Source organism: Arthrobacter alkaliphilus (assembly GCF_021483235.1).
Lineage (GTDB): Bacteria > Actinomycetota > Actinomycetes > Actinomycetales > Micrococcaceae > Arthrobacter > Arthrobacter alkaliphilus.
In genome coordinates this window covers 399215-456542 of sequence record NZ_JAKEEC010000001.1, presented here as the reverse complement: position 1 = coordinate 456542, position 57328 = coordinate 399215, and the positions used below count along the sequence as shown (strand labels likewise).

51 protein-coding genes (1 of these 51 only partly in view) are annotated in these 57328 nt (G+C 63.6%); 14 read left to right on the top strand and 37 right to left on the bottom strand.

The window, feature by feature from the left end:
- Nucleotides 1-425 precede the first annotated feature (425 nt).
- Entirely contained in the window at nt 426-2768 is a 2343-nt protein-coding gene (locus tag L0B83_RS02110) for a helix-turn-helix transcriptional regulator (protein WP_234756501.1), read from the top strand.
- Nucleotides 2769-2788: 20 nt separating this feature from the next.
- On the opposite strand, the gene L0B83_RS02105 is transcribed toward L0B83_RS02110, so the two are convergent.
- The 8 genes from L0B83_RS02105 to L0B83_RS02070 all read right to left on the bottom strand — a co-directional run bounded on the left by L0B83_RS02105 (nt 2789) and on the right by L0B83_RS02070 (nt 9605).
- Nucleotides 2789-3433, bottom strand: coding sequence for an ABC transporter ATP-binding protein (locus L0B83_RS02105; protein WP_234756500.1), 645 nt, complete (start codon nt 3431-3433; stop codon nt 2789-2791).
- Nucleotides 3385-4914, bottom strand: coding sequence for a hypothetical protein (locus tag L0B83_RS02100; protein WP_234756499.1), 1530 nt, complete (start codon nt 4912-4914; stop codon nt 3385-3387). The genes L0B83_RS02105 and L0B83_RS02100 overlap by 49 nt, the downstream gene beginning before the upstream one ends.
- A 6-nt stretch (nt 4915-4920) precedes the next feature.
- Entirely contained in the window at nt 4921-5328 is a 408-nt protein-coding gene (locus L0B83_RS02095; protein WP_234756498.1) for a hypothetical protein, read from the bottom strand.
- Nucleotides 5329-5364: 36 nt separating this feature from the next.
- Entirely contained in the window at nt 5365-5973 is a 609-nt protein-coding gene (locus tag L0B83_RS02090) for a hypothetical protein (protein WP_234756497.1), read from the bottom strand.
- 10 nt (nt 5974-5983) lie between these two features.
- Nucleotides 5984-6544 carry a hypothetical protein gene (locus tag L0B83_RS02085; RefSeq protein WP_234756496.1) on the bottom strand — a complete coding sequence of 187 codons (561 nt, stop codon included), beginning with the start codon at nt 6542-6544 and terminating at the stop codon, nt 5984-5986.
- A gap of 4 nt (nt 6545-6548) precedes the next feature.
- Entirely contained in the window at nt 6549-6815 is a 267-nt protein-coding gene (locus L0B83_RS02080) for an uberolysin/carnocyclin family circular bacteriocin (protein WP_234756494.1), read from the bottom strand.
- A 232-nt stretch (nt 6816-7047) separates the two neighbouring features.
- Nucleotides 7048-8412: a UDP-glucose dehydrogenase family protein gene (locus L0B83_RS02075; protein WP_234756491.1), complete on the bottom strand. Its 1365-nt coding sequence runs from the start codon at nt 8410-8412 to the stop codon at nt 7048-7050.
- Entirely contained in the window at nt 8409-9605 is a 1197-nt protein-coding gene (locus L0B83_RS02070; RefSeq protein WP_234756489.1) for a glycosyltransferase family 4 protein, read from the bottom strand. Before L0B83_RS02070 ends, L0B83_RS02075 begins: the two co-directional genes overlap by 4 nt.
- A gap of 267 nt (nt 9606-9872) precedes the next feature.
- On the opposite strand from L0B83_RS02070, the gene L0B83_RS02065 reads away from it, so the two are divergent.
- Nucleotides 9873-10520: a polysaccharide deacetylase family protein gene (locus tag L0B83_RS02065; RefSeq protein WP_234756487.1), complete on the top strand. Its 648-nt coding sequence runs from the start codon at nt 9873-9875 to the stop codon at nt 10518-10520.
- Nucleotides 10521-10598: 78 nt separating this feature from the next.
- Nucleotides 10599-11753 (top strand): hypothetical protein, encoded by a 1155-nt coding sequence (locus L0B83_RS02060; RefSeq protein ID WP_234756485.1) that lies wholly within the window; start codon nt 10599-10601, stop codon nt 11751-11753.
- Nucleotides 11754-11845: 92 nt separating this feature from the next.
- On the opposite strand, the gene L0B83_RS02055 is transcribed toward L0B83_RS02060, so the two are convergent.
- The 3 genes from L0B83_RS02055 to L0B83_RS02045 all read right to left on the bottom strand — a co-directional run bounded on the left by L0B83_RS02055 (nt 11846) and on the right by L0B83_RS02045 (nt 14286).
- Nucleotides 11846-12088, bottom strand: a complete 243-nt coding sequence (locus L0B83_RS02055; RefSeq protein WP_234756483.1) for an NfeD C-terminal domain-containing protein — start codon at nt 12086-12088, stop codon at nt 11846-11848.
- A gap of 8 nt (nt 12089-12096) precedes the next feature.
- Nucleotides 12097-13533, bottom strand: a complete 1437-nt coding sequence (locus L0B83_RS02050) for a flotillin family protein (protein WP_234756481.1) — start codon at nt 13531-13533, stop codon at nt 12097-12099.
- 288 nt (nt 13534-13821) lie between these two features.
- Nucleotides 13822-14286 carry a DUF4383 domain-containing protein gene (locus L0B83_RS02045; RefSeq protein WP_234756479.1) on the bottom strand — a complete coding sequence of 155 codons (465 nt, stop codon included), beginning with the start codon at nt 14284-14286 and terminating at the stop codon, nt 13822-13824.
- Nucleotides 14287-14635: 349 nt separating this feature from the next.
- Between L0B83_RS02045 and L0B83_RS02040 the strand changes: the two genes are divergently transcribed.
- On the top strand, nt 14636-15967 hold the full coding sequence (locus L0B83_RS02040) for a cell division protein PerM (RefSeq protein WP_234756477.1): 1332 nt from the start codon (nt 14636-14638) through the stop codon (nt 15965-15967).
- A gap of 30 nt (nt 15968-15997) precedes the next feature.
- Here the strand turns inward: L0B83_RS02040 and L0B83_RS02035 are convergent, their stop codons facing one another.
- Nucleotides 15998-16414 carry a hypothetical protein gene (locus L0B83_RS02035; protein WP_234756475.1) on the bottom strand — a complete coding sequence of 139 codons (417 nt, stop codon included), beginning with the start codon at nt 16412-16414 and terminating at the stop codon, nt 15998-16000.
- Nucleotides 16415-16452: 38 nt separating this feature from the next.
- On the opposite strand from L0B83_RS02035, the gene purN reads away from it, so the two are divergent.
- The gene (gene purN, locus L0B83_RS02030; protein ID WP_234756473.1) at nt 16453-17025 is read left to right on the top strand and encodes a phosphoribosylglycinamide formyltransferase; all 573 of its coding nucleotides are present in this window, start codon (nt 16453-16455) and stop codon (nt 17023-17025) included.
- A gap of 146 nt (nt 17026-17171) precedes the next feature.
- Here purN and L0B83_RS02025 read toward each other — a convergent pair whose 3' ends face one another.
- The 3 genes from L0B83_RS02025 to L0B83_RS02015 are packed head-to-tail and all read right to left on the bottom strand — an operon-like array spanning nt 17172 to nt 20441.
- Nucleotides 17172-18524, bottom strand: coding sequence for an MFS transporter (locus tag L0B83_RS02025; protein ID WP_234756471.1), 1353 nt, complete (start codon nt 18522-18524; stop codon nt 17172-17174).
- A 20-nt stretch (nt 18525-18544) separates the two neighbouring features.
- Nucleotides 18545-19519 (bottom strand): N-acetylmuramic acid 6-phosphate etherase, encoded by a 975-nt coding sequence (gene murQ / locus L0B83_RS02020; RefSeq protein ID WP_372461108.1) that lies wholly within the window; start codon nt 19517-19519, stop codon nt 18545-18547.
- Entirely contained in the window at nt 19503-20441 is a 939-nt protein-coding gene (locus L0B83_RS02015) for an N-acetylglucosamine kinase (RefSeq protein WP_234756469.1), read from the bottom strand. The genes murQ and L0B83_RS02015 overlap by 17 nt, the downstream gene beginning before the upstream one ends.
- A 120-nt stretch (nt 20442-20561) precedes the next feature.
- On the opposite strand from L0B83_RS02015, the gene purH reads away from it, so the two are divergent.
- A complete protein-coding gene (purH, locus tag L0B83_RS02010; protein ID WP_234756467.1) occupies nt 20562-22232 on the top strand; it encodes a bifunctional phosphoribosylaminoimidazolecarboxamide formyltransferase/IMP cyclohydrolase in 1671 nt (556 codons plus the stop codon).
- Nucleotides 22233-22376: 144 nt separating this feature from the next.
- On the opposite strand, the gene L0B83_RS02005 is transcribed toward purH, so the two are convergent.
- Entirely contained in the window at nt 22377-23366 is a 990-nt protein-coding gene (locus L0B83_RS02005; RefSeq protein WP_234756465.1) for a trypsin-like serine peptidase, read from the bottom strand.
- A gap of 209 nt (nt 23367-23575) precedes the next feature.
- Here L0B83_RS02005 and L0B83_RS02000 point away from each other — a divergent pair, with 209 nt between their 5' ends.
- A complete protein-coding gene (locus tag L0B83_RS02000) occupies nt 23576-25795 on the top strand; it encodes an NADP-dependent isocitrate dehydrogenase (protein WP_234756463.1) in 2220 nt (739 codons plus the stop codon).
- Nucleotides 25796-25873: 78 nt separating this feature from the next.
- Here the strand turns inward: L0B83_RS02000 and L0B83_RS01995 are convergent, their stop codons facing one another.
- The 5 genes from L0B83_RS01995 to L0B83_RS01975 are packed head-to-tail and all read right to left on the bottom strand — an operon-like array spanning nt 25874 to nt 30755.
- Nucleotides 25874-26974, bottom strand: coding sequence for an FAD-dependent oxidoreductase (locus tag L0B83_RS01995; protein WP_234756610.1), 1101 nt, complete (start codon nt 26972-26974; stop codon nt 25874-25876).
- A gap of 43 nt (nt 26975-27017) precedes the next feature.
- On the bottom strand, nt 27018-27830 hold the full coding sequence (phnE, locus tag L0B83_RS01990) for a phosphonate ABC transporter, permease protein PhnE (protein WP_234756461.1): 813 nt from the start codon (nt 27828-27830) through the stop codon (nt 27018-27020).
- Nucleotides 27827-28591, bottom strand: coding sequence for a phosphonate ABC transporter ATP-binding protein (locus L0B83_RS01985; RefSeq protein WP_234756459.1), 765 nt, complete (start codon nt 28589-28591; stop codon nt 27827-27829). Before L0B83_RS01985 ends, phnE begins: the two co-directional genes overlap by 4 nt.
- Nucleotides 28591-29526 (bottom strand): phosphate/phosphite/phosphonate ABC transporter substrate-binding protein, encoded by a 936-nt coding sequence (locus L0B83_RS01980; RefSeq protein ID WP_234756457.1) that lies wholly within the window; start codon nt 29524-29526, stop codon nt 28591-28593. The genes L0B83_RS01985 and L0B83_RS01980 overlap by 1 nt, the downstream gene beginning before the upstream one ends.
- A 29-nt stretch (nt 29527-29555) precedes the next feature.
- Entirely contained in the window at nt 29556-30755 is a 1200-nt protein-coding gene (locus L0B83_RS01975) for a TIGR03364 family FAD-dependent oxidoreductase (protein WP_234756455.1), read from the bottom strand.
- Between the two features lie 163 nt (nt 30756-30918).
- Here L0B83_RS01975 and L0B83_RS01970 point away from each other — a divergent pair, with 163 nt between their 5' ends.
- From L0B83_RS01970 to L0B83_RS01960, 3 genes are all read left to right on the top strand, one after another.
- The gene (locus L0B83_RS01970; RefSeq protein WP_234756453.1) at nt 30919-31674 is read left to right on the top strand and encodes a GntR family transcriptional regulator; all 756 of its coding nucleotides are present in this window, start codon (nt 30919-30921) and stop codon (nt 31672-31674) included.
- 13 nt (nt 31675-31687) lie between these two features.
- Nucleotides 31688-32377, top strand: coding sequence for a phosphonatase-like hydrolase (locus L0B83_RS01965; RefSeq protein WP_234756450.1), 690 nt, complete (start codon nt 31688-31690; stop codon nt 32375-32377).
- A gap of 61 nt (nt 32378-32438) precedes the next feature.
- Nucleotides 32439-32885 carry a DoxX family protein gene (locus L0B83_RS01960; protein WP_234756448.1) on the top strand — a complete coding sequence of 149 codons (447 nt, stop codon included), beginning with the start codon at nt 32439-32441 and terminating at the stop codon, nt 32883-32885.
- 6 nt (nt 32886-32891) lie between these two features.
- Here L0B83_RS01960 and L0B83_RS01955 read toward each other — a convergent pair whose 3' ends face one another.
- Nucleotides 32892-33389 carry a uracil-DNA glycosylase family protein gene (locus L0B83_RS01955; protein WP_234756608.1) on the bottom strand — a complete coding sequence of 166 codons (498 nt, stop codon included), beginning with the start codon at nt 33387-33389 and terminating at the stop codon, nt 32892-32894.
- A gap of 922 nt (nt 33390-34311) precedes the next feature.
- Nucleotides 34312-35721, bottom strand: coding sequence for a DUF3100 domain-containing protein (locus L0B83_RS01950; RefSeq protein ID WP_234756446.1), 1410 nt, complete (start codon nt 35719-35721; stop codon nt 34312-34314).
- Between the two features lie 206 nt (nt 35722-35927).
- Here L0B83_RS01950 and L0B83_RS01945 point away from each other — a divergent pair, with 206 nt between their 5' ends.
- Nucleotides 35928-37415: a chlorohydrolase family protein gene (locus L0B83_RS01945; protein WP_234756444.1), complete on the top strand. Its 1488-nt coding sequence runs from the start codon at nt 35928-35930 to the stop codon at nt 37413-37415.
- Nucleotides 37416-37534: 119 nt separating this feature from the next.
- Here the strand turns inward: L0B83_RS01945 and L0B83_RS01940 are convergent, their stop codons facing one another.
- The 7 genes from L0B83_RS01940 to L0B83_RS01910 form a co-directional block, all read right to left on the bottom strand.
- The gene (locus L0B83_RS01940) at nt 37535-40582 is read right to left on the bottom strand and encodes a beta strand repeat-containing protein (RefSeq protein ID WP_234756441.1); all 3048 of its coding nucleotides are present in this window, start codon (nt 40580-40582) and stop codon (nt 37535-37537) included.
- A 122-nt stretch (nt 40583-40704) separates the two neighbouring features.
- Nucleotides 40705-41703, bottom strand: a complete 999-nt coding sequence (locus L0B83_RS01935) for a hypothetical protein (protein WP_234756439.1) — start codon at nt 41701-41703, stop codon at nt 40705-40707.
- A gap of 113 nt (nt 41704-41816) precedes the next feature.
- Nucleotides 41817-42887, bottom strand: a complete 1071-nt coding sequence (locus L0B83_RS01930; protein WP_234756436.1) for a Gfo/Idh/MocA family protein — start codon at nt 42885-42887, stop codon at nt 41817-41819.
- 102 nt (nt 42888-42989) lie between these two features.
- Nucleotides 42990-44090 carry a substrate-binding domain-containing protein gene (locus tag L0B83_RS01925; RefSeq protein ID WP_234756434.1) on the bottom strand — a complete coding sequence of 367 codons (1101 nt, stop codon included), beginning with the start codon at nt 44088-44090 and terminating at the stop codon, nt 42990-42992.
- A gap of 51 nt (nt 44091-44141) precedes the next feature.
- Nucleotides 44142-45410: a multiple monosaccharide ABC transporter permease gene (gene mmsB / locus L0B83_RS01920; protein WP_234756432.1), complete on the bottom strand. Its 1269-nt coding sequence runs from the start codon at nt 45408-45410 to the stop codon at nt 44142-44144.
- 44 nt (nt 45411-45454) lie between these two features.
- The gene (mmsA, locus tag L0B83_RS01915; protein ID WP_234756430.1) at nt 45455-47011 is read right to left on the bottom strand and encodes a multiple monosaccharide ABC transporter ATP-binding protein; all 1557 of its coding nucleotides are present in this window, start codon (nt 47009-47011) and stop codon (nt 45455-45457) included.
- Between the two features lie 137 nt (nt 47012-47148).
- Entirely contained in the window at nt 47149-48339 is a 1191-nt protein-coding gene (locus tag L0B83_RS01910; RefSeq protein WP_234756428.1) for an ROK family transcriptional regulator, read from the bottom strand.
- Between the two features lie 236 nt (nt 48340-48575).
- Between L0B83_RS01910 and L0B83_RS01905 the strand changes: the two genes are divergently transcribed.
- Nucleotides 48576-49376, top strand: a complete 801-nt coding sequence (locus tag L0B83_RS01905) for a carbon-nitrogen hydrolase family protein (RefSeq protein WP_234756426.1) — start codon at nt 48576-48578, stop codon at nt 49374-49376.
- Between the two features lie 172 nt (nt 49377-49548).
- On the top strand, nt 49549-49740 hold the full coding sequence (locus L0B83_RS01900) for a hypothetical protein (RefSeq protein WP_234756425.1): 192 nt from the start codon (nt 49549-49551) through the stop codon (nt 49738-49740).
- A 30-nt stretch (nt 49741-49770) separates the two neighbouring features.
- Here the strand turns inward: L0B83_RS01900 and L0B83_RS01895 are convergent, their stop codons facing one another.
- From L0B83_RS01895 to alr, 7 genes are all read right to left on the bottom strand, one after another.
- Nucleotides 49771-50307, bottom strand: coding sequence for a hypothetical protein (locus L0B83_RS01895; RefSeq protein WP_234756424.1), 537 nt, complete (start codon nt 50305-50307; stop codon nt 49771-49773).
- Nucleotides 50304-50621 carry a hypothetical protein gene (locus L0B83_RS01890; RefSeq protein ID WP_234756423.1) on the bottom strand — a complete coding sequence of 106 codons (318 nt, stop codon included), beginning with the start codon at nt 50619-50621 and terminating at the stop codon, nt 50304-50306. The genes L0B83_RS01895 and L0B83_RS01890 overlap by 4 nt, the downstream gene beginning before the upstream one ends.
- Complete coding sequence (locus L0B83_RS01885) at nt 50605-52032, bottom strand: hypothetical protein (RefSeq protein WP_234756422.1); 1428 nt, start codon at nt 52030-52032, stop codon at nt 50605-50607. Before L0B83_RS01885 ends, L0B83_RS01890 begins: the two co-directional genes overlap by 17 nt.
- Nucleotides 52032-52748: an ATP-binding cassette domain-containing protein gene (locus L0B83_RS01880; protein WP_234756421.1), complete on the bottom strand. Its 717-nt coding sequence runs from the start codon at nt 52746-52748 to the stop codon at nt 52032-52034. Before L0B83_RS01880 ends, L0B83_RS01885 begins: the two co-directional genes overlap by 1 nt.
- A gap of 122 nt (nt 52749-52870) precedes the next feature.
- Nucleotides 52871-53110, bottom strand: a complete 240-nt coding sequence (locus L0B83_RS01875) for a hypothetical protein (protein ID WP_234756420.1) — start codon at nt 53108-53110, stop codon at nt 52871-52873.
- Between the two features lie 259 nt (nt 53111-53369).
- Entirely contained in the window at nt 53370-54977 is a 1608-nt protein-coding gene (locus L0B83_RS01870; protein WP_234756419.1) for a PucR family transcriptional regulator, read from the bottom strand.
- Entirely contained in the window at nt 54967-56187 is a 1221-nt protein-coding gene (alr, locus tag L0B83_RS01865) for an alanine racemase (protein WP_234756418.1), read from the bottom strand. The genes L0B83_RS01870 and alr overlap by 11 nt, the downstream gene beginning before the upstream one ends.
- Nucleotides 56188-56406: 219 nt before the next feature.
- Here alr and L0B83_RS01860 point away from each other — a divergent pair, with 219 nt between their 5' ends.
- Nucleotides 56407-57328: the 5' portion of an amino acid permease gene (locus L0B83_RS01860; RefSeq protein WP_234756606.1), read on the top strand. The gene runs 509 nt beyond the window's last position; the window shows 922 of its 1431 coding nt (coding positions 1-922); its start codon is at nt 56407-56409; the stop codon falls past the right edge of the window.

Sequence of the window (57328 nt, the reverse complement as noted above, 5' to 3'; positions counted from 1 at the left end):
TCGGACTTTACGGTTTCCCTTGGAACGAGGTTCGTTTGCGCACCCGGGGGATTCAGCAGGAGAGCTTGGGAGCCGGCCTGGCCAGCGCCCTGCTTTGGGCCGGAGACAGTTCGATCGTCTGGACCTCGCTCCACCTAAGGCCCGGGGAGTGCTGGATCAGCGCGTCAGAGAAAGTTGGATCGCGAGTGTTCGATCAGGAAGTTCGGCGAACGCTGGACTACGTTGCTCGCGGAATGATGGTTCGAGTTGTCGGCGCGCCCGGAAGCGGGCGGACGAGCGTAGTGAAAAAAGCTATCGCCGACCTGGAAAATACGGGCGCTACCGTTTATTTCGTTTCGGGACTCCGTTCGCACCGCGAAATACCGTTTGGTGGAATACATAGCCTGAGCCTGGATATTCGAATAGGCCAATTGGGAGTTTTGGGTGTGGCTGACACTCTGGCAAGCAGGCTCTCCAGGCCTGGGCAGCGCGTGCTTGTAGTTGATGACCTTGAGTTCGTCGACGCTGAGAGTGTCGCGGTACTGGACGCTGTCCGGCGTCGGACCGGACGGCCCATGATCGTCACCATGGGCGAGACTTCCATCTACTCGATGGCACAGCCGCCTGCGCTCGGCTCCGGGCCGGAAGCCAGGGTTCTGTTGAATCCGCTGCGCTACAAGCAAGTGAACGAGCTCCTCACAGAAATTCTGGGCGCTCCGGCGGACACCGACACCACTGCCCGGATCCTGACACAATCGGCCGGGAACCCGCGGCTTGTGGTCCGCATCGCGGAAACTGCTTCCCTCAGTGGCTTGATTGTCCTCCGCCACGGTCAATGGCGCATGACAGGGGAGACCCTGTGGAACGAGCACCTCCACGGCACGGCGGAATCTCTCCTCGAAGGACTCGGACCCGACGAACTCACGGGCCTTCAGGCCATGGCGATCGCCGGGACTACACCCCTTGACGTACTTCAACAGGTTGTCCATTCCGACATTCTCGACAGGCTCGAACAGCGCGGTCTCATCTCCGTCGTGGAGGATCTCCACAACACCGTCTCGGCCTCGATCACGCCACCAGTCCTGGCCGACTACTTCCGTGGCCAAAGAGTGCTCACAAGCAGGCGTGTCCTGAAAAGCCGAATCACACGCGCCCTCAGCGGCTTGCCGCAAGAGTCCCATGTTGAACTCAACTCGCCTGATTCGCTGATGAGGGTCCTGGCGGCGCTGCGCCTTGAACGAAACTCGGATGACGCAGCCACGGCACGCCACTTTCATGAGCAAATCTCCGTTGTGGAGCGCCAGCGGTACGAACGGTGGAACGCCGTCAGCTCGGTATCAAATGCTGCGGCACTTCTAAAGATCTACTGGGGTTCGCCCATCGACGCGTCGCGGATTGAGCGTGTCCTTGCACGGACCTTGACCTCGGAAGGAGCATCGTGCGATCTCCTGTTCCTGGCATTTACGAAAGCGCTTTGGTCGATCCATAAGGGCAAAGGACTGGCCTCGGCAGTCGGCGCCCTCAGGAGCTTTGGGGAGGAACGTCCCAAATGGTCTGCCGAGGCCGAAGCGGTAGAACTTTTCCTCGTGGCGTCCTACGACCGGATGCCGGAGAATCTCGAGCAGATCTTCGCGCGCCTGCATGATCGTCACCCCGAAAGCGGCGTCATATCGAGCATCCGGGGCGTTCTGGAGCTCTACCGGTTCAACCCGTCCGCCGCGCTCAAAGCCATCGACACTTCGGGCGGTCCCAGAGGCATTCCGGGAATCGAACCGTTCATACGAGGAATGGCTTTGTTCACCTCCGGACGGATCGATGAAGCGATTGTCTTCGCTCTTGACCAACGCGCAGACGCCCGCCGCAAGCTGGACCAATTCGGGATGGTTGCCAACACCTATGTGGCGGCCCAGGCCCTGATCTACCGGGGCTATTTCGACGACGCCGAGTACCTCATGGGCAGCGTCTTTGCGCTGGGGAGGCCAGGTTTCCTGGTGGCCTCCCTCCACGACGCCATGCTGAGGCTCGCCGGGCTCAGGACGGCAACGTCCGCGATCTTGCCCGCAGCGACCCTTGCCACCCAGGCGCGGCGCGAAACCGAAGACATCGGCCCGCTCCCGGGAACAGCGAAAGGAGTGTACGAGCTCGTCGCCTCGCGGCCCCTCATCCCCGCTGTGTTTGAGGGGAAGGCCGCGAAACTCGTTGAGCGGCAGCTTGAACGCGGCTATATCCTCGAGGCGATCTATTCCGCGCTCTTTTTCACGTGCCTTCTCCCGGGCCGGAAAGTGCTTGAACTCCTTCGGCAGACGTTGAAAGAACACGCCCCGTCCGCTTCACATGATCAGCTTTTGGCAATTGCCGCCGCGGTGGTGGAGGACGACCACCAGATGCTCAGTGTGCTGCTTGAGCATTACGAGCCCGACGCCGATTTCTACCAGGTACGAATGTTGCTCCGCGGCGCCTTCAAACGGCACGCATTCGTGGACAACACCGTCGGTGCGGCCGCTATGGACCGCGCGTACTCCCTGTTCGCGACGCGGTTTCCTTCGGCGGATGAACCCGTCGCGTTTAGTTCCGGAAGCTACTCACCCCTGACTGTCCGGGAAATCGAAATAGCAGCCCTGGCCGGTCATCGCTCCAACCCCGAGATCGCCGAACATTTGGGAATCAGTATCAGGACCGTGGAAAGCCACATCTCCAACGCGCTGCGCAAGACAGGAAGCCCATCCCGGACCGCCCTCTTTGACCTTGTCCGGGATACGTCGCCATTCCGCGAGAAGCGGATGGAGTGAACCGTCGGATCGTCTCCGTCCTACGGGAGGGCTCCTTCCTGCTTGAAGACAAACGAATGCCTGATGGTTAGTTCCTCCGGAAGTGTGTGTGAGATAAGAACCACCACTTTATGCTGTGCCCAGTCGCCGAGCTCATCGATCAGGGCCTCCACTCCACGAACGTCCATGCCATTGAAGGGCTCATCGATAGCGACCACAGGGGTATCGGCCACGGTGCACATGAGCAGCCAGAGCTTTCGGATGTTGCCCGTCGACAGCATCGAGACGGGCTGTTCCACCCAATCCCGCAGTCCATACTTGGCCAGCCGGGCGAGCCCGGCCTCCGGACCGACCTGACGGCTGCGCGCCGCGAAGGCCAGATGATCGTGAACCGTCATGGAGGGGTAGAGTGCCGGTGTCGTCCGGCAGACGCTCCGTACGTGGCGCGCGTCGGGGGAGCCCGCGTCGATACCGCAAAGACGAACACTTCCAGCCCAGGGGTGGAGGAAGCCGCTGATGAGCTCCAAGAGGGTCGATTTCCCGCTGCCATTGCTGCCAGCCACCCGGTAAAGCCCCGGCTGGCCCATGCTGAGGCTAATTCCGTCCAGGACGGGCGAGCCTTGCCGGTAGCCGGCGGTTACAGCATCGATTTCGATCGAAGCCTCAAAAGGCGTTGGTTCAGGCATGAGGCGGCTCCCAGGATCAAGAGGATGGAATAACCCAACAGCAGCACAGTGCTGAACTGGGGGCTGACAACAAGGACGAGCGAGCAAGGAGAAATCAGGAGAAGCGTAAGTAGGCCGTCCATCACATCATTGGACTTGGTGCCGTCAGTGGTGGCTGGCGGACGCGAGAGCGATTCCGCGACGACTCCGGACGCTGCGACGATCGCACCAGCGAGGACAGCGCCGGGAACCGCAATGCCCAGAGCGAGAAGGGTCCCCAGGAAAACGAATCCACCGATGGCTGCCCCCGCCGTGACATATATTCCGACGAGCCGCACAACGATTCCAGCGGCCGAGCAACCGTTCTCCCACGCAAAGCGGTAGTGGTGGAGCTTCGCCGTGGGCCCGATCCGATAAAGCATCGGTTCCGTGACGCCCAGGCTTAGGAGCACGGCAGCACCAATCAGAGTCTTGTCCAGTTCCCCGGGGCCGAGAGCCGACTGCAAGGGAAGGATTCCCCGGGCTCCGAGGAGGATGCCGACGACGGCGATCCAAGCGAGGACGATGGTGGCTATCACCGAGCCCTGCTTGCTGCTCAACAGATCAGTGACTACGAATCGTCCGAACGTCGCCGCCCGTGGTCGGCTGCCGGCCCGCTCGCGGCCGAAGGAAATCCTGAAGTAACTCAGGCGGCGCCAAGCGCGGATGCTCAGGAAAATCAGCACCCCTGACCCGATAGCTACCAGCGAATACAAGACCGGGAGGAAGCGCGCGGGGTCCTCCGCGAGGCTGCCGAGCCGGGAGAACTGAGGCAGGAGAAAGCCCGTAACTGCCCCAAGCAGCAGTCCAAGGATGAGGGCAAAGAGAACGTACCGCCAATGGAGGCCGATCCTTTGCGCAGGTGTTGAAGCGAAATGGAGGACGCAGTAGGCGCACGCACAGGAGGCGAGAACCAGGACGGAGGCTGAAGCGGCCACCACGCCGGCGTAGCCCGATGATTCCTCGAAGAACACCACGAGGAAGACCGCTGCCGAATACCAAAGGATGCCTGTGCGGCGGAGCGCCGGGATCAGACCGTATCTCACCACAACCTGCGAAAGAGGTAGCTCCATCGCCCGGAAGAGCTCCAGGTGCGGTGAGCCGGAGACGGCCAGCCGCCGGCTCGAGACTACCTCAGTGAGGACCGCGACGACGGCGGAGTAGAGGATCGCGAGGAATCCCCAGTTGAGCACGGCGGCCGTGTCGTGACGGAGCGGGCCGTCGCGCAGGACGGACATCATGGTTGCGAATACCGCTGTTCCGAGTAGGACCAAGGCTATTGACCCGAAGACCGCGAGTGCCCTGAAACCGTCCAGCGTGAGCGGCAGACGCATTGCGTTGACCACTTCGAAGGCCCGGAAATCCCGCAGGACTCGGTAATCGGACCGCCGGAGCCCCGAGCTAGCGACCCCGGCGCTCGAAGCCCGGACTGCGAATCCGGCGGGCGGCGTTGCGGTCCTCATCAGTGCCTAGAACTTGCTCCGCGGACTCTTCTTCTGGACTGCGTCCAGGAAGGCCACAACGGTGAGTACGGCGAGTCCGAGCGCACAGACGGCGGCGAGGGCCGACGTCGCGCCCTGGATCGGGACAACCAGTACCGGGCTGAGGGCCGCCGCGTTGGCGAAACCGGCGACGGCGAAAACGGCCGCTTTGAGCGGCAGCCATTTCCCGGCCGGCCCAAAGGCCGCAATCAGCGGGGCCGCGACCCCGAAGACGAGGAGTACGGTGACCATCGTGTTCTTCACGGCCATGGGATCCAGGTTCTTGAGGCCTTCCGGGGCCGGGGAGGCCCACATCGCGCCGGCTGAAACGCAGGAGAATACAGCGACCATGAGGCCCACGATTCGTAGAAGAAGGCTGAAGAGCTGAGGAGTCATTGAGACTTTCTGTCCGTGGGTGGTGGTTGGGGGAGGTCAGCCGATGGCGACTATTGTTGACAGACCAACGGCCGAAAGCACAACGAGGATCTTCCGGCCTGTGGAAAACTCACGCCAATGCCGGTAGAAGATCGCCAGGGCCAGAACGGCCATCGAGGGGAAATAGGCCCAATATCCGGGGACTTCCCGCGGCTGGATGACACCGAAGACCACGCTGAAGAGATTCACCGGGATGGTGGCCATTATGGCGATCACAAAGAACGCCCCGATATTGAAGCGGCCGGCTACTACCGACTTTCCCGGGATGACCCGTTTGTCCAAGAGCGCGGCCAGCGAGAAGTACAAAGCGATGATCACGGCATAGACAAGGAAGAACAAAACAGTGCCTACGGTCATGGAGAGACCGAGCAGACGGTCGTCCCCGATTTCCGAGCGCACGTCCTCCGGAACGTTCGCGCTGAGATACTTTCTGGTCAGGGGAAGCCGCAGTGCCACCAAAGCCATGAGTAGGACGTAGGCTGAGATCCACAAGCTGCGGGACGTGGAGACCCATTCCCTGGTTGCTGAGGGCTCGGGGCGCAACTTTCCGACCTTGGCGACGCTGATGACGGTCTCGGACTCCCGGCCGTCTTCCGTGCTGGTCATGAATTCCTCCTCAGGTCCTTAGCTGGATCACGATGGCCTCGATAACGGCGCCGAGGACAATCAGGACGATGGCGATGAGCAAAGTGCCGAGGGAACGGGCCATGTCGTCGATGAACGACCTCAGGGTTACGGACTCTTTCTTCATGACCAGCCTGCGGGCCAGGCCCGCCACCGGCTGGAATCCCGCGGTCGCCGCCATCACGAGGCCGAGGAACTCGAACGGGACGTACCAAATCACGTCTGCAACCAAGCCGGCACTGCCGACGGAATGCACTCCGAGGGACACGGTCGCCCCGACGTACAGCGCCAGGATTCCGGCACCGAGCAGCGTAGTCAGCCCGAGGGTCGCTACCCCCGAATAGAGCACCAAGGCCGCGCCGATGTTTCGCCCAAGGATCTGGGGGAAGTCTTTGCCGTAGAGGGGACTCCCGCCCATCTCGCGGGCATCGCGGATCCAGGACACGTCCACAGCCGAGTAACCGAAGATGGCTATGGCTGCCATGGCGAGGCCCGTGCTTGGGAGCAGCCATCCAGGGATGCCCCCAAGCACGCGTGCTGTCGTAGCAAGCATCGATTTAGGCGACTGCTTGTGCCCGGCCGATGCGGAAGAGGATGCTTCGAGCCGTTGCGATCAAAGCGCCAGTAATTCCTGCCCCGAAGATCGTGCCGATGACAACGAGGGCCCAGCCTCCGACCTCGATTGCGTGCATGATCTGGGACGCCGCCGCGGCAGAGATGCCCAGGGATCCCGCGATCCATGAAACAGCCAAGCTCGCGCCGAAGATGCCGGTCACGGCCAGCGCCGCCGCTGCCGCAGCCTGAAGGCCGGTCCTCTTAGTCATTGTTGATTCCACTACAACCCCATTTCCCGAGTAGAACGGCCAACGGATTCGATTCGCTGGCCTTGAAAAGCGGTGACCCTCCCCGAAGGAAGGTCATCCACGATTCAGATTCTCTCGGTGAAATTGGCGTCTACGTGTAAAAAACGGAAAAATCCGTGTGCAAAAGGCCGTTTCTCAGTGTGAAAAAGCCGAATCTCCGTGTGCGCGGTGGCCCGTCTACGTGTGTTTCGGGCTAAAACACTGAGATCCGTTTGCGGCCACTTTGCTGCTCAGCATGGTTGCCGGTCCCGAGCCCGCGAACCGTCCAGCCCTCCGCCTGCCATGCCCGCGCATCCAGGACGTTCCGCGCGTCCAGAACCATCCGGCGTCGTACGAGCGAGCCGACGGCGGCGGGGGAGAGGGCGCGGTATTCGTCCCATTCGGTGAGCAGAAGCACCAACTCGGCGCCTTCGAGCGCGCGGGTGGTGGACGCTTCGAAGCGGAGCTGGGGATAGCGCATCCAGGCATTGTTGATGGCCTTGGGATCCGTCACGGTAACGTGGGCGCCGGCAGCGGCCAATTGGAGGGCGACGTCGAGTGACGGGGAGTCACGGATATCGTCGGTGTCCGGTTTGAACGCGGCACCGAGGACGGTGACGGTGCGGCCGGACAGGAAGCCTTTGCACATTTCCCGCGCAACATCCACGGCCCGGGCGCGCTGGGCCAGGTTGATGGAGTCGACCACGCCCATCCACTCATCGAGGGAGGGCACGGACAACGCTTGTGCCTGCGTCCGGAACGAACGGATGTCCTTCGGCAAGCATCCACCGCCGAAACCCAAACCTGCGTGGAGGTACCGGCTGCCGATGCGAGGATCCAGGCCCATAGCCTCGCTGAGCTCGGTTACGTCGGCCCCTGAGGCGTCGCAAAGCTCGGCGATGGCGTTGATGAAGCTGAGCTTCGTGGCGAGGTACGCATTGGCGGCGGACTTGATGAGCTCGGCGGTGGCGAAGTTGCAGACCAGCCGCGGGATCCCGGCGGAAATCAGCGGTTCGTAGACTGCGTCAAGCGCAGCCGTGACGGGGGCGCCCGTTGCTGAGCCCTTGCCGCCCGGCACGCCGTACACCAAACGGTCCGGGACCAATGAATCCTTCACTGCCGTGCCTTGGCGCAGGAATTCGGGGTTCCAGCCGAGCAGCACATCCGGCCGCCGGGCAAGGACTCCGCGGAGCATGTCCACTGTTCCCACGGGAACGGTTGACTTGCCGACGATTGCGGCGCCCCTTGCCAAGTGCGGAAGCAGGCTCTTGGTAGCTGCGATCACATAGGAGAGGTCCGCCGTCTCCGAAGTCTTCGACTGCGGAGTGCCCACGCAGATGAAATGCACCTGGGCGCCGGCCGCGTCGGCGAAATCGGTGGAAAACGTGAGCCGCTTGGTATCCAAGCCGTCGCGGAGGAGTTCGTCCAGGCCGGGCTCGTGGAAGGGAGAGAGGCCCTTGTCCAGTTGGGCGACCTTCTGGACGTCGACGTCGATACCCACCACGGTGTGGCCCATCGACGCGAGGGTAGCGGCATGCACGGCGCCAAGGTAGCCGCAGCCTACAACCGAGATTTTCATGCTGGCAGTCCTTTGCTGGAAGTCAGGGAAATGGTGGTGGCAGGCTTTGCCTGCTGAAGCACAGCGGGTTCCACGAGCGCTTCGCCCGCGATCACTGCCTCGTAGTGCTCAACGAGCTGGGCACTCAGCACCGGCCAGGTCCGCCCTTGGACCGAAGCGAGTGCCGCCGTTCCGAAGGCCCGGCGCTTGGCGTCGTCGCCCACCAGGTCCTGCACGTAGGCCCGCAATTGCGCGAGGTCGCCGGGTTCGTAAAGCCAGCCGGTGCGGGAGTTCTCCACAAGGTCGAGGGGACCGCCGCGGCCGGTGGCCACGACGGGGACGCCCGAGGCCATTGCCTCCTGAATGGTCTGGCAAAACGTTTCGAATTCCCCGGGATGGACGAAGAGGTCGAAGCCCGCCACAACCTGGGCCAACTCCTCGCCGCCCAGAAAACCGGTGAAGAGGGCGTTCGGCAGGGCTGCTTCGAGGGTGGCGCGTTGCGGACCGTCGCCCACAATCACGAGCCTGGTTCCGGGCAGGTCCGCGAGCACGGCAAGGTCCTCCACCTGCTTCTCCACCGCGAGCCTGCCGACATAGCCGATGATGCGCTCGCCGTTGGGCGCGACGGCGGTGCGCCACGCCGTCGAGCGCTTGGTGGGGGAGAACCGCGCGGTATCCACACCGCGGCGCCACATGCCCACCCTGAGGATCCCGCGGCCGCGCAGCTGGTTGAGCGCGAACGTGGACGGGACCAGTGTCCGGTCTGCACGAAGATGGATGTTGTCCACCCGGCTCCACGCCCAGTTCTCCAGCATCGGCAAGCCGTAGCGGCCGGCGTAGCTGGGGACTTCGGTTTGGTAGATGGCAACGGTCGGGATGCCCAGTTGGTGCGCGGCTTGCACGGCCCGCCAGCCCAGGACGAAAGGCGATGCGAGGTGGACGACGTCCGGTGCGTAGTCGGCAAGGATTCTCTTGACCCGGCTCACGCCACCCAGGGCCACCCGCACATTCGTGTATCCGGCCAGGGGCACGGAGGGGAGGCGGTGGATAAATGCGCCGTTCACGACGTCCGAGACAGCAGTGTCCGACGTCGACGGCGCAATCACCATCACTTCGTCGCCGCGCTCCTGCAGATGCTCGAGCACCCGCAGTATGGAGTGCGTAACCCCGTTCATGAGCGGCAGGAATGATTCGGCAACGATAGCGATCCTCACCCCTCCACGGTGTGCGCGGCGGTTGGCGAAGCGGGGGAATGGGCGTGACCGCAAGGGGAAGGTTTGGTTAACAAATCGACGTTGCTTGACCGGGTGTCCGATCTGGTGCGAGGGCAAATGTGCCGCTTCAGTTAACGACGAAGCTGAAAAAGACGGGTAGAAGTCACTCTTATCCGCCGTCGGCGGCCCGATCTATCGTGACCACGGCAGATCCCCCGCGATGCCGCATGTCCGGCCAGGCCGCCTCCTAGAATCGAGCCAGACGCTATGAGAGTCTTCAGTCGTACCAATCCGGTTGACCCGTACCGGACGTTCACCGGGACGATCCCCGGTAAGTGGTTTACCTGGTTTTCCGCCGTCGTGGTGATGCTTGCTTTCGCCGGCTTCACCGCACCTGCAGCCCAAGCTGCCAATCCCACCGTTGTGACCCTGACCTTTGACGATGCGAATGCCGATCAGCTCAACGCCGCGCAGACCATGCAGAGCCTTGGCCTGGTAGGTACGTTCTTCACACCCTCCGGATTCATCAACAACCCCAATTACCTGACGACAAGCGACATGCAGGGCCTCGTTGCGAACGGCAACGAGATTGCCGGCCACACCGTCACCCACCCTGACCTGACCACCGTGACGTCGGATGAGGCAACCCGCCAGATTTGCAACGACAGGGTGAACCTCACAAACCTTGGATTCACGATCACCGACTTCGCTTATCCCTTCGCTGCCGAGAACGCATCCCTCGAAACCATCGTCAAGAACTGCGGCTTCAACAGTGCCCGCAACCTTGGTGACATCCAGTCGCGGTTCGGCTGCGCCGGCTGCCCGCTGGCGGAGACCATCCCTCCCGCCAACCCGTACAACACAGCGGCCCTGGATGAAGTGGATAGCACCTGGACGCTGGCGGACCTCCAATAGGCGGTTACCCAGGCCGAGCCCGCAGGCGGATGGGTCCAGCTCACGTTCCACCACATTTCAGCTACGAGCACGGACCCGTTGAACATCACCCCGACCCTGTTCAACCAGTTCGCCACGTGGCTCAAGTCCAGGCCCGCAACCACCACGGTCAAGACCGTGGCACAAGTGATCGGCGGAACGGTCAAGCCCCTCGTCCAGGGACCGCCGGCACCACCGGAGGGTACCGGCAACCTGATCAAGAACCCGAGTCTTGAAACCTTGGTCAACGGGGCTCCGCAGTGTTGGGCCGCAGCAGGCTACGGCACCAACACGGCAGCCTTCTCCACGGTCAGGCCGGGACACACAGGAAAGGTCGCCGAACAGCTCGTGGTCACCAACTACGTCGACGGCGATGCGAAGCTGTTGCCCACCCTTGACCTGGGCGGGTGCTCACCCACGGCGACGCCTGGGAACTCCTACTCCATCGGTGCTTGGTACAAATCGACCACCAGCACCCAGTTCGAGCTCTACTACCGCATCGGCATAGGTTCCTGGAAGTACTGGACATCAAGTCCTTGGTTCTCCGCGGCCTCGACCTTCCAAAAGGCAACGTGGACAACGCCTCCACTGCCCAGCGGCGCGAGCGGCATCAGCTTCGGGCTGAACCTGTTCAGCAACGGCACACTCACCACGGACGACTATGAGATGTTCGACGTCGGCACCCCGCCACCGCCTCCGCCGCCACCACCGGCCGGCGGCAACCTGGTACAGAATCCCAGCCTTGAAACGGCCGGTACGGGCTCTTTCCCGCAGTGTTGGCAAGCCGGCGGTTACGGCACCAACACCGCCACGTTCAGCACGGTATCAACCGCGCACACCGGTACCAAGGCGGAGAAGCTCACGGTCACTGGCTACGTCAGTGGTGACGCGAAGCTGCTTCCGACACTGGATAACAGCACGTGTCCCCCTGCGGCTGTCGCAGGACACACATACTCGCTAAGGGCTTGGTACACCTCCACGGCAGTCACGCAGTTCGTGGTCTACTACCGCGATGCCTCTGGAAACTGGGTGTACTGGACCTCCGGGCCGTGGTTGCCGGCCGCAAGCACCTACACGCAGGCAAGCTTTACGACGGCGGCAGTCCCGGCCGGGGCCACCGCGCTCAGTTTCGGGTTGAACTTGTTCAGCAACGGAACACTCACCACTGACGACTACGCGATGTACGACAGTGTTGGGGCTCCGCCGCTGGGCTGATGGATCCACGGGCTGAGCAATCTATCTGAGACAACCCGGCTGAGGGCGGCTGACCGGCCGCCCTCAGCTCTGTCTGCTTCTTTACCGCGCCTTTATCCCGCCGGCTTCAGGACGTCCGGCAACTCGTCGACAAACACCGTTCCCGGCGGCTCGTAGTAGATCACCAGCACTTGGTCACCCACATTGAAAACACTCCTCTTGTCGAAGGGATGTGCGTGGAAGGCGCTTGTCCCTCCGAGGAACGGCAGCATCACTTCCCCGACAGTGTCTGGCCCGATACGGCCCGTGACCCTGCCGATCTTGCCCGTCAGGCTCCGATCAACCTCTTTGTGCATCGGTAGCCTTAGGCATCCGGGGCTTTGGTGGGCCGCTTGGGCGGTTCCTTGCCGTTCTTGAGCGCCGCCGTGATCGATGGCAGGTAGTTGCCCACTTGGGACAGGATCCCGCCCACCATGCTGTTGAGGCCGTCGCCACCGTTGAGGACCGTCATTTGCCCCACGTGGCCAAAGGGCTCGGCCGCGGCGGCCACAATCGCAGGCATGTTCTCGGCAAGCTGCTGGGAGATGACTGCCTCCTGGTTGGTTCCGAGTGCCTCAGCGCGGGCCTTGATGCCGTCCGCTTCCGCCAAGGACTTCGCCTTGATGGCCGAGGCCGCAGCGTCGCCGCGGGCCCGGGTGGCGGCCGCTTCGGCTTCACCGGTGATCTTTGTGGCTCCGGCAATGGCGGCGGCCGCCGTGGCGTTGGCCTGGGCTTCGACTTCCACCTTGCGGGCGTTGGCCTGGGCTTCGAGTTCCGTCCGCCGTGCCCGCGCCTCGGACGCACTGATATCGGCGGCCTTCTGGGCTTCCGCCTCGGTGCGCTGGGCATACGCCTTTGCATCGGCGGGCTTCCGGATGGACGTCTGGAGCTTTTGCTCTTCACGGTCCGCCTCGAGCTTGGCCACCTCGGTTTCCTGGACCACCACTTGCTGCCGCGCCGTGGCGTCGGCCAACGGACCTGCCTGGGCGGCGTTGGCCCTCGCGGTTTCGGCATTGGCCTGGGCCGCCGATTGCCTGATCGCCGAAATGCTCTGGGCGTCCGCGATCTGGGCGGCTGCCTCGGCCTCCTTCTCGGCGGCCTCGCGGTTCCTGGTGGCTTCGGCGATCCGGGCCTCCATTTTGACCTGCGCAATGTGCGGCTTGGCCAGGTTTTGAATGTAGCCCGTGGGGTCCTGCAGGTCCTTGATTTGGAGGGAATCGACCACCAAGCCAAGCTTTTCCATTTCGATGCCGCTCGCGCTGCGAACCAACGAAGCGAGTTTGTCGCGCTCGCGGATGATTTCTTCCATGGTCATGCTGCCAATGATCGAGCGCAAATGCCCCTCAAAAACGTTGTAGACCTGGCTTTCCATTTTGGGCTGCTGGCCCAGAAAGCGCCTCGCGGCGTTGGCAATGAAAGGAGGCGCGTCACCGATTTTGTAGATAACCACGCCCTCCACAATCACCTGGATACCTTGTGAGGTCACGCAGTTGACCTGGAGTTCTGTTTCATTGAGCGTGAGGGACAAAGCCCTCACGGTTTGAAGCCCCGGAACCACCAGGGCGCCCTTTCCAGTGACGATTTTGAAATCCATTCCGTCCTTGGTGTCCAGGCTTCCCCGGGTCAGGCCGGAAATGATCAATGCCTCGTTTGGCTCAGCCACCTTCCACATCAATTTGATGAGGAGCCTAATGACGGCGAATGCGACAACTACTCCCAATACGGTGATAAAAATAGGGAGATAAGCAACGAGGTCGAACATGACTGTCCTTTCAACGGCAAGCACCCAAGCGGCTCGTGTAGTCAGTCTGATGCGGTCCGCTCCAAGAGTCCAGCAATTTGTTTAACTGGGTGACGCGACGCGGCCGGTGCCGGTGGCACCCAAGTGGAGATGACGGCGTCGGGCACAAAGAAGGTTGGCACAGCTCCCGGCTTCTTCACCGCAGGAACTGCACCAACCGCTTGTATGGCTATTCAGAATTAGCTGTAGATCGTACCCATCGGCGGCTCCTTTAATCCAGGTATAGCTCAATCCGGGTCAGTGAATGGGCTACCCCGCGTCGTCAGCCAGGTGCCGTGAAAACATCCAGCCGGCGGCGATCATCAGGATGCCCAAGACCATGAACGTCCAGTTGTCGAGCGTGTTCAGCGATAGGAAGTTGGCCGCCGAATCAACGCCGACGCTCAGTCCGTACACACTGAACAGGATGTACAACGCGCCGAAGCCCATCAGGCTGTTGCGTGCGCCGTGGCCGCCCGAGCGGGACATCGCCCAGCCGGTGCCGCCGACGAGGAGCTGCACAATGTTGAGCACCAGCGACACTTGGAACACGCCCAAGAGCATTGCGTGCGAATTTGGCCCGAAGAACTGCAGTTCCCCGTACCGCGTGGTGATGCCCGGAATGAATCCGAGGAGGCCCACCAGCGCGATCAGAATACCTACACCCATGCCGATGTTCTGGAGATCCGTCCGTCCAAAGTGAACACCATGTGCATGTGGGCTTGCGGTAGTCATCGATGACCTCCATCCACTTATTGCGAACAATCCAATTTTACGTCTGCCCCGTGCAAAAAGCGCCCGGAGCAGCGGCCTGCCCCGGCTCCCGACCCGGCTCCCGACGCCCGGTCACATCTCCCGGGTTTTTCCCCGACGCCCGGTCACATCTCCGGGTTTTTCCCCGACGCCCGGTCACTTATGACGGGTTTCCTCCCGACGCCTGCTCACATGAACGACGACGGCGTCGCGGCAGATGCGCGCGGACGTTTGGGTTTTGGGGGTGATACGTGAGTGGGCGTTGGGGGATTGGCGGGCGTTCCGGGCGCCTGCCGGGGGAGCGAGGCACGCCGTGGCACGATAGAACACGATGAAACTGCGCGCTGATCAGACCGGTAACCGTGGCCTGCCTATGCCTTTGTGGCTGCAGGGCGCCCTCGAGTCGGCCCAGGCGGCCATCATCTCGGCGCTCGTGGTGGTCCTGCCGCTGATCGGTGTCTGGGCAACAGACGGCTTCCAGAACCACTCCATCGATTTCCTGGCGCGCTTGGCTGGCCAAACCTGGCTCCTGGTCCATGGCGTGCCGCTGCAGCTTGCCACTGTGAACATGGGTACCGCCGGTTTACCGGGTTCCGGGATGTTGTCCCTTATTCCGCTCGGACTGACTCTGGTCCCCTTCCTCTTGGCTTGGCGTGCGGGCCGCCGGCTGGCTAGGGCCTCCTACACCGACCAGCTGTGGCAGGCCTTCTTCGGAGCGTTGCTTGTCTATGGGGCGTTCGGTGCGGCCACCGGCTTCGTCTGCAGGACGCAGGACATTTCCATCAACATCTGGTTCGCGGCACTGCTTCCGCTTGTCCCGTTCGGTCTCGGCATGGTGGTGGGCGCCCGTCGTGAGTCCGGCTCTTGGAGCAGGCTCATTGGCGTCGACGCCGTCGATTGGCTCGCGCGCACAAGCCAACATTCCCGTTGGGCCGGTTCCTACTTCGGCTCCGCTATCAAGGCCGGATTCGTGGCAATCATGGCGGCAGTGACACTCGCAGCCACGCTGCTCGCCGTCGACATTGTCATGCACTGGACGGACATCATCGCCGTCTACGAAGGCCTCAAAGCCGGCGCCCTCGGCGGGGGCGTCCTGACCATCGCCCAGCTCGGCTACCTCCCCAATCTGGCGGTTTTCGCTTTGGCTTGGTCCTCTGGCGCAGGGTTCTCCCTCGGGGTCGGCTCACATGTCGGGCCGCTGGGCACCGCCGTCGGGCCGCTGCCCGCGATTCCTGTCTTCGGAGCACTGCCCACCGGGCAACTCGACTTCGGTGCCGCGGCTCTCGTCCTGCCGGTGAGCGCCGGGGTGCTGGCCGGCTGGTGGTTCCTGCGTGCGGGGGAGAACCACTTCGACGAATGGCTCTCCATCAAGATCAAGGCGCGGTGGTTCACGGCTCCGGTGTCCACGCTGGTCCTCGCCGCGCTCATCGGGACCGTCGCCGGGGCCCTGGCCGGGGGTCTCGCCTGGCTGGCGCGTGGTTCCGCTGGGATCGGGCGCCTGACCGAGATCGGCCCCGACCCGCTGCGGACGGCAACGTGGATCGCCGCGGAGGTGGGGATCGGCGTCGTGATCGGTTATTGGGTGGGGCCCTGGCTCGAGAGGCGGCAGAAGCTCCGCGAAGCGGATCTCGACGATTCCGTGTACGACGGCGACCGCCGCTAAGGTGCCCGCCTCACCTTGATCGCGTCCCGGCTAGCGCAATCCGGAGGGAATCGAGTTCTGGAAATCGACCTGGCATAAGTCTCTGGCGTGGACCGTCAGCGCGCCTCGTACGCAGTTCTCCAGGGTGGTGATCTGTTGGAAGAACACGACGGCGGTGAGCACCAGCAGGCACATGATGGCCGTGACCAATAGGCCGGAAATCGTGCCGAACAGAATGATGCGCGGCTGCTTGAACCGGAGGGTTCGCACGAGGACCACTACCCCAAGAACTCCCGCGATGGCCGTGAGGATGCCACTGAGCCAGACGTAACTAACGTTCAGGATGTAGACGAAGATGGCGCCAAGAACGGTCAGCAGGAATGTCCTGAACAGCGTGTGGGTGAGGGCAAGCGCTGATTTAGCAGCCTGACTCTGTGGCTGCGGGGTGGGTCTGACGCCGGAATTCATGTTTTCCAGCCTACGCGAGCCCACCATAAGCTAGAGCAATGCGCATTGTTGTCCTCGTCTCCGGCACCGGTTCCAACCTTCAAGCAGTAATCGACGCCGTGAAGGCGGGCGAGCTGGACGTTGAGATCGCAGCCGTGGGCGCGGACCGGCCCGGCACCTACGGCGTGGAACGCTCCGCCCAAGCCGGACTGGACACCTTCGTGGTGGACTTCAAGGACTACGCGGACCGGGCGGATTGGAACGCCGCGCTCACCAAGGCCGTTGCATCGTACGATCCTGACGTGGTGGTCTCCTCCGGGTTCATGAGGATCGTCAGCCCGGAGTTCATCGATGCCTTCAACGGCAAGTACCTCAACACGCACCCGGCACTGTTGCCCGCGTTCCCCGGCGCCCACGGGGTCCGCGATGCCATGGCGTACGGCGTGAAAGTGACTGGCTGCACCGTTCACTGGGCCGACGCCGGCGTGGACACCGGGCCTATCATCGCGCAGGAAGCCGTCGACATCGCCCCGGACGACACCGAGGACACCCTGCACGAACGCATCAAGGTCGTGGAGCGCAGGCTCCTCGTCCGGACACTCGCCGAGCTCGCGGCGGGGAAGCACGCCTGAATCCCACGCACCCCTAGGGACATGCCCACTCTTGACCGCCATTGATGGACATGTCCAGAGCCCTCCGCGGGACATGCGCGCCGTTGGCCGCGAAGGATGGACATATTGCTGATATGTCCACTCTTGGTCGTGGGCAGGGGGCATGCTCAGTCGAGGTCGAGCTGCTTGGTCTCCGGGGCAAACAACGCCATCCACAGCACAGCCACCACGATCAGCCCGCCAGCCAAGGCGAACGACGTGGCCAGGCCAAGCTCGGGCCAGAAGTACGAGGCGAAGACGAGCGGACCGATCCCCGCACCCACCCGGGAGAACGTGGAGGCCCACCCGAAGCCGGAGCCCCGGAGCTCGGTGGGGTAGAGCTCGGAAACATAGGTGTAGAGCACCGGAATGGCCACCTGGATAAGGAAGCCGTACGCGAGGAGCCAGAACACGGCCGCGTCAGGGATGTCCACTACTAATGACACGATCACAAGTGTCAACGCGGACAGCGGTCCGGTGATGGCCAGGATCCATTTGCGGCCCACCTGCTCCACCAGCACCGCCGCGACCACGACGCCCAGGAGCCCGACGCCGGCCATCCCGGCTGTCGTCACGAAGGCCTTGTACTCCTCGAACCCGGCGCCGATCAGGATCCGCGGCATCCACGTCAAGCTCAAGTAGTAGACCAGAAGGATGCTGAAAAACAGGGCCCAGGCCGCCGTCGTGATCTTCCAGTTGAACTGCCAGATGCGTCGCAACTGCTGCCAGGCGCTGCCGGCGGAGAGGCGGGGCGCGCCTTCCGGGGCGGGCAGGCTGTAGGCGCGCGGCTCAGCCCCTGTGGCCAGGACAAGACTGTCGATCACGTCGGCGGCCTCCTGGCGGCGGCCCTTGCGGATGAGGAAGAGCGGGGATTCGGGCACGCTCCGCCTGACCCAGAACACCAGCAAGGCAGGCAACACCATGACGAGCATCGTCAGCCGCCAGTCTGCGAAGGCAGCGACCAGTCCGGCCGAAAGGAATCCACACAAGGCAGCACCTACGGGCCACCAACCGTCCATGGCCGTAAGCACCTTGCCGCGCTGCTTCCGTGGAGTGAATTCACCGACCAGCGCGTAGTCCACCGGAATGCAGCCGCCCAGCCCGAAACCGGCCACGAACCGGAATACGCAGAACCAAACGATGTCCGGGGCAAACGCACCGAGCACCGTGAAGAGGGAGAAGACCAGCAGAGTAGCGGTGAATGCCCGCTTCCGGCCGATCGTGTCCGCGATGGTGCCCCAGACGAAAGCACCCAAGGCCATACCGACCAGATTGGCGGTGCCTATCCATCCGGCGTCGGCGGGCTGGAGGGACCAGTGCTTTGAAAGCAACGGTATGAGGATGCCGTTGAGGGTCACATCCCAGGCATCGAACATGAAGCCGAGGCCGCCGATCAGGAAGATCCTGCCCTGGACCTTCCACCTCCACGGCAGTTCCTGGACAACCTGTTCGCCGCTGGGCACGGTTGTGTAAGTATTCATTTTCCCCTCCTGGGGAAACTCTATCCGTGCTTCTCGATCGCCTTTCGCAGGAACCCACCGGCCTCATCCAAAGCGCTCTTTGCCTGCCCCGGATCGATCCCCGTCAGGATGACAAGGATGGCCGCCTTGACCGATCCGCCGACGGAATCCAGAGCACGGATCGCCGTCTCCGCGTCCACGCCCGTGGCGTGTTGGATAGTCCGTTGGGACCGTGCGAGAAGTTTGTTGTTGGTTGCCCGCAGATCGACCATCAGGTTTCCGTAGGTCTTCCCGAGCTTGACCATGGTGAGCGTGCTGATCATGTTGAGGACAAGTTTTTGAGCAGTGCCGGCCTTCAGTCGCGTGGAACCGGCAACGAATTCCGGACCGACCACGACGTCGATTGCGACATCCGCCAGTTTGCTGATCGGTGAGTCGTGGTTGCAGGCGAGCGACGCTGTGAACGCCCCGCGGCTGCGGGCCTCCTCAAGGGCGCCGATCACGTAAGGGGTGCGGCCTGAGGCAGAGATTCCGACGACGGCGTCGGCCTCGGTCACGCTGATGTCGTGCAGGTCCCGGGCCCCGGCGGTGGCGTTGTCCTCGGCGTATTCCACCGGTTTCTGGATGGCCTGGGTGCCGCCCGCGATGATCCCGACGACGAGACCCGGGGGAGTGCCGAAGGTGGGCGGGCATTCGCTCGCGTCCAAGATTCCGAGCCGCCCTGCCGTTCCGGCGCCGACGTAGAGCAGCCTGCCGCCGCGGGAAAGGCGCTCCGTAACGGCGTCCACCACTGCGGCGATCTCTTCGCTGGCTTGCTCGACGGCGGCCGGAACGCCTCGGTTCTGCTCGTTCATGGCAGCGACCAGCTCGGCCGTGCCCATGGTGTCCAAGTCCTTGAGGGCGGGCGACGCCGCTTCGGTTTGCAGGCCCTCGAGCTCGGAACGGAGTTTCTCCAGCGGGTCGCCCCCTATGGAACCGGATGAAGCAGGGGAAGAGGCGTCAGGCTGTTCCGTCACGGTGAATGTACCTTTCCTGGAGGAGCCCGCGGCGGTGCGCTGCGAGGGCGGCCCCGTCCATGCCGTCGCCGAGTGCCGCAACCACCTCAATCCCAGCCGAAGCGAGGGCGTTGTGCAAGAGCCCGCTGAAGAACTCCGATGTCACGACGCCGCCGAGCAACGCCACCTGCTTCGTGTCGCCGGCGGCGAGGGCCACCGTGTTCACGAGAAGCCTGCACGCTTCGTCCACAATCCCGCGGGCGACGGCGTCTCCCGCCGCCGCTTCAGTCAGGACCACGGGGGCGAAACGGGCCATAGTCCGGGCCGGGTTGTCGGAGGCGGCGAGCCACGCCGGGAGCTGCGCGGGCGAGCCGGCCAGTGCGGCCGCCGCGCCAAGCAACGACGTGGCCGTCCCACCGTCGTGCGCTTGCAGTGCGGCCACAAGGCCCTGCTGGCCGATCCAGCGGCCGCTTCCGCGATCGCCCAAAAGTGGTCCCCACCCGTCGGCACGATGGAGGGTTCCGGCGTCGTCGAAGCGGAAGGCGACCGCGCCTGTGCCGACAATAAGCACCGTCCCGGTTGCGCCGCCCAGGGCGCCGAGTTGGGCGGCGGTAGCGTCCGAAAGAACGGCGGCCGGAACCTTGAAGCGCTCCGAAAGCAGGACGGCGAGTTCGTGCGAGTTGGCCGCGGAGGCCTCGACCCCGGCGACGGCGGCGCCGATTCCCCGCAACGGACCTTCCGGGAATGCTGCCGGAAGCCCCCGCGGCAGCATGGCGGCGGTGTCAGCGAGCAACTCGAAGGCGTGCCCTGCGCCGTTGTCCATGCCCAGGCCGGGGAAGCCATGCTGGTCCGCCGAGCCCAACACGTCATCGCCCCGCCGGAGTTCAACCCGGCACCGGCTCTTGCCGATGTCGGCGACCAGAATCACATCCTCGGAATCCATGGCCCAACCATATGCCGTGGGCGACCCCACGTCTCAAAAAACGAAGGGGAGCCACAACGCGATAAACTCGTGCGTATCCCCAGCAACCGCGCAATCCCGCGATATAAGACGGAGACTTTTGTGAGCTTGACGCAGCTTGACCGTGTTCCCATCCGCCGTGCACTGATCTCGGTTTACGACAAGACGGGGCTGGAGGAGCTCGCGAGGGGCCTGCATGCAGCAGGAGTCGCCATTGTCTCCACCGGTTCCACCGCGAAGAAGATCGCCGCAGCCGGCATTCCGGTCAAGGAAGTCGAAGAAGTCACCGGTTCCCCGGAGATGCTCGATGGCCGGGTCAAGACCCTGCACCCGCGGGTGCACGGCGGCATCCTCGCGGACCGCCGCGTTCCTGCCCACATGGAGACGCTGGCCAAGATGGAGATCGAGCCCTTCGACCTCGTGGTGGTCAATCTCTACCCCTTCGTGGAGACCGTCCGCTCCGGCGCCGCGCAGGACGACGTCGTCGAGCAGATCGACATCGGAGGCCCCGCGATGGTGCGCTCGGCCGCGAAGAACCATGCCGCCGTCGCGATCGTGGTCGACCCTTCGTTCTATGGTCAGGTGGTCGAAGCGGCCGCTGCCGGTGGTTTTGACCTGAAGACCCGCCGTCGCCTCGCGGCCAAGGCTTTCGCGCACACAGCAAGCTACGACACCGCGGTTGCTATCTGGACTGCCAGCCAGTTCCTCGATGAAGACGGCGACGGCGTCATCGACTGGCCCGCCTATGCCGGCCTGGCCCTGGAACGCTCCGAGGTGCTTCGCTACGGCGAGAACCCGCACCAGCAGGCCGCACTTTATGTGGACAAGGCCGCGCCGGCGGGCATCGCCCAGGCCGACCAGCTGCACGGCAAGGCCATGAGCTATAACAACTTCGTCGACGCCGATGCCGCGCTCCGTGCCGCGTTCGATTTCTCCGAGCCGGCCGTCGCCATCATCAAACACGCGAACCCATGCGGTGTGGCCGTCGGTTCGGCCGATGCCGCCGACCCCATCGCCGACGCCCACGCGAAGGCCCACGCTTGCGATCCGGTGTCCGCTTTCGGCGGCGTCATCGCGGCCAACAGCATTGTCACCGCGGGTATGGCACAAACCGTGGCCGGGATCTTCACCGAGGTTGTCATTGCCCCGGGCTTCGAGCCGGAAGCCGTTGAAATCCTGTCCAAGAAGAAGAACATCCGCCTGCTGGCACTCCCGGACGGCTACGGCCGCTACCCGACCGAGATCCGCCAGGTCTCCGGCGGCGTCCTGGTCCAGGAAGCCGACAAGGTGGACGCCGACGGCGACAACCCGGCCAACTGGACCCTCGCCGCGGGCGAAGCTGCAGATGATGCCACGCTGGCCGACCTCGCCTTCGCGTGGACCGCTTGCCGCGCCGCCAAGTCCAACGCGATCCTGCTCGCCAACAACGGTGCCGCAGTTGGCATCGGCATGGGGCAGGTCAACCGCCTGGACTCGTGCAAACTGGCGGTTGAGCGCGCCAACACCTTGGGCGTTCAGGTGGAGTCCGACGTCGAAGGTGCCGGCGGCGCGTCAAACACCTCCGCCACCAGCGCGCCCGAGCGTGCCCGTGGTGCCGTGGCCGCTTCCGACGCGTTCTTCCCGTTCGCCGATGGCCTCCAGATTCTGATCGACGCCGGTGTCCGCGCGGTTGTCCAGCCTGGTGGTTCAGTGCGCGATGAGGAAGTCATTGCCGCAGCCAACGCCGCCGGCATCACGATGTACTTCACCGGGGCAAGGCACTTCTTCCACTAGGTCCACCCGCTCCAGCAAAAAATGGACATGTCCTCCCTGCCCGGGAGGACATGTCCATTTTTGATGGTCAGGACTGGGCATCTTCGCAATATGTCCAGTCCTCGGCACGAACAGGGGGCATGTCCCTGGGGGGTGCCGGAAGACCTAGGACGTGGACGCCAGCTCGTACGCATCCCGGATGACGGAGCCCCAATAAGGCCCGTAGATCACAGCCGGGCCGCCGGGGTAGCCGTAGCTGGTGATGGAGTTTTGGTACGAATCCCAGCCGGAATCCTCCATCCAGGGTCCGCCCGATGATCCACCGGTCATATCGCAGGGAATGCCCTGCGCCTTGAACTGTGGATTGATGGGGTCATCGGTGGCATCACCGGAGCAGCTCTTAAGCGATTGCCCGTCGAACGGCGGCGCGGCAGGGTAGCCGAAGGCCTTGTAGCTGAGCCCCCGGTCCTGGTTGAATTCCACGCCGGACGCGCCAACGACGTCGGCCAAGTGCTTGCCGTTCACTGTGGCAGTAACCGCGAAGCCCGTGTCGTAGCGGATGTCGCCCGCGGTGCGCCACTGGGGCGTGGTGTAGAGGGCTTTGGCAGGCCAGATGCCGTAAGGAGCCTTGCCGTTGAGATAGGCCGGAACGAACACGAAGTTCTTGACAAAGGCTCCTGGCCCCTCGTTGACGCAGTGGCCCGCGGTGGCCACGGTGCTGTCGTTGTCCGATACGACGACGTTGCCGGAGCAGACGTAGGCGAAGGCGCCCATGGTGAAGAAGACCTTGCCGACGTGGTCAATCGGGTCTTCGTCCTGGTGCAGGCTCGTGCTGTTGCTCTTGGCGCTGGCGATCTTCACCGGCGGGCCGGTTTCGACCGTACCGCTGGCAGTGCCGGAGGTGCCCCCTCGTGCGAGGGCTTTGCCGGCAAGGACATCGCCGGGGATGGCCGCTTGCATTCTTTCGGGAGTCCAGAACCCCGTGGGGTCGGTGGTGGTTGTCGCCAGGCTGACGAGCTGCTGCGTCCCAGGCGCTGCGAAGCTCGAAACCGCAGTAGGTGTTGCGGCTGCCGCCCCTCCAGCGGCACAGACGGTCAAAACGGCGGAGGTAATGAGGCTCAGGAGACCAGTGATGGGGAGTGGTTTCTTTGTCATGATTGTCCTGCCAATCGTTTGGCGGCCACGTGTCGTCGGCCACAGTTTGACGCAATGAACCTACTCCGATTTGGCGCGGAGGTACATAAGGTTCGGCCCCGTATGACGGTGCAAAGCCCGCTTGAGGCCTTCCCGGTACGCGCCAATCCTGCCCCCTCAGGTAAGTTAGAGATGTTGAAATCTGCAGACTTCAGGGAGATGCCCCGCCAATGGCAAAGATTATCTATACCCACACTGACGAAGCGCCGATGCTGGCGACATACTCGTTCCTGCCGATTGTGGAAGCTTTCGCCTCAACGGCCGGCGTGGAGGTCGAGACCCGCGACATTTCGTTGGCTGGCCGAATCATCGCCGTCTTCGGTGACTACCTGACTGAAGAGCAGCGGACCAGTGACGCACTGGCCGAACTGGGTGAACTGGCAAAGAAGCCCGAAGCGAACATCATCAAGCTCCCCAACATCAGCGCCTCGGTCCCGCAGCTGAAGGCGGCCATTGCCGAACTGCAGGGTCAGGGCTACGCGCTTCCGGATTACCCGGACAACCCCTCCTCCGACGAAGAGACGGACATCCGCTCGCGTTACGACAAGATCAAGGGCTCGGCCGTCAACCCGGTCCTGCGTGAAGGAAACTCGGACCGCCGCGCACCGCTGTCGGTGAAGAACTACGCCCGGCAGAACCCGCATTCCATGGGTCCTTGGAGCGCCGACTCCAAGACCAACGTTGCGCACATGACGGCGAACGATTTCCGCTCCAACGAGCAGTCCGTGGTCATTCCCGCCGACGACACGATCAAGATCCAGATCGTCCGCGAAGATGGCACGGTCAAGGTCCTCAAGCCGGCCTTCCCCGTCCTCGCCGGTGAAGTAGTGGACGGCACCGTGATGCGTGCCGAGGCCCTGGACGAATTCCTGGCTGCCCAGGTGGTCCGCGCGAAGGAAGAAGGCGTGCTGTTCTCGGCACACCTGAAGGCAACCATGATGAAGGTTTCCGACCCCATCATCTTCGGCCACGTCGTCAAGGCGTACTTCTCCGAGCTGTTCGACACCTACGGTAAGCAGCTCGCTGCTGCAGGCCTGAGCCCGAACAACGGCCTCGCTTCCATCCTCAACGGCCTCGATGAACTCCCGGAGGACGTCCGCGAAGGCATCAAGGCGGCCATCAAGAAGGGCCTGGAGGACGGCCCGGCGATTGCCATGGTCGATTCGGACAAGGGCATCACCAACCTCCACGTTCCCAGCGACATCATTGTTGACGCTTCCATGCCGGCTATGATCCGTAACTCCGGCCACATGTGGGGCCCGGATGGCAAAGAGGCCGATACCCTCGCCGTCATCCCGGACAGCTGCTACGCGGATGTGTACCAAGTGGTCATCGATGACTGCCGGGCCCACGGCGCCTTCGATCCCACCACCATGGGCACCGTTCCCAACGTCGGCCTGATGGCGCAAGCGGCTGAGGAATACGGCAGCCACAACAAGACCTTCGAGGTTGAGTACGCCGGGACCATGCAGGTTGTGGATTCTTCGGGAACAGTGTTGATCGAGCACCAGGTTTCCCCGGGCGACATCTGGCGCGCCTGCCAGACCAAGGACGTGCCGATCCGTGACTGGGTCAAGCTGGCCGTCACCCGTGCGCGCGCCTCCAAGATGCCGGCTGTCTTCTGGCTCGACGAAACCCGTGCCCACGACGCCCAGTTGATCGCCAAGGTCAAGGAATACCTGAAGGACCACGACACCGAGGGCCTGCAGATCGAGATCATGTCCCCGGAGAAGGCCACCGCGTTTACGCTGGAGCGGATCCGCAAGGGCGAAGACACCATCTCGGTGACCGGAAACGTGTTGCGTGACTACCTCACCGACCTGTTCCCGATCCTCGAGCTTGGAACCAGTGCCAAGATGCTCTCCGTGGTTCCGCTGATCAATGGCGGCGGTCTTTTCGAGACCGGTGCCGGCGGCTCGGCTCCGAAGCACGTTCAGCAGCTCCTGCAGGAAAACCACCTGCGCTGGGACAGCCTGGGCGAATTCCTCGCCCTGGCCGTCAGCTTCGAGCACCTCGCCACCACCACCGGCAACGCCCGGGCACAGGTCCTTGCCGACACGCTCGACCGCGCCACCGGCACGTTCCTGCTCGACAACAAGTCCCCGAAGCGCAGGGTGGGCGAAATCGACAACCGGGGCAGCCACTACTACCTCGCGAAGTACTGGGCGCAGGAACTGGCCAAGCAGAACGACGACGCCGAGCTTGCCGCCGCGTTCTCCTCCGTCGCCGAGGCCCTGACGTCCAACGAGGACACCATCACTGCTGAGCTGCTCGGAGTCCAGGGTTCACCTGTGGACATCGGCGGTTACTACCGTCCCGACGCCGCGAAGGCGGAGGCCGTGATGCGTCCTTCCGCAAAGCTCAACGAGGTTGTTTCCACGCTGAAGTAGCTTCGCACCCAGCTAACTGGCTCGTAGTTGTTGTCGTTTTGAGAGGTCATAACGACAACAACTGCGAGCCAGCTGCATTTAAGCGGGGCGAAAGCGGCGCGGCGCGTCGATCCCATCGACCAGATCGGCAAGTACGCGGCCGATAGCCGGGGTGAACTTGAATCCGTGCCCGGAGAACCCGGCTCCGACCACAAGGGGTCCAAAACGGTCGAGCACGAAGTCTTCGTTGGCCGTGCTGGTGTAGGTGCAGCTGATGGGAACCGCCGATTCGGCGTCGACTCCGGGCAGCCATTCGCGGGCGTAGCGGCGAAGGGCCTCCAGTTGAACCGGCTCGGGTTCAAACGTGCGGGCATCAGGATCGGTGACCGGACCTGCGCCATGCCACCCCGCCTTGACCCCTTCGCCCGGCGTGAGCATCCCATAGACGGGGCTGTACCAATAGTCGTCGCGGGGATCGCCGGGGTCCGGGGCATGGTTGAAGCTCGGCCAGAGCTGCGAACCGTCGGTGGGTGTGAAGTGGGCTGGCTGCTCCTGGGTGACCACTAACCGGGGGAGTGGCACGTGCGCACCGAGGAGCTTGCTGGTCCAAGCGCCCACCGTGACGACTACCCGGCGCGCCGTGATGTCCACAGAATCGGTCACGACGACGGCGCGATCGTCGCCGAGGACGCGGATGTCCCGGACAGGGGTGGAATAGGTGAATCGTGCACCATGCGCCTCGGCCGATGCGCGCAGCGCCCTCAGGGCGTCGGCCGCCCGGACCCGGCCCGCTTCCGGCACGAAGAGAACATCGCTGCGGAACACCATGCCCGCCCAACGCCCTGACGCCTCCTTGGCGGAGATGAAGTAGCTTTCGATGCCCCGCTCCGCATGCGCTGCGCGAACTTCCCGAAGGCGGCCAACATTTCCGTGGTTGGCCAGCCCCACAAGATCCAACAATCGCGTTTCGGTCTCCTCTGCGAGCCCGTCCCAGAGTTTCCTGGCTTCGCTGACCAGGGCCAGGTAGTCGTCTTCCGCGTAGGCCGTGTTGAAGTTGCGCGTCGCGCCATGGGACGCGCCCATGTGGTGCCCTTCCTCGAACTGTTCCAGGAGGACCACCGATCGTCCTCGGAGTGCGAGTTGCCACGCGGCAGCCGATCCCATTGCGCCTCCGCCGACTACGACGACGTCAACATCCATCCTGGATTCACCCATCCTGTCCTTCCGCACCAACCCTGAATGGCTAGGCTGCCAGCTTACGGCGGACCCAGGCGGAGAACTGGTCCACCACGATGATCAGGATCAGCACAATGATGATGTGGGTCAGCATTGCGTCGAAGCGGAACGACTTGATGGACTGGTTGATCAGCAGCCCGATGCCGCCAGCTCCCACCAGTCCCAGGACCAGTGATGAACGCACGTTCACGTCGAAGCGGTAGAGCAGCAGGCCGATGAACTGGGGCACCACCATGGGCAGCGTGGCGTTGGCAACCTGCTGGATCCGATTGGCGCCGGCAGTGCGCAGCGCCTCCTGCGGACCGGCGTCGCTCTCTTCCATGGACTCGGCCCATAGCTTGCCCATCACGCCCGTGTTGTGGCAGATCAAGGCCAGCACGCCGGCAAACGGGCCGAGGCCCACCGCGGTGACGAAGATCAGCGCGAAGACAATGTCCGGCACGGCACGGAAGAAGGACAGAACCGCGCGGGCCCCTTGGTAGACGAGCCGGTGCGGAGCCGTGCTCCTCGACGCCAGTACCGCGAGAAGAAGGGCGGACGGAACAGAGAACGTCGTTCCGAGGAGCCCGATCCAGAGCGTCACGAGGGTTGCCTCAAGCCCGGGCCGGACGGTCTTGTCCCAGCTGAGGTCGGGTGGAAACGCGTCGGCCACGAATGCGGCCATGCCTTTCCAGCCGTCCACCAAAAGTCCGGGCTGGAACCCGGTCCCTTGGATGGCCAGCGCGTGGAGGACGACGACGGCGGCGACGGCCACCGCCGTCGCGATCCACCGCAGGGGCTGCTTCGGGCGGATGGGAAATGTACGGGTTTGAACGCTCACGCCGCCGCCACACGGTCCGGAGCGTAGAGGGCATCGAGCCGGGCAGCGTCGACCTCGGACGACGGCAGGTCGAAGGCCAAGGTGCCGTGGAGCAAACCGATGCAGCGGTCTGCGTGCCGCAGGGCGAGATCAGGCTGGTGCAGCACAGCCGCGACGGCCAGATTTTCGACGTGTGCGAGGTCTCGCAGGAGGGCCATGACCTGTTCCGCGGCATGCGGATCCAAGGCGGAGACGGGCTCGTCGGCCAGAACGATGTCGGCCCGCTGACACAGCGCCCGGGCAACGGCCACGCGTTGCTGTTGGCCGCCGGACAGCCGTCCAACCCGGTCGAAGGCCCGGTCCGCGAGGCCCACCCGGTCCAGGCATTCGAGGGCCTCCTGCTGCACGGCGCGGGGAAAGAACACCGGCGAGAGGGAGCGGCCGGTGGGAATCCGGGCCAGCGCACCGGCGCAGACGTTGTCCAAGGCTGTGCGGCGCGGCACCAGGTGGATCTTCTGGAAGATCATGGCAGTCCGTTGCCGTGCGTCCTGCTGTTGGCGCCACGGCAAGGTTCCCACGTCGTCGCCGCCTATCGCGATGATCCCGGCGTCGGGCTGTTCGATCCCCATGACGCACCGCAGGGTGGTGGACTTGCCCGAGCCGTTGGCGCCGAGGAACGCAATGAGTTCCCCGGCGCTGACATCGAAGTCCACGCCCTTGAGGACCGGGTGGTTTCCGAACGATTTCCGGAGGCCCCGTACAGAGAGCAACGGGGAATCCATTACAGGTTCTTCTCCGTCAGGTTCATGGTCTTGGCCAAGTCGAAGAGCGGCTGGTAGTTCTCCTTGGTGACGTCGATCATCGGACCGGGAGGAGTCACGTCAAGGAACGCGCCAACCTTTGCCACGTCGGCGGGGTCCAGGTTGAGGAACGCGTCCTTGACGGCCTTCTTGAAGGCGGGGTCAGCGTCGGGCCGGACGGTGATGGGGTCATTGGGGATGGGATCCGAGGCCCAGATACGACGGAAATCTTCTTGCTTGAAGGTTCCCGCGGCGGTGGCGGTCGCGAGGGTCTGGGTGTTGATTTCCGCGGCGTCAACCTTGCCGTTCTTCAGTGCAAGAAGGGCTTCGGGGTGTCCACCTGTGTAGTCCATCTTGAGGTCGGAATCGGCGATTCCTACGCCGCGAAGTCCGAAACGGGGGAGGACGTCCCCGGACGTGGAACCAACGCTGCCAAGGGCAAGGGACTTGCCCTTGAGGTCGTCGATCTCCTTGATGGGGCTGTCCTTTGCCACCCAGATTCCTGCGGAGTAGCTGCTCAGCTTCTTTTCCGCCGTGGCAAAGGAGACAAGTGGTTCGGCGCCTGCCTTCTGGTTGGCGAAAACAAAGCCGAGGGGCCCAAATTCACCCAAGTCCAGTTTGCCGTTGCGCATTGCCAGGACTTCGGCGGAGTAGTCCTCCACCACCTGAACCTTGACAGGGCAGTTGAGCTTCTTTGAGAGTGCGGCGGCGAGGACTTCGTAGGCGGGAGTGAGTTTTGCCGGGTCTTCATATGGTTCGACACCGAACTTGATCTCGCCCCCGGGGCACGTCGCATTGCTGGCGGCGTTTGCGCTTCCACCCGGGGTCCCGGCGGAGTTGGCGGCGCCTCCGCAGGCGGAGAGGGCGAGTGCCGCAGCGATGGCAAGCGCGGAGGACGTGAAGAGTTTCGTTTTCATGGGGTTCCTTTTACGAAGGGAAGGTTGGGTCAGTAAAGCGGGGAGATGTTGCGGTCTGCGAGTCCGAAGGACAGCGTCATTCCGACGCCGGACGTCACTGAGACGACCGTGACGCCGGGTTGGGTTTCGCGGACCAGGATGGGGGCCACGGAGCTGGAGGCATAGATTCCCTGCCACCGTTCGATGACGTCCAAGGGTGTGCCGATGGCGGACTCGATGTCCTTGTTCAAAATGGTGGTCACGGTTTCATCCATGAACGGTGCCGCCGTGCGGTGGTAGTGGTGCGAGTCCCCGAGGATCAGCGTCCCGTCCGGGCGTTGCGTGAACATCACGTTCGCTCCGATCCGCATGAGGTCGGGACGGTCCCGCTCCACTTCTTCCCGCAGCGCCGCAGCGGCGGGCATGTCCGTGAAGGCCGGATAGCGGAGCATTGAGGTCGCGGTGAGGACCGCCGGTCCGATCGTCAGGCCGGGAGGCTGGGCGGCGCGGGACATTTGCAGGGCACAGCGTTCGATCCGGTGCTCCGCGGCAAGTGAAGGAAAAAGATAGTCCACGTCGTGCCCCACGCAGACGAACACTTGCTTGCCTTGGAAATCACCACGGGAGGTGTGGACCGTTGGCCCGCCGGGAGTGCCTCCGAAGCCGAGCGCGGCGGTGTTCCAATGGATCTTCACGCCGGGCTGGTGGGCGAGCCAGTCGGCGAGCTTGGCGACGGTCGTCCGGGGGTCGACGCGCAGGTCGTCCCGGAGGAAGGCTCCCCCCATCAAGCCGGGCCAGGAAGCCGAGGCCGCATCGCCGTCGTCGGGCGCGGCGCCCGAACTGAGCCGGGACCGCACGCCGTCGGGGGAGAGCAGTTCCACTTGGCCCTCTTCGCGGGCCGCGGACAGCTCCTGAAGCACAGCCATTTCGGCCTGGGTCCGGGCGAGTACCACGGCACCGGACTCGGCAGCCCAGAAGCCGGCAAGCGCTGCGAACTCGAGCCAGTATTTACGGGAGGTTTGTGCCAGTTCGTAGAGCTCGCCGGATTGGGCCGTGACGCAGCAGTGGCCGAAGTTCCTGACGGACGCGCCCACGGCATGGTGGTCGCGCTCGAGGATCGTCACGCTCAGGCCGTTGGCTACGGCGTGTGCGGCGTGTGCAAGCCCGACAATGCCGGCGCCCACGATCACAACATCGGAGCTTGAATCCGTGGCGATCGGACCGTCGGGCGGGGGAGGTTTGATGTTCACGGAATTGACTTTGACCTGCGTGGAAGAAGGAATCAAGCCAGATCGGCACTTGTATATACAAGTTTACGAAGACTTTACTTCTTGCCTCGATGGTTCACGCATTGTTTACCTTCCAGCCCAGAATTGCGAGGCATTCTCCGGAATCAACTTGTATTATCAAGTGGTGAGTATTCAGCAGAACGCACCACTCCATGTCCGCCTTAGCGAGGAGTTCATGCGCCGCATCACGGACGGCACCTGGCCGCCGGGCTCGCAATTGCCGAGCGAGGCTGCGCTGTGCAGGGAATTCGGGACGTCCCGCGGACCCATCCGCCAGGCGTTGGCGTTCCTGCGGGCGGAGGGCGCCGTCACAGGCGGCCGCGGGCGGCCCCCGATGGTGCGCTCGACTGTCCCGTCGCAATCCTTCTCGACCTTCAATTCCTTCACCGAATGGGCCATCGGCATCGGCAAGACGCCGGGGCAGCGAACGTTGGAGGTGGCGCGTCGTGAGGCGAGTGCCGAGGCGGCCGACGCGCTCGGACTGGAGCCGGGTGAGAAAGTGGTGGAGCTGCTGCGCGTCCGCTCCTTGGACGGCGTCCCTGCCATGATCGAGCGGACCAGTTTCGTCCTTGAGGTGGGCCGCTTGCTCTTCGATTTCGACACCGATTCAGGTTCCGTGTTCGCCTTCTTGAAGTCTCAAGGTGTGGACCTCTACAGTGCCCGCCACACGATTGACGCTGTGGCCGCGGACGAGGAGGACGCCGAACTGCTCGAACAAGCGGAAGGGATTCCCCTTTTGCGCGAACGCCGCGTGACCAGCTCGGCCGACGGCACCGCGATCGAATACTCGGAAGACCGGTATTTGCCGGCACTCACCAACTTCACCATCGATAACACCGCGGAACGCCGCGCCGCCTTGGTGCGCGTCCACGCCGAATAGACCCAAGGAACACATGATCAAGCTCGTCGCCTGCGACATGGCCGGAACCACCATCGACGAACACGGGGACGTCTACGTGGCGCTGGCCCGCTGCGTAGAAGAGACCGGCGCAGTCACCACTCCCGAAGGCGTCCAGGAATGGATGGGAGCCGACAAGGTGGAAGCCATCGCCGCGCTCATCGCCATGGGTGGCGGAACTGCAACGCCGGATATTGTCCGGGCAGCCTTTCTCCGCTTCAAGGAGCTACTGGCGGAGTTCTACGAAGAGAACCCGCCGGAAGCGCTCGACGGCGTTGAGGGCGCCTTCCGCGAATTGCGCAGGCGCGGCGTCAAGATTGCCCTGACCACCGGATTCTCCCGCGATGTCGCGGAGCCGCTGTTGGCCCGGCTCGGCTGGTCGCTCGTCGGCGAGGGTACAGCGCCCGACGGCGGCTTGCTTGACGCCGTCGTCTGCTCCGACGACGTGGCTGCAGGGCGTCCGGCGCCCCACATGATCCACCGCGCCATGGAACTGACGGGTGTGATTGATGTCCGCGAGGTGTTGGCCGCCGGTGACACCGCGAATGACCTGGCGGCGGCCAAGAACGCGGGAGTGACGGCGGTCGGCGTCCTGACAGGGAAGCTGGGCCTGCCGGAGCTCTCCGCGCAACCGCACGACCACATCGTGGCGGGAGTCAAGGACATTCCGGCCCTCTTGGCGTGATTCACCACGGCGCTCGGAGCGGCTGCTTTGAGCTGTGCCGCCTGCGTGGAAGATTGGACGGGTGAAATTCCTCCTTCCCTCGCAGACCTCGTCCTCGCGCGGCATCGCGTTCCTGAGGATCGTGTTCGGCGGCCTTTTACTGGTGCACGGAGTCCAGAAGCTGCTCGCGGGGCAGCCCGCATTTGAGGCGACCATCGCTGCGATGGGTGTTCAAAAGGCGGATCTGATGTCCTGGCTGGTCATCTGGGGTGAGACCGGGTTGGGCGCACTTCTGGCGCTCGGCGCCCTGACCCGGGTGGCCGGCTTCCTGGCGGCCCTCATGTACGCGGCAATCTGGTTTGTCACCGAATCGGGCAAGCCGCTGTTGAGCGACAGTCCTGGAATCAACGCTGAACTGCTCATCCTGTATATCGCGTTGGCGTTGGCGTTCGCCTTCATCGGCTCCGGTGCCGTTTCGCTGGACCGGAGACTGTTCGGCGGGAAGCCGGCCCGGAAGGGTCGGCGCTAAGGTTCTTTAGCGCCGACCGGCCTGCAGACCCGCGCGGGCCATGGCGTCCGCGTAGGAACGGCCCATTTCGATGAGCCATTCGGTCTGGCGTTCCTTGGAACCGGCGAAGGCGCGGCCGTGCAGCGAACGCGCCTTGTAAACCTTTAGGCCGCGGCGCCAGATCAGCTGGTTGTCGGTCTTCAGGAGCATCTGCGCCAAGCGGTTGGCTTCCGTGCCGTGTGCGACGATCGCCGAGGCGCGGGGAACGAGTTTGAGGAAGGCGATGAGCGGCTTGAGCCCGGCGTTGACCTGCTCAGGAGTCAGTTTTCCGTTCGCCTCGCCCGGAGTGAACCATGGGTGGGTGTTCCACGGCATCATCCATTCGGGTCGCAGGCCGAGCTGGAACTGCAGGCCCAGCAGCCGGGTGGCGGCGGCGTCGTCGCCCGCCCAGACCACGCCTCGCGGGGAGGCCTCGCTGGTGTTGGAGAACAGGGTGACAATCCTGCAGTCCTCCACCGAGTGCATCGGGTCCACGTAGGGGACCTCGAAGCCCGGGCGGAGCTTGCGGAGGAATTCCACGTGCTCGTTGACAGGGGCGATGTGCGGGGCGAAGAAGGGGCTGTCCGGGACCGCAGGAGCCGCGGCTTCTTCCGCCGGAGCGGGTTCGACGGCAGCGGGCTCGACGGCGGCACTTACGACGGCGGCCGGTTCGGCGGGACTTGCGACGGCGGCAGTCTCCGCCAAGGCCACGACCGCCGTCTTTTCGGCATCAGCAAGCGGGGCATCGGCCGCTTGAGCAGCTACCGGCACCACTTTGCGGGTGATGACCGGGCTGGCCTTGGGCTTCGACTGGGCGGCAGCCTTCTTCGGCGCGGCGACCTTTGCGGCTTCCTTCTTTACAGCAGCCTTTACAGTAGCGACCTTCGGGGCCGCTTTCTTGGCCGGTGCGGCATCAAGGTCATCGTCGTCGTCAAACAAACCATCGAAGAGCTTGTCGAGTTCGTCGTAGCCATTGCCGTAGTCGTCGTCGAGCTCGGGACCCTGCCCGAAACCTTCCTCGTACCGCGAGTCCAGTTCGCTGCGGTAATCCTCGTCGTAGTCCTCGAAATATTCCGGTTCGGCCAATGCGGTCATGAAGGCGCGGGTCTCCTCGGGTCAGGCAGGGGCCGGTTCCGGCGCATGGGGGCACGTCCGGTCAGGGCCAGTTTGTGGGGAGGCTCTCCGGGGTGCCGGTCGAGCCTTTAGATCTTAGCAAGCAACAGGTGGCCTGGCGTCCACCCACCGTTAATCTGACACGGGCGGCACCACAACTCCGGGCATGCAGGAGCCGCGATGCGTCGAACATCACCCGCATGTGGCGTGGGTTAAGACACAAGAGGGCGGGTGGAGTAGACAAACCAGTCCACTCCACCCGCCCGGTTCGGCGTCAGCTGTTCCGCATCACCACTCAGACATGGATGACGAATTGCGCGAGCGCCGCGGCTGCGATGAAACTCGCGGAGAAGGTGAGTGTTGCAACAATGACGGTGCGCCAGTTCAGGGTCTTGAGCGCGTTGACGTCGCGCCCCACGTTCATGCCGAGCAGGGCGATCGACCCCAGGCCCACGTAGAGCGCGTCAAGGTTGTGGGTGAAGGAGACGATCATGCCGCTGAAAGGAAGAATTGGCGCGGTTGCCAGGGTGGCGAGAGCAAGGACCCAAACGCTCGACGGCACGGCCGGCACGTACTTGGCGAAGACGAAGGCCAGGGCGGTCAGGAGGCCAAGGATGACCACGCCGATCACATCGTTGACGCTGGTGGACTTGGTGCCCAGGGCATTGAGGACCACGCCCATGGCGATGCTTGCCGTGAACGCGATAATCCACGTTGAGGGCTTGGTGCGCACCTCGGGGTCCTGGAGCACGGCTGAAACGTCCACTGTGGCCCGGTCCTGAGTCCGACGCAGCTTGGCGGCAACGGCGTTCCCGTCGCGGTCGAGGCGCTTGCCGTCGTCGTTACGGCGGAAGAGGCGGGACCAGAACTTGTAGAGCCGCAGGGACATCGGCAGCGAAAGGAAGGCCCCGGCATAGAAGCCCACCAGGTTCGTCACCAGGTTGGACAGTGCCGCGAGCGCCATAATCTCCGGCGCGTGTCCCGGGTAGAGGATGGACAGGGCGGCGACGCCGCCAAGCATCATGGATCCCGAGCCCAGGCCCAGGCCCAACGCGAGGGCACGCGGATCGAAGATGCCCATACCGCCGAGCAGGCCGGCCAACAGTGAGATGAAAACTGCGCCGAAGACGCTGCCCAGCAGCCACACGGAGAACACCCCGCGGTAGACCGGGGATTTCACGCCGAACCGCTGCAGTGCGTATGCCAGGTACGATTCGCGGTCTATCGCCCAGGTGGCGCCGATGGCCGTCCGGCCCATGCCCAGCGCGACGGCGACCGGCAGGGCGATGATCACCGTTCCAAAGATGTGGCCGACTTCCTGGAGCAGGATGGCCGGGCCGAGGGCGGTCAGTTTTGCGAGTGACGGACCCACCTGGGTGCCGAGCGCCGCGAGGAACATCACGATGCTGACGTTGAGCAACACCGAGGCCACGGCGCGGCTTTGGCCGGACATGGGGCGCACTTTCTGGACCCCGATGACTGCGCCAATCAACACGGCCCACAACACCGGCATGAGTACAATCGCGGTGTTGCCGAGGGGGATCTTGTGTGTTCCGGCCAGGATGGCGACGGCGCAGACGGCTGTGGACAGCAGGATCATCGATCCCCATTGCCGCGCGGTCGGAGTGAAGAGGCGGGTCCCGCCGTGATCGACATCGACCGCGGGCGTATCCACCCCCGGAGTTGTTGTGGATCGGATCTTCATTGTTGTGCACCCTTCATGTGCTGCATGTGGCGAGGGATAAGTAACCCGCCCTTTGGTATACCAAAGATGGTAAGGTGGATCACATTGCAATGCAAGGCAAATCACAAATGCGGCTCAAGGGTGCGTAAGATCCGGCTTTATTGCGTTCGGTCGGTTCGGGTCAGGCTGTGGCCACTGTCTTTTGGAATACCAAATTGGAGGAAAACATGATCATCCAGCTTTCTGCCCGGTACGTCCTCGGCTATGACGGGACCGGGCACGTCATGCACACGGATGGGCACGTCGTGATGCGGGATGACCAGATCATCTACGTGGGGACCGATTACAGCGGTCCCGTCGACGAACGACGGGACTTTGGGCAGAGCTTGATCGCGCCTGGCCTTATCGATCTTGACGCTTTGACGGACATCGATCACATGATCTTCGACTCCTGGCCCTCCGAGGAGATCGCTCCGGGCTTGCAGTGGTCCAAAGACTACTTCCACAACCGTCGCCACGATGTCTTCACCGCGGCACAACGCCAGAGCGTAAGAAGGTTTGCGCTGGCGCAGCTGGCCTTGCACGGCGTGACCACCTACATGCCAATTGCCTCGGAGATCCACAGCTCCTGGGCGGAAAGCTTCGAAGAGCTCAAAGGAATGGCGCAGGCCAGCATCGAGCTCGGGCTGCGCGGCTTTCTGGGCCCGGCGTACCGCTCAGGAGTCAACGTCACCGACGACGACGGCGGGCGGGTGATCCTCTTCGACGAGGAGGAGGGGCGCAAGGGATTCGCCGATGCGGCACGGTTCCTCGATTACGCCGACGAGCTGGGACACCCGTTGCTTACCGGTGTCTTGTTGCCGTGCAGGATCGAGACGCTCTCGGACGAACTGATGCGCAGGACTGCCGATCTCGCCAGGGAACGCAACGCGCTGGTCCGCCTGCATTGCCTCCAGCAGCCCAATGAGGACGGTTTCCTCCTCAAGTTCACCGGTCGCACCGTCTTGGAGCAGCTTGCGGATTCCGGACTGCTCGAGACGCGGCTCCTCATCCCGCACGGGGTTGTCATCGACGGCACGGACCCATCCTCCAGCGCGGAAGGCGGGGCGCTGGACCTGCTGGCCCGGAACGACGTCAGCATCGTCCACTGTCCGCTGACTTCGTTCCACTACTCGGGGATGCTGAAGTCCTTCGACGCCTTCGCAGCCGCAGGGGTCAACATGTGCCTGGGCACCGATTCGTTCCCGCCGGACCTCATCAAAGGCATCGACGTCGGCACGCACCTGGCCCGCATCGCGGAGGGCCGGCGGGATGCCGGCACCGTCTCCGCGTTCTTTAACGCCGCCACCCTGGGAGGGGCTAAGGCGTTGGGCCGTGACGACCTGGGACGGCTGTGCCCGGGAGCGCAAGCGGACATCATGGTGGCATCACTGGGTGACTTCCGTGACGGGGTGGTGGAAGATCCATTGCGCACGCTCATCCTCAACGGTTCCGCACGGAATGTCACCGACACGTACGTTGCGGGCCGATCCGTAGTTGTTGACGGCTCGCTCCCAGGCATCGATCTGGAGGGACTGCGAGCTCAGGGGCAGCGGCTTTTTGGGAAGATGGTTGAAGCCTACGGAGAACGCGACTATCGCCGGCGCGTTTCCTCCGAGTTGTTTCCCCCGGTCTATTTACCGGCAGACGTTCTGGTTCATGACGTTACGGCGTAACGCGCCGCAGTCTCCAGGACTCCGCAGGCTTCACGCGTGAGCTCCTCCGCGGGGCGTTTGCCCTGCGGAGGAGCTGCGTGCGGGCTACTTCCCATTGGGTGGGGAAGCGCTTTCGTTGCCTACGCGCGTGTGGTTGCCCGGATCTTCCGGCTGCCAACAAGCACGATCAGTCCAAGCAGCAGGAGAGCTGCCGCGAACACCAGCCACAGGACATCGAAGCCGGTGCTTGCGAGAACGGCAGTTCCAGCCCCGACAGCACCCGCTGCCGCAGCCGTGAGAGAGCCCGCATTAGCCTGTGCTGCAGTTCCGGATGCAAGGGCCGCCGGCGCCACAACCGAAGGAACTGCCGAGGCCGAATCGCCGAAGCCCTGGGCACTGACCGGCTGGTTTACGGCCGGCTGGTTTACGACGGGCAGCGTGACTGTCGTCGGGTTCGTGGAAGGCAGACCCAGGCCCACCGATGCAATGCCGATCGGCAGCGGCAGGTGCACGGTTCCGATGGATCCCGTACCTGGGAGGATGCCGTTACCTAGGGTGCCGAGCAGGCTAACCGGAGTGTTACCGACGGTGACAGGTGCAGCTACCGGTCCGGTGAGTCCCGCACCCGTGAGGATGCCGGTAACTGGGTTGCCGAGCAGGCTCACGGGAGTGTTACCGACGGTGACGGGTGCAGCTACCGGTCCGGTGAGTCCCGCACCGGTGAGGATGCCGGTACCTGTCGGCACGGTGCCGGGCAGGGTCAGCGAGGTGTCACCGACCGTGACGGGTGCCGTGACGGGTGCAGCTACCGGTCCGGTGAGTCCCGCACCGGTGAGGATGCCGGTACCTGTCGGCACGGTGCCGGGCAGGTTCAGCGAGGTGTCACCGACCGTGACGGGTGCCGTGACGGGGGTGGTGGCTCCCGTGCCGGTGATGGTGGCTGCCGGCGTGGTGCCGAGCAGGTTCACCGTGGTGTCACCGACCGTCACGGGTGCCGCTACCGGTGCTGCCACCGGTCCGGTGAGTCCCGTACCTGTGAGGATGCCGGTACCTGACGGCACGGTGCCGGGCAGGTTGACCGAGGTGTCACCGACCGTGTCGGGTGCCGTGACGGGGCTGGTGGCTCCCGTGCCGGTGAGGGTGGCTGCCGGCGTGGTGCCGCGCAGGTTCACCGTGGTGTCACCGACCGTCACGGGTGCCGCGACCGGTGCTGCGACCGGTCCGGTGAGTCCCGGACCTGTGAGGATGCCGGTACCAGTCGGCGCGGTGCCGGGCAGGTTCACGGAGGTGTCACCGACCGTGACAGGTGCCGTAACGGGGGTGGTGGCTCCGGTGCCGGTGATGGTGGCTGCCGGGGTGGTGCCGAGCAGGTTCACCGTGGTGTCACCGACGGTGACGGGTGCCGTGACGGGTGCAGCTACCGGTCCGGTGAGTCCCGTACCTGTGAGGATGCCGGTCCCCGTCGGCGTGGTGCCGGGCAGGTTGACCGTGGTGTCACCGACGGTGACGGGTGCCGGGACGGGTGCCGTGACGGGTGCAGCTAACGGTCCGGAGAGTCCCGTACCTGTGAGGATGCCGGGCCCCGTCGGCGTGGTGCCGCGCAGGTTGACCGTGGTGTCACCGACGGTGACGGGTGCCGGGACGGGTGCCGTGACGGGTGCAGCGACCGGTCCGGTGAGTCCCGAACCGGTGAGGATGCCGGTACCCGTCGGCGCGGTGCCGGGCAGGTTGACCGAGGTGTCACCGACCGTGACAGGTGCCGTGACGGCGGTGGTGGCTCCGGTGCCGGTGATGGTGGCTGCCGGGGTGGTGCCGAGCAGGTTCACCGTGGTGTCACCGCCCGTCACGGGTGCCGTGACGGGTGCCGTGACGGGTGCTGCTACCGGTCCGGTGAGTCCCGCACCGGTGAGGATGCCGGTACCGGTCGGCACGGTGCCGGGCAGGTTGACCGAGGTGTCACCGACCGTGACAGGTGCCGTGACGGCGGTGGTGGCTCCGGTGCCGGTGCCGGTGGCTGCCGGGGTGGTGCCGAGCAGGTTCACCGTGGTGTCACCGACCGTCACGGGTGCCGTGACGGGTGCCGTGACGGGTGCTGCTACCGGTCCGGTGAGTCCCGCACCGGTGAGGATGCCGGTACCTGTCGGCACGGTGCCGGGCAGGATGACCGAGGTGTCACCGACGGTGACGGGTGCCGTGACGGGGGTGGTGGCTCCGGGGGCTGCCGGGGTGGTGCCGAGCAGGTTCACCGTGGTGTCACCGCCCGTCACGGGTGCCGTGACGGGTGCCGTGACGGGTGCTGCTACCGGTCCGGTGAGTCCCGCACCGGTGAGGATGCCGGTACCGGTCGGCACGGTGCCGGGCAGGTTGACCGAGGTGTCACCGACGGTGACGGGTGCCGTGACGGGGGTGGTGGCTCCGGTGGCTGCCGGGGTGGTGCCGAGCAGGTTCACCGTGGTGTCACCGACGGTGACGGGTGCCGTGACGGGGGGGGTGGCTCCGGTGGCTGCCGGGGTGGTGCCGAGCAGGGTCACCGTGGTGTCACCGACGGTGACGGGTGCCGTGACGGGGGGGGTGGCTCCGGTGGCTGCCGGGGTGGTGCCGAGCAGGGTCACCGTGGTGTCACCGACGGTGACGGGTGCCGTGACGGGGGGGGTGGCTCCGGTGGCTGCCGGGGTGGTGCCGAGCAGGGTCACCGTGGTGTCACCGACGGTGACGGGTGCCGCTACCGGTGCGGTGACCGGAGCGGTGGCTCCGGTGCCGGTGGTGGTGGCTGCCGGGGTGGTGGTGAGCACGTTCACCGTGGTGTCACCGACGGTGACGGGTGCCGCTACCGGTGCGGTGACGGGAGCGGTGGCTCCGGTGCCGGTGGTGGTGGCTGCCGGGGTGGTGGTGAGCACGTTCACCGTGGTGTCACCGACGGTGACGGGTGCCGCTACCGGGGCAGTGACGGGAGCCGTAGCTGGGGCCGGAGCCGGGGCGATGGTCGTGGCGCCCGGGTTTGAAAGGACAGATACCGACGTCGACCCGACAGAAACCGGGGCCGAAACCGGTGCAACCACTTGAGTGCCTGGGGAATTAACCAGCGCAGTTGCAGTGGTGTCTGCCGCATTCGCGGCAGTCGCGCCGAGGGCGATCAACCCACCGGCAAAGAGGGTGCCAAGCAGCCCCTTGCGAATCATGCTGTGCATTGTGTTTTTCTCCTGAATGAGTAGTTCCCAAAGGCGTCCGCAGGACACTGCGTGTACGCCTGGATTGGCCATCTGCCACGGTCCGGAATTGGTTTCCTCCGGGGGAGCGGCGGGGCTGCGAACTAATCAGGAGATGAACCCGGGTCAAACGACACCGGGGCCGGAACTCTGCCGGCTGCAGCTGGGGACAGGAGGGTCCCAGCCAACGGGTAAATCAGGTTCGTGCCCTCGAGCCAGGCAGCAGCAGAACCCGCAGCATTGCTCGAAAGGACTGCGGATCCGCTGATGGCGTGGCTGCCGCCAGGTGCACCGGGCGGGAACGTCCCTCCGGACAGCGGCCCTGAAGGATCGTTGGAACCGCTGGTCCAAACGGGTGCCTTCGAAGGTGTCCCGTTCGGGAGCGTCAGGTCACTGAGACCGGCGAGGCCGGGCAGCGGCGCGACGACATCCGTGGCCGGCACCGAGGCGACTCCGTCGGCGGACTCCGCAACAGCGGGTTCCGCGCCAAGGAGCTCGCCTGTTCCCGCGGCATCGGGGACGTGCAGGGAAGGAAGGGTTACATCAGGTACAGCAACCGGAAGGCTGCCAACCAACGAGCCAACGCCTGACCCGACGCCGTCAACCGCTCGCGTTACGGGCGGTACAACGGTTGACGTCACGGCACCGACCGTGCCATCAGGGACGACTGCATTGACGATCGGTGTGCTGGCCAAAACTTGGTCAGCGCCCGCCGTCAGCTGCGGAATTTCGTTTGCTACTGCAGACGGCACCTGTGCCGCAGGCAGCTGAACCTCGGGTAGCTGAGGGACCGGGACGGACGCAACAGCGGGGACCGGAACGGACGCGACAGCGGGCGCCGGAATGGAAACCGCAGCGGGTGCCGGAACGGCCACCACAGTCGCAATCGCGTTGTTGACGGTGCCGGAAATCCCCTTGGATGCGCTGTGCGCGACGTTTGATACCGCAGGGCCCGTTCCGCCTAGAAGGCCAGGGTTGTTGTTCCCGGAATCGGCGTTGGCTGCTGTGGACGAGAGGGCGATCCATACGACGGCCCCGGCGCCGGCGAGCATGACGGAGCGGAGAACACGAAGAATGGGCGACTTTCGTTGCTCAGCTTCCATCTCGACACCCCCCAGCGCCAGCGCGATCCACGATCCCTTCCATGTTAGGCCTCGCTAGTTAACTAGTCCAGAGGTTGGAGGAAAGGATTCGCCTTTCAGTTCAGGCGCCCGCCTCAGCGGGCGTCATTGGGGTATCGGATTCCGAGCTGGGCGCGGACACCGTCGAACAGCCGCATCGTATTCAGCGAATCATCCAGGGGCATCACGGGACTTTCGGTCAGCCCTTGCTGGATACAGCGGGTAACCTCGCGCAGCTCGTAGGTGTAGCCGATCCCGACTGCGTCAAAGCGCTCGGTCCGGGGTTCATCCCAGCCGGTTCGAACCAGCAGCTCGCGGGGATTATTGATGGACCCTTGCGTCTGGAGGAAGCCTTTGGAGCCGGCAGCGGATGCTGAGCGCGGCCCGTGTGCCAGCAACGACGACGTCAGCTGGGCGATAGCACCGCCGTCGTAAGCCAGCGTGAGCGCATTTTGGGAGTCGACGCCGTCCTCGGTCAAGGTGCCGATTGCGCTGACCGACTGCGGGAAACCGAGGGTGCCCAGGGGCCACAGCAAGGTATACACCGTGAGGTCCAAAAGGGCTCCGCCGCCGTCGGCCGGTGCCCAGATGCGCGCCGAGGGATCATAAGGCGCAGGGAATCCAAGGTCGGCGCTGACCCATTTGATGTCTCCCAGTTCGCCGGATGCGGCGATCGCGAATGCCCTCTGCATGCTCGGCAGGAACCGACTCCACACGGCTTCCATAAGGAACAATTTCCGTTCCCGGGCCAATGCGACGAGTTCTGCGGCTTCACGGCCGTTGATGGTCAAAGCTTTCTCGCACAGGACGTGCTTCCCTGCATTGAGGGCGTCCCGGACGATCTCGAAGTGCTGGGCATGCGGGGTGGCCACGTAGACCACGTCGACGGCGTCATCGGCGAGCAGCCGCTGGTAGCCGGGTACATCGCCGTCGCGCCCGTAGGACTTCGCGACCCCGTGCGCGGCGGCAAAGGCATCCGCGGATTCCTGGCGCCGCGAACTCACCGCGTAGAGGTTTGCGTCCTCGAGTTGGGCGAGTTCGCCACTCACGGTCTTGGCAATTCCGCCCGTGGCGACAATGCCCCAGTTCAGGGCCTTGCCGGTGGCGGCGCGGGGATCCTGGTTCGGCTGGCTGAACAACCACGGTTTGGCGATATGCAGACTCATGCGCCCCATCCTCTCATTGCGCCTGCCCTGTTTGTACGACGACGGCGGCCACCCCCTTGAGTGGGGATGGCCGCCGTCGCTGTGGTGCTTGAAGCGATATTGCTACTTGGTGAGCGGGCCGAGTACCGGATCGTCCACGTAAGCCGTCTTCACGTTGTCCTTGGTGACGATGACCGGCGGAAGCAGGTAGGCCGGAACGGTCTTGACGCCGTTGTTGTAGGACTTGGTGTCGTTGATCTCCAGCTGCTTGCCGGACTGCAGGTCCTGGACCATCTTGATCGCGTGCTCAACCAGCTTGCGCGTGTCCTTGTTGATGGTGGAGTACTGCTCACCGGCAAGAATGGACTTGACCGACTCAACTTCGGAGTCCTGGCCGGTCACGACCGGAAGCGGCTTGCCTGCTGCCTTGACCGAGGTCAGGATGGCGCGTGCCAGGGTGTCGTTCGGGGACAGCACACCGTCCAGGGCCGCGCTGGTGTAAGTACCTGCGAGCAGGGTGTCCATGCGCTTCTGGGCGTTCTCTGCCTTCCAGCCCTGGGTAACGGCCTGTTCGAAGGACTTTTGGCCGGATACCACCTTGAGGGTTCCGTCGTCGATCTTCGGCTTCAGGATGCTCATGGCGCCGTCGAAGAAGACCTTCGCGTTGGCGTCATCCGGGGAGCCAGCAAACAACTCGATGTTGTACGGGCCGCTCGGCTTCTTGGCCTTGAGTCCGTCCAGCAGGGCCTGGCCCTGCAGCACACCGACCTTGAAGTTGTCGTACGCCACGTAGTAGTCCACGTTGGAGGTGTTCAACAGCAAGCGGTCGTAGGCGATGACCGTGGCGCCTGCGTCCTTGGCCTGCTTGAGCTGGGTTCCGAGCTGCGCGCCGTCGATCGCGCCGACGATGATGACCTTATCGCCCTTCGTGACCATGGCGCTGATCTGGTTCTGCTGCTCCGAAACGCCGCCGTTGGCGAACTGCACGTCCGGCTTGAAGCCTGCGCTGTTGAGTCCGTCGTTGAAAAGCTTCTCCGCCAAGACCCAGTTCTCACTGGTCTTCTGGGGGAGCGCGACGCCGATCGAGGAACCCTTGGGGAATGCCTCGCCGCCGCTCGATGCACCACCGGAGCTGCCGCTGTCCGTACGTCCGCAGGCCGTCAGCGCCAGTGCCGCGATCGCAGCTACTGCTGCTGCCTTTCCTGCTTTACCAAACATTCGCATATCTTGGTTCGCTTTCTTTGTTGTGGATGGAACAAGCCGTCTTGAAGCCGGTCAGGCTTCCTTCGAGATGACTTCCTTGGTTGAGGTTGTCTCGTCCGGGGCAGCCTCGCTGGTCCGGCCGAAGTTCTTCATCATCATTCCGATGATCGATTTCTTGCCCTGCGTCTTGTTGTAGACGTCGAAGGCAACTGCTGCCAGCAGCACCAGGCCCTTGATGATCTGGGTGAGGTCGGCGCCGACGCCGAGGAGCTGCAGGCCGTTGTTGAGGACAGCCATGACCAGGCCACCGACGATCGAGCCGATCACCGTGCCCACGCCGCCGGTGACCGCAGCGCCACCGATGAATACTGCCGCGATCGCGTCCAGTTCCCAGCCGACGCCGTCGAACGGGCCCGAGGCGGTCGAGCGGCCCACGAAGATCATGCCGGCGAGACCGGCGAGGACGGACATGTTCATCATGACCATGAAGTTGACCTTCTTGGACTGCACTCCGGACAGTTCGGCCGCGTGGCGGTTGCCACCCACGGCGTAGATGTGGCGGCCGATGACCGTCTTGGCGGAGATGAAACCGTAGATCAGGACCAGGACGGCCAGGATGAGGCCCGGGATGGGGAACGAGGTTCCGGGGCGGCCCGTGGCGAAGAGGTACGTCGCGTAAAGGATCGCGGCGTTGATCAGCACGAGCTTGGTGACCATCACCCACGCTTCGGGGACGTCCGCGCCCAAGGCCTGGGCGGTCCGGCGGCCGCGCAGTTCGCTGAAGATCACGTACGCGACGGCGAGGAGGCCCAGGAGGAGCGTCAGGTTGTTGTATCCGGTCTTCGGCCCGATCTCGGGCAGGTACCCGGAGCCGAGGTACTGGAAGTCTTCAGGGACGGGAACCGTGTTGGACTTGCCGACGAACTGGTTGAACCCGCGGAACAGCAGCATGCCGGCCAGGGTCACGATGAACGCTGGTATGCCGACGTATGCCGTCCAGAATCCTTGCCAGGCACCGATGAGCACGCCGAGCAGGAGACCGAACAAGACAGCTGCGTACCAGGGCAGGTGCCAGTCCCTGATGGCCAGGGCCACGGAGATTCCGACGAAGGCCGCGACCGAACCGACGGAAAGGTCGATGTGGCCGGCGATGATGACCAAGACCATGCCAATGGCCAGGATCAGGATGTAGGAGTTGCCGTTGAAGAGGTTGATGACGTTGCCCGGGGTGAGCGTGCGGCCCGAGGTGAAGATCTGGAAGAAGATGACGAGTGCAACCAGTGCGAAGATCATGCCGAATTGGCGGGTGTTGCCGCCAAATAGCTTCTTGAGCGCGTTCATTGTTTTGGGTCCTTGTGTCCGTGTGGTTCTGGAGGCGACCGGGGTCAGGCGGCTTTGCGGTTGGAAGTCATGAGTTTCATGAGGCTCTCCTGGCTGGCTTCATCCTTGTTCAGCACACCCGTGATGGAGCCTTCGAAGATGGTGTAGATACGGTCAGAGAGGCCCAGCAGTTCGGGGAGTTCGGAAGAAATCACAATCACGCCCTTCCCTTGGTTGGCCAGCTGCTGGATGATGCCGTAGATCTCGTACTTGGCGCCGACGTCGATTCCTCGGGTGGGTTCGTCCAGGATGAGGAGGTCCGGATCAGTGAACATCCACTTGGCGAGCACAACCTTCTGCTGGTTGCCGCCGGAGAGCTTCGATACGCCCTCCTCCACGGACGGGGTCTTGGTGCGCAGCGACTTCCGGTACTGCTCGGCCACCGTGAATTCCTTGTTGGTGTCCACCACGATTCCCCGGCTGATCTTCTTCAGGTTGGCCGCCACCGTGGTTGTTTTGATGTCGTCCAAGAGGTTCAGCCCGAGGCTCTTGCGGTCCTCGGTGACGTAGCCGAGGCCGGCGTCGATCGCTTGGCGGACATTGCGCATGGTGATCGGCTTGCCGTCCTTGTACACCTGGCCCGAAATGAAGCGGCCGTAGGAGTGGCCGAATACTGAGCGGGCGAGCTCGGTGCGCCCGGCGCCCATGAGGCCGGCGAAGCCCACAATCTCGCCTCGGCGGACGTGGAAGTTGGAACCCTTGCAGACCAGGCGGTCCTGGATCTGGGGGTGCCCGACCGTCCAGTCCTTGACCTCGAAGAAGACTTCGCCGATCTTCGGAGTATGGTCCGGGAACCGGGACTCGAGCGTCCGGCCGACCATGCCCTTGATGATCCGGTCCTCGTCGACGCCGTCTTCCTTCACATTGAGGGTCTCGATCGACTTGCCGTCGCGGATGATGGTGATCTCGTCCGCGATCTGCTCGATTTCGTTGAGCTTGTGGGAAATCATGATGGACGTGATACCGCGGCCCTTCAGGCCCAGGATCAGGTCCAGCAGGTGCTGGGAGTCGGATTCGTTGAGCGCCGCGGTGGGCTCGTCGAGGATGAGCAGTTTGACGGACTTGTTCAGGGCCTTGGCGATTTCCACCAATTGCTGCTTGCCGACGCCGATTTCCTTGATGGGGGTGTCCGGGTCCTCGCGCAGGCCAACGCGGGCGAGGAGCTCGATGGAGCGCTTGCGTGCTTCGGCCCAGTCGATGACGCCGCGGCGGACCGGTTCGTTTCCGAGGAAAATGTTCTCCGTGATGGACAGCTCCGGGATCAGCGCGAGTTCCTGGTGGATGATCACGATTCCTGCGTGCTCGCTGGCCCGGATGTCCTTGAACTGCTGGACTTCGGACTGGTAGACGATCTCACCCTCGTAGCTGCCGTACGGGTACACCCCGGAGAGCACCTTCATCAGGGTGGACTTTCCTGCACCGTTTTCGCCGCAAATCGCGTGGATCTCGCCCACCTTGACCCGGAGGTTGACGTTCGAGAGCGCCTTCACGCCGGGGAATTCCTTGGTGATGGACCGCATCTCGAGGAGTACTGGATCCTGGTGCGTTGTGGGGATCGACATTCCCTTGCGCCTCCAATGTTGACGTCGTTGTCGGCCCGCGGATAGCGAGCCTTTCTGATGTGAAAGTAAACTGGATCACACCGGTTGTCGTCAAGACTTGAACGCAAGACGGCGGTAACGGCGTGATAACGAAATGGTCAGGACTGTTTGATTCCGGCGTGCTGGAAGACCAAAGCGGCCGCCCCGAGGGCCTCCGCCCGGGCGCCGAGCGAAGACATCGCCAAGTGTGTGGTCTCACCGATTACGGGAACTGCATGGCGGACCAGGCCGCGCCGGATCGGGTCCAGGAGGATGTCGCCGAGGGCTGCCAAGGGGCCGCCCACCACGATGACTTCGGGGTTTATGAGATTCGACACATTGCCCAGTGCGCGCCCCACCGCGAGTCCCGCGTCATCCACTACCCGGAGGGTCGCTGGATCCCTCGCGAGGGCATTGCGAACAATGTCCTCCGGTTCGAGGTGGATGCCCGATCCCTTGCCGAGCAGCTCGATCATCGTGGTGGTGGACGCCATGGTTTCCAGGCAGCCCCGGTTTCCGCAGCGGCAGATCGCGCCGTACTCGTGGATGGTCGCATGGCCGATTTCTCCTGTGATTCCGACCGCCCCGTAGTAGGGCGCGCCGTTGATGATCAGGCCCGCCCCGATGCCGGAACCAATCTTGAGGAACATGAGGTTGCTGATCCCGCTGTGGGGCCCCCAGGTGACTTCTGAGAGCGCACCCAGATTGGCGTCGTTATCAACGAATACGGGGAGATCGAGGGCTTCCTCCAGCCGTTCGAGAATCTGGATACCCACCCATTCAGGCAGGATGGCCCCCTGTGCCACGGTGCCGGTGCGGCGGTCGATCGGACCTGCTATGCCGGCGCCGGCGCCCACCACCGCGCTTCGGTCAACCCCGCTCTCGAGCAGGAGTTTGTCGAGGAGTGCGACGGCGGCGCTGATGCCCTGTTCGGCATGGTGGCCGAGGGGTAGGGTGACCGTTTCCTCGACGATGATGTGATAGCCCAGCGAAGCCAGGACGACCCGCAGGTGGCGCCGGCCGAAATCGATCCCGACGGCCACCGCGCCGTTGCTGTTGAGCCTGACGTTCAGTGCCCGGCGACCGGAGCTTGTGATCGGCTCCGTGGAGACGAGCCCGGCGTCCTGCATGATCTTGACGATGTTGGACACCGTGGCCGTGGAAAGACCGGTCTGCCTGGCGAGCTCGGCCTGGGTGGAGGGGCCGCTGAGCAGGCATTCGATGAGCCGCTGCTGGTTCAGGTGGCGCAGCGCTGATTGCGAGCCTGGGTTCTTGCGGTGGCTCGTCGTCGAGCTGGATGTTGCGGGCATGACATGAAGCGTGCCTCAAATCACAGTTGCAGTCAAGAAGTTAACGCATGGGGCGGAACTTGCATCGGCTTCATGAACTGTGAGCCATCTTGTACGAACCGTCCCCGGCGAGTTGCCCATAGGTCCTTTTGTCCCGGGGCGACTGGGCTGATGCTGGCTAGGCTGGAATCACGAGTTGTCCCGGGCATGTTCGCGATGAAACAGCCGCCGGGATGCAAGGTGCTATCGAGGTGGTAATGATGCTGCTGTCCGTTCTGCAGGCTAACGCTGTTGTCCTGGACATCGACGCCAATCTGAAGTCGGTCGATGAAGCGGCGCAACGCGCTGCAGCGGCCGGGGCTGCATTGCTGCTGACGCCTGAGCTTTTCACGGTGGGGTACGCGCCGCTGAGGCTCCACGCGGAGCTGGACCCCGCATCGCTTCCAAGTATCCGGGAACGTCTTGCGGATATCGCCCGCTCGCATGCCATCGGACTCGTATACAGCCTTCCCGCCGTGAGTGACGATGGCGGGTTGCTTATCACCGCCACGTTGCTGGATCCGCAGGGCGCAGTGCTGCTCGAATATGCGAAGGTGCATCTCTTTGGCGCGGACGAGCGCAAGGCCTTTTCCGCCGCCCAGGAACCTCCCGCCGTCGTCGACTTCAACGGGATCCAAACGTCGTTGCTGATTTGCTACGACGTCGAGTTTCCTGAGAGCGTCCGGGCCGTGGCCACGCGCGGCGCTGAACTGCTGTTGGTTCCCACTGCCCTGTCTGCCGGCTTCGATGCCGTACCCCAGGTCCTGATCCGCGCCAGGGCCCTGGAGAGCCAGCTGAACGTGGCCTACGCGAACCACAGCGGCGCCGAGGAAGGTTGCGACTTCCTCGGTGGAAGCGTGGTGGCCGGTCCTGACGGTTCGTTGCTTGCAGCCGCCGGCGACGGCGCGGAATTGCTTTTCGCCGAGATCTCCACCGAAAGCGTCAAGGCAGCCCGGGAAGGGGTGCCCTACCTGCGCGAACGCCGCCCGGAGCTGTACCGGGAGTGGGAGAACTCCTAGCGGGAGACCTCAGTGCCGCATGACTGCTGCGGGCGCGACTTGACGGGTTTGGTGACGGCGTTGTTTCAGCTTTCATCGCGGATCCATAACAAAAGTGATAGATCTGTCTCGATTGCCTCCACCACGCGTAGCGTTGGTAACAACTCGGACCAGAACGGATAGCAACATGAACATGCCGCTCAAAAAGGAACGACGCATTTTGTTCAGCGTGTGGGTTGTCGCCGTTGTCGCGGGCGTAGTTGGAGGTCCCTTTCTTGCTGCTGCGACGGGCCAGCCGGTCTGGGTATTCCTCGGCCTGCTTGCCTTGGCCGTCCTGCTCGGCTTCTGGCATCGCAGTTTTCGACGACGCTCGCAGCGGCCCTGACTCGCTAAGGCCCGTGGGGCGAACGTGTGTTCAGCTGGTGGTGCCGGGAGCGAGTAAGCCAACCGGCCGGGACCACTTGCGGATTCCGAGAATGAGACTCTGTCCGTCGCCAAAGAATGGCAGAAGAAAGACTGCATGCAGCAGGAACCAGTACTGCAGGAATGAACCAGGTGCCAGCAGGGCAATTACGACCCCGACCAAGCATGACGCGCAGGGACCCAGAATTGCCACTAGCGCGATCTGCCATCCGTAGAGACGCCCGACGGGAATCACGGAGAAGCGGAGAACTCCGGCCGATACCACGATGTCTGAAACCCCGCGAAACAGCCTCATGCCCGCAACATGGAACCACTCATGCACCAGAAAGCCGCACAGGAGGAAAAGTGCATGCACAATGAGCCATAGGGCCGTCTGGAAAAGGACCCGATCAGTCGTCATGGCGGCCAAGAAGATACACGCTGTGAAGCTGAGGGCCACGGCGGCAAAAGGCCACCGGCATGACCATATGAGTTGCTTGGCTATCAGGCCGGCAGTGACGTCCGGGAGGGTGATCTTGCGGATGGTCACCCTTTGTCTGCTTGCAGGAGTCGTTTTTTGTGGAGCTTTAGTCGTTCCAGGACTGATGCAACGGCAACATAGAAGACCAGTGATATTGAGAAGACCACGGCGATGGGCGCGCCGTTCGAAACTCCGATTTCCAACGCGGTCGCCCCGTCTGCCTGTTCGTGAGGTTCGAAGAAGAGAGCGCCGAACAGGCCGAATTTCCTGACTCCCATTTCTGATGCCGAGAACATCGTGGTGATGAAACTCGTGACAACAACGATCATGGTGACAACAAAAGATACTGTCAGCCCGGCGATGAATCTAAGCAACCACTTCATTGCGCGCAATCCTCTCCATTCTACGCATACCAAGGATGCTGTAAAAGACGACCAGTAAGTTGAGGGCGGTGAAAATCGCCGTGTTGGTAATTGGCTCGAAATTAAAGACGTTCAATCCAAGTGCGAAAATCATGACAAGTATCAGGGTGAGTAGGACTCCGATGATGACGGTAAATGGGTTTCCCTTTTCGGGAGGGAAGGCGATGCCGACCAGTGTTGAAATGAGAATGTTGCTCACGCAGAATCCGAGTACTGGCAGACACGCTTCTAAGGGAACGCCCTGCGCCAGGGAGAGCCCGACGACTGGAACGCCCACAACCACGAGGAGGACGCCTTGCGAGCCCACGAGTCGTAAGTAGTTCGCAACGGTGCGGCCCGGATAGGTGGCGATGCGTCGGAGCGGTTCCGAGTTTGAAAATGCATAGACGCCCTGAAATGTTATGAGAGCAAGGGCGTAGGGTGGCAACACCAGATTCTCGAACCAGGCGAAGACCGAATAGATGAGAATGAAAGAGAATGCCACCATCGTTTCGAAACTTCGAAACAAGATCAGAATGTAAACGCCGAACTTGCGCCCTGCCAACCATTGAGGCAGGATGGCGAAGAATCGGCGCATAGGAACGTAGTTCCTGGGCGCGATGGCCACTATTGCTGGAACTAATGCTGCCGATGTCGCAAGAAGCACTAAAATGGAAAACCAGAGCCCGACGTCTTCCAGCAGCTTCGCGTACAGCAGCACCGGTGCATTGTATTCACGCCCGGATACGTAGCTTTCGGCGATCTGGCTACTCTGCTCGTTGGTCTGAGGAAAGGCCGCGGCCAGCCCGATTGCCAGGACCATCGGGACTACCAGACCGCGAAGGCGTGCAATCCTGAGTGCCTGTAGAGCACGTTCAAGGAGATAGTAGCCGAGGCTCAGAAGCAGGTACGTTGAAATAGCGGGGAACCAGATGGACGCCAGAACCTTCGGAATGTAATCAGTGCCCTCGATCAACACGGTGGAAATCGAGAACGCTCCGAAGATAAAGACGGTCACAAGGAGGACGAGGGACGACTCAAAGAGCGCAAATCCCATCGTCCTTTCCTTGTTGGTCACTGGCAGATTGAAGGAAAGCTTCAGAAGCTCATCTGCCTTCATGAACAGCACCCGGATCAGTGTGTACGCAATAAGTACCCAGAATCCGACCGACGCGTTGGCAACTTGAAGAACAGGCTCCAACAGTCCGGTCCCACCGAGATACTGGCGGATGACCACATAGCTCAACACGTTGAAACCTGCGAACGCGGCAACGAGTAGGAGTGCGGCCGACAACCGAGCGGCCGGACTGGCCAACAATCCCCGGCCCACAACGCGTCTCACAATGAAGAGCCAGAACAATCGGAACAGCAGAACCACGCTCTTCGGGCGCATTATGACGGCTCCATTGCCCGGATGAATTCGTTGGCGAGGTCAGCTATCGTGCCGTGATCTCGGATAATTGTCCGGACCGGAGCCTGAAACACCAGGGCCCCTTGGATGAGAAGTGACAGCTCGTCAGCCACGTGTTCCAGCATCGTGAAGTCGTGACTGCACAGCAGAACGGACCGTCCGTCTGTGGCGAGGGTTCGGATGTCGCGCTCGAAGAGGTTGATGGCGTCGATGTCGATGCCGTTGAGGGTCTCGTCGATTACGGTAAACCTTCGCCGGAGCATGAATGCGGCGATGAGTTGCAACTTCTTCCTCATGCCGTGTGAGTAGTCTTCGATCAAGTCGCGCTGCCTGTCCCGCATGGAGTACCTGGCGAATTGCGTCCTCAATTCCTCCTGATCCAAGGGTTCTCCATAGAGCCCGTGCATAAAACGCACGTATTCCGCCCCTGTGAGGAACTCAGGGAGATAGTCATTGCTCGACAAGTAGATTGAAGACATCTTGGCGTTGCGGCTCTGACTGCTGTCCGACCCGATGGAGATGCGGCCGCTTTGAAGTTGGAGCAGGTCCAGGATGACCTTTATCAGGGTGGACTTTCCAGACCCATTGGGACCAATGAGGCCCATGATTTGATTCTCGGCGATCGTGAACGAGACATCATGAAGCACTTGGGTTCTGGAGTTATAGGCGTAGTTGACGTTGGCAACAGTGACAGTCATGAGGCGTGATTCCGATGCTCTGGTCGTGGTGGCACGGTTCAGTGCCACCACGACGGCTTAGCTTGCTGTGAATTACCTGCACTCAANCCCCCCCCCCCCACGACGGCTTAGCTTGCTGTGAATTACCTGCACTCAACCCACATTGAGACACCCCGTAGGTTCCAGCTCCAGTTGCCGGTAAAACGGCCTCGTCCCTGCGTCAAGCACCAGACGGCCATTGCTGCAAGCAGCGCAAAGGCAAGCACCATCAGGACGGCGAGAAGCACCAGAAACCAGCCGTCGTAGCGAACAATCATTTCGTCGATCTTGGTTCGTGCCGTTGCCACGGTGCTGCTTGCAGTCAATGCGGTCGTAGTGAGCATTTCGTTCCTCCACTTCGATTTGTGCTACCGGCGGCTGCCCGTAGCCGGCAGTCGAATGCTAGGCCCCGAAATCCGCGTCTCAGTGCTCAATCGGCGAAATTAAGTGGTGAAACCGGGCAAAATACGTGCAAAATCGACGTTTCTCAGTGTGCCAACGGCGCCTTCTCCGTGTTGTACACGGAGACACAGCCACGGCCTGGTGGACGGGATCTTAGCGGTACGGCGACGCACACCAGCTTCCAACCCGAGCGGCGTGCGACTAAGCGTCCCCTCCGCCCACCAAACCGTCCGTGTACTGCAGCGCGATCCAGAGTTCCGCCCGGACCTGGGCCTGGTTCAGGTCAGTGTCGAGCAATTCGGCCAGGACGCCGATTTGCCGGCGCACGCTGTTGCGGTGCAACCCCAGCACCTTTGCAGAGGCGTCCCAGCTGCCGTTTTCGCTCAGCCATCCCCGGAGGACTGCCAAAAGGGGATCCCGCTTGTCGGCTTCCAAGGAAAGCACCGGTTCGAGAAGCCTCGCGGCCAGCATGGAACCAGCCTCGCGTCCTAGGAGGCCGGTGACGGACCAGGTCACCTCGTCGACGCGGGCACTCCGGCCGCTGGATTGGACGCGGGAACGGAGGGAAGTCGCACGCTGGTGGGCCGCGGCGAGGCCTGTCAGTTCGGTGGGATCCCCGATGACGAGCCGCCAGCCCAGCTTTTCGACGTCCGCGAGGAGCGCATCGTCCACCTTCAAACGAGTGATCGCAGCGAATCCGTAATCGGTGATTTCCACCAGCTTGGTATCGAAAAGGCGCCGCCACTGCAAGAGCTCCCGCACGGGGCTGTCGCCGGCGGGCCATTCGGGGGAATCCACCTTGATGCCTTGGACCACGCGCAGGGGAGCGGACCGGGTGGAGGAAAGGCTCTGGGCGAGGAGGTCCTTGAGCCCGTTGACGTGCCGGGTCCCGCCGCTGGTGAGGCTTTCCGGGTGCAGCAACAACGCCGTCGCCAATTGGCTTGGCGCGAGCGAGCCGCTGGTCCGTTGGCGGACGAGCAGCTCCAGCAAACCCACAACCGACTGCACCACGCCGTTCTGGGCGGGAGTGAGCGCGGCGTCCGAGCCCAGGATCAAGGCGCCCAGGTTGGCGTCTTTCGTGCTGCGCAGCGGATGGCCGAAGACCATCGCCGATCCGGGCTGATCAAAGCCGTCCACCTCAACCCGCGGTCCGCTGCCCGAAAGGAGCCGTTCCAGCATGGGTTCCAGCAATGAATGCTCGACGCCGGTGCTGCCTCCCGCCGCGTGGGCGCGCGCCCGTACCCGCCCGTCCGCTCCGACGAGAAGCGCCCAGACGGGAACTTTTTGGACCAAAGCCGCGAGCAGCTCGTGTTCGGGCCGGGGGGAGAGGACAGCCCGCATGAGTTGCCGGTTGGTGTCCGCAAGCTGCCGGAAGACCTTCGCGTTATCCGATTCCAGAAGTTGGGAGAACTCAAGTCCGATCGCGGCGAACGGGATGGACTCCGGGATTTCAATCAACGTGAGCTGGTGCCTGCGGCAGGCCTTGAGAAGCTCGGCCGGGACGGCGTCGAAATACGGCCTGATCCCGAACCCCAGCGCCGCCACCTTCGCCCCCACCAAACGCTTCACGTAAGCGTCCACCTTCTCCGGGGACCCGCCGTCCGCCAGGAACGGGAGCCCGGCGGTGAGCAGGAACTCTCCGTCCGGGAGGTACGGGGTGGGATCGTCCAATTCGCTGGGTTCAACCCAGCGCAGCAGCTCCCCGCCGCTGCCGCCGTCGTGGAGTATCTCCAGCTCGGGCGGCAGCTGCTTCAGGAACTGCTCAAGCGTGACGAAGCTCAGGCGGCCGGCGCCAGGGTCAGGCGACATCGCTCGTCGCCTCCTGGTAATCCGGGCATTCGTAGGCACCGGACGCGTACACGCGGGGCAGTCTTGGTGCGATCCGGTTGATGATCTCATCACCATGGCTTCCGATGGCACCGCCCCAATCGTCGGCGCTTGCAGCACCGCCCGCCGGATCGCCGAACAGGACCGCCGTGTCGCCGACTTCGATTCCGGAAGCACCCGGGCCGAGGTCCACCATGAACTGGTCCATGCATACCTTGCCGATCACGGGGACTTTCCGTCCGGCGATCTGGACCAGGCTCCGGCCGCTGATGCCCTTCGGGATGCCGTCGGCGTAGCCGAGGGGAATGAGTCCGAGGTAGCGCGGCTCGTGGGTGATGGCCTGGTGCTCGTAGCTGACGCCGGTTCCCGCTGGCACCTTCTTGACCATGACGAGCGGCGCGGTGACGCTCAAGGCCGGGCGCAGTCCGAAGTCGGCGGGATCGAGGTGGTCCGCGGGGGCCAAGCCGTAGATCGCCAGGCCGGCGCGGACCATGTCGAAGTGGAATTCGGGCCGCTCCAGGATGTTGGCCGAGCTCGACACGTGCCGCAGCTGCGGGTCCAGCCCGGCCGCCCGGGCTTCGCGGACGGCGTCTTCGAACTCCGCCACGGCTGCGGCGTTGCCGGGATGGGCGGGAACGTCGGCCCAAGCCAGGTGGGTCCAGATGCCGCGGACCAGGACCGTGCCGTCCTGCTCCGACTTGCGTGCCTGGGCCACCAGATCGGGCCAGTCTTCCTTCCGCGCGCCGCCGCGGCTGAGGCCGCTGTCGAGCTCCAAGTGCACGACGGCGGGGCGCCCCAGCTGCCTCGCGATCCCTGCCAGGACCTCAAGTTGGCCAACGCTTCCGAGGGAAACGTCGACGTCGTACTCGAGTGCCTCCCGGATGGTCGCGCTGGTCTGGGATGCTAGATAAAGCCACGACAGGACCGGCACGGTGATGCCCGCCCTGCGCAAGGCGATGGCCTCGCTAAGCTGGGCCGTTCCCAGCCAGTCCGCCCCTGCCGCCAAGGCCGTGCGGGCAATCTCGACGAGCCCGTGGCCATAGCCGTTCCCCTTGACCACGGCCATGAAGTGCGGCGCGGCGGTGCGCTTTTTCAAAGCTTTGATGTTGTCTGAAATCGCAGACAGATCAACGCTGACCTGTCCGGAAAGCGCCGCTTCCGGCGCGTATTCTGATTGTGCAATACGTCTCATGGTTGATCACTATAGGTTATTTTGCACCTCCATGAGAGCTGGCTCACAGGCTTACGGTGGACACGGGAAATCGCAAACTACTCTGAAGGGACGTCAACGGTGACTGTGCCTACCGCCACCCAGACCAAGCCAACGCACTCCACGAATACGGGTTCCGGCAACGCAGCCCGCCGTCCGGGCCTCGGGGCGCAACTCCTGCGCCGCAAGCCGATCGGGCAAATGGTCAGCGAAGCCGGAAGCAGCCACGGCGGAACGCCGCTCGTCCGCAGCTTCGGCGTTCTCCAGCTGACCATGATCAGCGTCGGTGCCACTCTGGGCACCGGCATCCTGGTGATCCTGGGCGAGTCCGTGCCCCTGGCAGGACCCGCGGTCTGGATCTCCTTCGTGGTAGCCGGACTCGCGGCTTTGCTGTCTGCTGTGTCCTACGCCGAAATGGCGGGCCTGGTGCCCGTAGCCGGCTCGAGCTACTCGTACTCCTACGCCACGATGGGCGAGGGAATGGCTTGGATCTGCGGTTGGTGCCTTGTCCTCGAATACGCGGTATCCGTTGCTGCCGTGGCCGTCGGCGCGGGCCAGTACGTGAATGAAACCCTCGCAGCGTTCGGGCAGGTCCTGCCGGACGCCATGTCCCAGCCGCCGGGCAGCGGCGGGGTGGTCAATATCCCGGCAATGGTGATCGTGGTCCTCGCCATGATCCTGCTGGTGCGCGGCGCGAAGGAAAGCGCCTGGATCAACACCGCTATTGTCGCCGTCAAGGTGGTCATCCTGCTCTTCTTCTGCGCTGTTGCCTTCACCGCTTTCAACGCCGGGAACTTCGAACCCCTGATGCCGATGGGCGCTGCAGGTGTCTCGGCTGCCGCATCCAGGGTCTTCTTCTCCTACATCGGATTCGACGCCGCATCGACCGCCGGCGAGGAAGCGCGCAACCCCAAGCGCGACCTGCCCCGGGCCATCCTGCTCTCCATGGTGATCGTGACCAGCCTCTACGTCCTGGTGGCCGTCGCCGCGATCGGTGCCCGCCCCTGGGAATGGTTCGGCGGCACTGAAGCTGCCCTGGTGCAGATCCTTGAGGAAACCACCCACCAGCCGTGGATCGCCCTCGTGTTCTCGGTGGGAGCCGTGCTCGCCATCGCCAGCATCG

Excerpts from the sequence above, each read along its gene's own strand:
- L0B83_RS01980 (WP_234756457.1), bottom strand. The coding sequence starts at position 29,526 with ATGAAAACGAAACTCTTCACGTCCTCCGCGCTTGCCATCGCTGCGGCA.
- alr (WP_234756418.1), bottom strand. The coding sequence starts at position 56,187 with ATGAGACGTATTGCACAATCAGAATACGCGCCGGAAGCGGCGCTTTCC.
- L0B83_RS01875 (WP_234756420.1), bottom strand. The coding sequence starts at position 53,110 with ATGCTCACTACGACCGCATTGACTGCAAGCAGCACCGTGGCAACGGCA.
- L0B83_RS02085 (WP_234756496.1), bottom strand. The coding sequence starts at position 6,544 with ATGCTTGCTACGACAGCACGCGTGCTTGGGGGCATCCCTGGATGGCTG.
- purN (WP_234756473.1), top strand. The coding sequence starts at position 16,453 with ATGCGCATTGTTGTCCTCGTCTCCGGCACCGGTTCCAACCTTCAAGCA.
- L0B83_RS01965 (WP_234756450.1), top strand. The coding sequence starts at position 31,688 with ATGATCAAGCTCGTCGCCTGCGACATGGCCGGAACCACCATCGACGAA.
- L0B83_RS01905 (WP_234756426.1), top strand. The coding sequence starts at position 48,576 with ATGATGCTGCTGTCCGTTCTGCAGGCTAACGCTGTTGTCCTGGACATC.
- L0B83_RS01945 (WP_234756444.1), top strand. The coding sequence starts at position 35,928 with ATGATCATCCAGCTTTCTGCCCGGTACGTCCTCGGCTATGACGGGACC.
- L0B83_RS01935 (WP_234756439.1), bottom strand. The coding sequence starts at position 41,703 with ATGGAAGCTGAGCAACGAAAGTCGCCCATTCTTCGTGTTCTCCGCTCC.
- L0B83_RS01880 (WP_234756421.1), bottom strand. The coding sequence starts at position 52,748 with ATGACTGTCACTGTTGCCAACGTCAACTACGCCTATAACTCCAGAACC.
- L0B83_RS02080 (WP_234756494.1), bottom strand. The coding sequence starts at position 6,815 with ATGACTAAGAGGACCGGCCTTCAGGCTGCGGCAGCGGCGGCGCTGGCC.
- L0B83_RS02000 (WP_234756463.1), top strand. The coding sequence starts at position 23,576 with ATGGCAAAGATTATCTATACCCACACTGACGAAGCGCCGATGCTGGCG.
- L0B83_RS01985 (WP_234756459.1), bottom strand. The coding sequence starts at position 28,591 with ATGGATTCCCCGTTGCTCTCTGTACGGGGCCTCCGGAAATCGTTCGGA.
- L0B83_RS01885 (WP_234756422.1), bottom strand. The coding sequence starts at position 52,032 with ATGCGCCCGAAGAGCGTGGTTCTGCTGTTCCGATTGTTCTGGCTCTTC.
- L0B83_RS02055 (WP_234756483.1), bottom strand. The coding sequence starts at position 12,088 with ATGCACAAAGAGGTTGATCGGAGCCTGACGGGCAAGATCGGCAGGGTC.
- mmsA (WP_234756430.1), bottom strand. The coding sequence starts at position 47,011 with ATGTCGATCCCCACAACGCACCAGGATCCAGTACTCCTCGAGATGCGG.
- L0B83_RS01955 (WP_234756608.1), bottom strand. The coding sequence starts at position 33,389 with ATGCACTCGGTGGAGGACTGCAGGATTGTCACCCTGTTCTCCAACACC.
- L0B83_RS01930 (WP_234756436.1), bottom strand. The coding sequence starts at position 42,887 with ATGAGTCTGCATATCGCCAAACCGTGGTTGTTCAGCCAGCCGAACCAG.
- L0B83_RS01910 (WP_234756428.1), bottom strand. The coding sequence starts at position 48,339 with ATGCCCGCAACATCCAGCTCGACGACGAGCCACCGCAAGAACCCAGGC.
- L0B83_RS02075 (WP_234756491.1), bottom strand. The coding sequence starts at position 8,412 with ATGAAAATCTCGGTTGTAGGCTGCGGCTACCTTGGCGCCGTGCATGCC.
- L0B83_RS02090 (WP_234756497.1), bottom strand. The coding sequence starts at position 5,973 with ATGACCAGCACGGAAGACGGCCGGGAGTCCGAGACCGTCATCAGCGTC.
- L0B83_RS02065 (WP_234756487.1), top strand. The coding sequence starts at position 9,873 with ATGAGAGTCTTCAGTCGTACCAATCCGGTTGACCCGTACCGGACGTTC.
- L0B83_RS01925 (WP_234756434.1), bottom strand. The coding sequence starts at position 44,090 with ATGCGAATGTTTGGTAAAGCAGGAAAGGCAGCAGCAGTAGCTGCGATC.
- L0B83_RS01940 (WP_234756441.1), bottom strand. The coding sequence starts at position 40,582 with ATGCACAGCATGATTCGCAAGGGGCTGCTTGGCACCCTCTTTGCCGGT.
- L0B83_RS01995 (WP_234756610.1), bottom strand. The coding sequence starts at position 26,974 with ATGGATGTTGACGTCGTCGTAGTCGGCGGAGGCGCAATGGGATCGGCT.
- L0B83_RS02100 (WP_234756499.1), bottom strand. The coding sequence starts at position 4,914 with ATGAGGACCGCAACGCCGCCCGCCGGATTCGCAGTCCGGGCTTCGAGC.
- L0B83_RS02005 (WP_234756465.1), bottom strand. The coding sequence starts at position 23,366 with ATGACAAAGAAACCACTCCCCATCACTGGTCTCCTGAGCCTCATTACC.
- L0B83_RS02015 (WP_234756469.1), bottom strand. The coding sequence starts at position 20,441 with ATGGATTCCGAGGATGTGATTCTGGTCGCCGACATCGGCAAGAGCCGG.
- mmsB (WP_234756432.1), bottom strand. The coding sequence starts at position 45,410 with ATGAACGCGCTCAAGAAGCTATTTGGCGGCAACACCCGCCAATTCGGC.
- L0B83_RS02050 (WP_234756481.1), bottom strand. The coding sequence starts at position 13,533 with ATGTTCGACCTCGTTGCTTATCTCCCTATTTTTATCACCGTATTGGGA.
- L0B83_RS02095 (WP_234756498.1), bottom strand. The coding sequence starts at position 5,328 with ATGACTCCTCAGCTCTTCAGCCTTCTTCTACGAATCGTGGGCCTCATG.
- L0B83_RS01950 (WP_234756446.1), bottom strand. The coding sequence starts at position 35,721 with ATGAAGATCCGATCCACAACAACTCCGGGGGTGGATACGCCCGCGGTC.
- L0B83_RS02025 (WP_234756471.1), bottom strand. The coding sequence starts at position 18,524 with ATGAATACTTACACAACCGTGCCCAGCGGCGAACAGGTTGTCCAGGAA.
- L0B83_RS02040 (WP_234756477.1), top strand. The coding sequence starts at position 14,636 with ATGAAACTGCGCGCTGATCAGACCGGTAACCGTGGCCTGCCTATGCCT.
- L0B83_RS01890 (WP_234756423.1), bottom strand. The coding sequence starts at position 50,621 with ATGAAGTGGTTGCTTAGATTCATCGCCGGGCTGACAGTATCTTTTGTT.
- L0B83_RS02035 (WP_234756475.1), bottom strand. The coding sequence starts at position 16,414 with ATGAATTCCGGCGTCAGACCCACCCCGCAGCCACAGAGTCAGGCTGCT.
- L0B83_RS02045 (WP_234756479.1), bottom strand. The coding sequence starts at position 14,286 with ATGACTACCGCAAGCCCACATGCACATGGTGTTCACTTTGGACGGACG.
- L0B83_RS02105 (WP_234756500.1), bottom strand. The coding sequence starts at position 3,433 with ATGCCTGAACCAACGCCTTTTGAGGCTTCGATCGAAATCGATGCTGTA.
- L0B83_RS01870 (WP_234756419.1), bottom strand. The coding sequence starts at position 54,977 with ATGTCGCCTGACCCTGGCGCCGGCCGCCTGAGCTTCGTCACGCTTGAG.
- L0B83_RS01900 (WP_234756425.1), top strand. The coding sequence starts at position 49,549 with ATGCCGCTCAAAAAGGAACGACGCATTTTGTTCAGCGTGTGGGTTGTC.